Here is a 57671-nt window from a genome sequence, read left to right as displayed (position 1 = left end):
AACTCGCTCGGGTAGCGGTGCACGGCGTCGCCGGGCAGCCGCACCCGGTCGAGCATCTCGGCCACGGTCGCCTTGGCCTTCGCCTTCGGCGTTCCGGTGACCTGCAGCGGCTCGGCCAGGATCTCCTCGACGGTCATCGTCGGGTCCAGCGAGCCGTACGGGTCCTGGAACACGACCTGGATGTCGTTGGCCAGCTTGCGGCGGGCGGCGCCCTTGGCGTGCGTGATGTCCCGCCCGTCGAAGGTGATCCGCCCCTCGGAGGCCTCGGCCAGGCCGAGCAGGGCCCGGCCGAGGGTGGACTTGCCCGAGCCGCTCTCGCCGACCAGGCCGACGCACTCGCCCGCGCCGACCGTGATCGACACGCCCTTCAGCGCGCGGAACCGGACCTTGCGGGAGATCCGGTAGTCGACCACCAGGTTCTCCACCGTCAGCAGCGGTGCGCCGCCGTCGATCCCGGTCTCGCTCATCGTGCGCCGTCCTCTCCGCCCGCGTGCGCGGTGCTGTGCCCCGCCGGACCCGCCGAGCCCGTCGGGCCCGCCGACCAGGCCTCGTCCAGTTCGTGCCGTCCCTCGACGTCGTCCAGGGAGGCGCTGATCAGCTCGGCCGTGTACGGGTCCTCGGGGTTGCGGAAGATCCGCTCCACGGCACCCGTCTCGACGATCCGGCCGTCCTTCATGACCACGACCCGGTCGCAGATGTCGGCCACCACGCCGAAGTTGTGCGTGACGATCATCAGCGCCATGCCGTACTCCTGCTGCAGCTCGCGCAGCAGCTCCAGCACCTCGGCCTGCACGGTGACGTCCAGCGCCGTGGTCGGCTCGTCGGCGATGAGCAGCGAGGGCCGCCCGGACACCGCGCCCGCGATGAGCACGCGCTGGGCCATACCGCCGGAGATCTGGTGCGGGTAGGACCGCAGCACCCGGTCCGGGTCGGTGATGCCCACCCGGACGAGCATCTCGCGGGCCCGCTTGGCGGCGTCCGCCTTCGACATGCCGTGCACCCGGTGCAACGGCTCGACCAGTTGACGCTCGATCGTGTAGCACGGGTCGAGGTTGGTCATCGGCTCCTGCGGCACGTAGCCGATCTCGCGGCCCAGCAGGGCGGCGCGCTCGGCGGTGGGCAGGTGGCCGACCTCCTTGCCCGCGATCCAGATGCCGTCGGCGACCGCGGTACCGCCCGCGGGCAGCAGGTCGAGCACGGCGAAGCTGGTCTGCGTCTTGCCGGAGCCGGACTCGCCCACGATGCCGAGCACCTCGCCCGGCGCCGCGTCCAGGGACACGCCGCGCACGACCTCCTTGACGCCGCCGTCCTTGGTCGCGTAGCCGATGCGCAGGTTGTCCACCCGCAGGGCGCAGCCCTCGACCGAGTGCGCGTGCATGCCGCTGGTCTGCCGGGTGGGCAGGTCGGCGGCCGCGGGCGGGGTGAGCATGACCTGGCGCGCCTTGGCGCGCAGCTTGCGGGTCGGCTGCTCGGCGCGGACGCTGATCAGGTCGCCCAGGGTGGAGCCCATGAACGCCAGGGTCGCGATGGTGACGCCCAGGATGATCGACGGCCACAGCAGGATGATCGGGAACGCGGTGATGTTGATGAAGCCGTCGTTCATCATCTGGCCCCAGCTAGGCGTGGACGCCGAGCCGATGCCGAGGAACTGCAGACCCGCCTGCATGCCGATCGCGATACCCGCGGTCAGTGCCGACTGCACCACCAGCGGCGCGTACACCGCGCGCAGCATGTGCGTGCGGATGATGCGGCCGTTGGTCATGCCGGAGACGCGGGCGGCGTCGATGTAGGGCTCCCGGCGCACCGACATCGCCCGAGCCCGGGAGATGCGGTAGTAGCCGGGGGCCAGGAACACGCCGAGCGAGATCATCATGATCGGGAACGACTGGCCGGTGCCCGCCGCCACGACCAGCAGCACGATCAGGGCCGGGACCGACTGCAGTGCGTCGCTGATCCACGAGCACACCTTGTCGACGGTGCCGCCCGCGAAGTAGCCGGCGCTGACACCGGCGGGGACGCCGAGCACCAGACCGGCGACACAGGTGATCAGCGCGCCCCACAGCGTGGTCCTGGCGCCGTAGAGCAGCCGGGAGTACAGGTCCCGGCCCGCGGTGTCGCCGCCGAGGAGGTGGCCGTCGGTGCCCGGGACGGCGTGCACCAGGTTGAAGTCGACGTGGTTGGGGTCGAACTTGGCGAACAGCGGGGCGAAGACCGCCAGCGCCACCACGATCAGGAACAGCACGAGGGCGGTCACGCCCAACGGCTTGCGCATGAACCGGCGCAGCAGGGACACCCGCTTCACGGGGGCCAGCGTGGTCGGGAAGGGTGCTGTGGTCATCGCTCGCGCACCTTCGGATTGACCCACCCGAGCACGAGGTCGAGCAGGAAGTTGACGACGACGACGAATGCGACGGTGACCGCGGTGACGCCCAGCAGCGACGGGATGTCGCCGATCTGCGAGGACTGCTGGGTGTAGCGGCCGATCCCGTACATGTTGAAGACGAGCTCGACGATGACCGCGCCGCCGAGCAGGCCGACGAACATCAGCGCGAGCACGGTCAGCGCGGCGGGCGAGGCGTTGCGCAGCACGTGCGTGGTGACGCGCCGCCTGGGCAGGCCGCGGGCGCGCAGGGTGCGCACGAAGTCCTGGTTGGCGACCTCGATGAAGCCGTTGCGCAGCTGCTCGGCGATCATCACGATGGCGCCGAGGGCCAGCGAGATGGACGGCAGCGTGATCGTCTCGATCCAGCCGACGAACGAGACCGACGGCGAGACGTAGCCGACCGACGGGAACCACTTGAGGTTCACCGCGAAGAGCATCACCAGCTGGATGCTGATCCAGAAGCCGGGCAGCGCGAAGAGCACCACCGAGGCGACCTTGAGCACCCGGTCCAGCCAGCCGCCGGGCCGCAGGCCGCAGACGATGCCGATGACCGCGCCGAAGACGACGGAGATGATCAGGGAGAAGACGACGATCGACAGGGTGATGGGGATGCTGCGCCCGAGCTGGTCGTTGACCGGCTGGAAGGAGCGCCAGGACTTGCCGAAGTCGCCGGTGACGGCGTGCGAGAGCCAGTTCCAGAACTGCACCAGCAGCGGGTCGTCATAGCCGATCTTGGTGCGCAGCGCGGCCGACTGGGCCGGGGTGGCGCTGTTGCCGAGCAGGCCCTGGGTGGGGTCGCCGATGGCCACGTGGGCCAGGAAGAAGGTGCCGCTCGTGACCACCAGGAGCAGGAAGATCCCGGAGAGCAGCCGTTTGCCGATGAAGGACAGCATGTATCCGCTCCTCACCGGCGGGCCCGTCCGAAGTGGACGGACCCGCCGGAGCACCTGGGCGCGTCAGCCGCGCTGGATGAACTTCAACGTCGGGAACATCATGCCGGTGACCGGCGTGACCTTGATGCCCTTGACACTGAAGTAGGTGTTGTCCGCCTGGTACCAGACGTTCCACCACGCCAGGTCGACGAGCTTGGTGTTCAGCTCCTTGAGCGCGGCGGTCTGGGCGGCGCCCGGCTCCGCGTTCTCCGCCTTCTCGACCAGCGCCTTGACCTCCGGGAACGCGTCGACCGACGGGTTCGGGTTGTACCACTGCTTGGAGGTGACCTGGTCGGTCAGGGTGGCCATGTCGTCGCCGTCCATCGCGATCACGGCGAGGAACATCGGGTAGGTCGGGGCGTTCTTCTGGTAGTCGGGCATGGCCATGTCGACCCATTCGACCTTGATGCCCAGGTCGCCGAAGGTCTGGTTGGCGGCGGGCTGCCAGGCCTGGAAGATCGGGGACATCGGCATCTTGACCGAGAAGCCGTTCGCGTAACCCGCCTCGGCCAGCAGCGACTTGGCCTTCGCCATGTCGGTCTTGTACTTGTCGTTCATCGCCTTGTCGTAGACCTGGCTGAACGACGGCCACAGCTGGGTGGTCTGGGTGCCTGCGCCGTTGCCGACGGCCTTGAGGATGCCGGAGGCGTCGAACGCGTAGCTGATCGCCTGCCGGACCTTCTGCTCACCCAGGGCCTTGACCTGCGCGCCGGTGCGGTCGGCGAACTGCACGCCCACCCAGGACGAGGGCTTGGACGCGACGTTCCAGCCGTTCTCCTGCGCCTTCGGGTTGTTCGCCGAGTTGGCGAACTGCATGTTCAGCTGGCCGGACAGCATCGCGTTGAAGCTCGCGGTCTGGTCGGTGATCGGGAACAGCGTCACCTTGTTGAACGGGTAGGTCGCGGTGTCCCAGTGGCTCGCCTTCTTGGTGAAGACGTACTGCTGCTGGGGCGCGGAGTTCGCCTTGTCATAGGCGTACGGGCCGGAGCCGACCGGGCCGTCGTTGAGCTTGTTGCCGTCGATCGCGGCGGGCGAGACCATCCAGCTGCGGCCCAGGCCCATGAAGTACAGCAGTGCGTCGTCGCGCTTGGAGAGCTTGATCTCGACGGTCTTGTCGTCCTTGGCCTCGAAGCCGGAGACGTTCAGGTAGGCCTGGCTGGAGCGCACGCCTTCCTTGAGGTGCTTGAGGTTCGCGACCGCGGCCTTGGCGTCGAACACCTGGCCGTCGTCGAACTTCACGCCGTCGCGCAGGTGCGCGGTCAGCGTCAGCCGGTCGGTGGACCAGTCCCAGGAGGTGGCCAGACCCGGGGCGGGCTTGCCGTCCGCGTCCAGCGACACCAGCGGGTCGTAGACCGCCGACAGGTAGGGGCCGTCGAAACCGATGTCGGCATTGGCCGGGTCCCACGACGTCACGTCGAGGAAAACGCCTGCGTTGAGGTCGTTGATGTCACCGCCGCCAGAGCCGCCGTTGCCACCGGTACCGCCGGTGGTGCTAGCGCTGGTACATGCGGCGAGCGCGGTGGCCGCCGCGACGGCCATCGCAACCAGTGCCGTTGTCCGTGTCCGCGTCATCGAGTCCTTCTTCTCTCTGGTGATGGACTGCTGGTGGGGGTCACGCTCCGCTGCCGCGGGCTGGTCCTCGCCTGGATATGTCGATCATGAAGTGAGACCTGGCTCACCGTGGTGCGGGATAGTCTACGGTCGTCGGCAAAAAAAGCAACGGGTGACCGACCAGCAGTTTTCCGGCGAGTTACCGACCATCCACCCGGCCGGGAAGTCGGAAAATCGTATATGAAAAGCGGCGCTGGGCAGGCCGATGACTTACCGCGGGCCTCCGACCTGGGCGGGAAGGTTCGTAGCGGGGGGTGACGGAGGCCGCGAATTGGTCCCCCGTGCAGGTTCACCCGAACGGAGTCGTCTCGGATCGTGACCACAGTTTGACGGAACGTGCACGGCGAGACCTGGGGGGTACTCGTTTCGAGACCCGAGGGACACCCGTTCCGACACCGAATCGCAACCTGACGCCCGCGTGGTCCCCTTGTGGGGCATGGGTTTTATTTTCTACGCTTGTATACAGAAACCGAATCCGGTCCGTCGAGAGGAACCGACGATGACCCCTGCCCGCACCGTCCTGGTCACCGGAGGCGCCGGCGGCATCGGCCGCGCGATCGCCACGGCCTTCCACGCCCGCGGCGACGCCGTCGTGCTGACGGACATCCACGGCGTGGACGAGACCGCCGCCGAGCTCGGCGTACGCGGCCTGACCGTGGACATCACCGACGAGGACTCGGTCACCCGGGCGCTCGACGAGGTCGGCCCCGTGGACGTGTTGGTGAACAACGCGGGCCTGCTCACCGTGCACGGTAGCCTCCTGGAGCTGCCTGCCGGGGACATGGCCAGGATCCTGCACACGAACGTGTACGGGACCTTCCTGATGACGCAGCTCGTCGGCCGCCGCATGGTCGAGCGCGGCGCCGGTGGCGCCATCGTGAACCTGTCCTCCATCGGCGGCCGCCAGCCCACGCCGGGCATGGGCGGCTACGAGAGCAGCAAGGCCGCGGTGGACGCGCTCACCCGCTGGTCCGCGATCGAGCTGGCCGCCCAGGGCATCCGGGTCAACGCGGTGGCCCCCGGCCCCGTGCTCACCCCGATGCTGGCGATGGGCATGCCCGAGGGCTCCCCCGCCCGCGAGGCGTGGACCAGCCGGATCCCGCTGCGCAGGCTGGCGCCCGTGGAGCAGGTCGCGGCCGCCGTGGTGTTCCTGGCGGGCGACGAGGCCGCGCACATCACCGGCGTCAGCCTGCCGGTCGACGGCGGCCAGCTGCTCGTCTGAGCCGATTCGGGCCGCCCGTGAACACGTGTTCACGGGCGGCCCGATTCCATATGTATATGCGGAAGGCGTGCGGCGCACTTCTCCGCCATGATTGCGCTCGTGTTCGAGACCCGACGGAACCCGTCGAAAGAAACTTCATCTCGAAGGATTTCCCGATCGGCGCCACCCGCGATTTCCAAGTCCACAGTGGTCGGTGGAACCGCGGGTCCGGGCAGGTCGGGGCCGGGACGGTGTCGCCGCCGGCATGTGAGCATGACCGGGACTCGACATTTTAATCAACAGTCGTAGACTAACGATCCGGGCGAGTAGACCCCGCCCTTCGCCACCGGAAGGAATCCGATGACCGTCCCGAAGTCCACCCGCGCGGCGGTGCTGACCGAGCACGGCGAGCCGCTGACCCTCACCGAGCTCCCGCTCCCGGCCGAGGTCGAGCCGGGCGCCGCCCTGGTGCGCGTCTCGACCGCCACGCTCTGCGGCACGGACGTGGAGATCTGGTCCGGCAAGATGAGCTTCCCCGGCATGCTGCCGATGGTGCTGGGCCACGAGATGATCGGCGAGGTCGTCGCCGTCGGCGCGGGCACCAAGGACGCGCTCGGCCGCGACATCGAGGTGGGCGCCCGGATCGGCTGGTCGGAGTCGACCTGCGGCGAGTGCTTCGGCTGCGTCGTACTGCGCGAGCCGGTCGCCTGCGCCAAGCGCGGCTACGGCTTCCTGCAGCGCTCGGACGTCCCCCCGTACGCCACCGCGGGCCTGTGCGAGTACGCCTACGTCGTGCCGCGCGCGGCCAAGCTGCTGCTCCCGGCCGAGATCCCCGGCACCTGGGCCGCGATGGCGGGCTGCGCGGCCAAGACCGTGCTGCGCGCCTTCACCTATGTGGGTGGCCTGACCGGCAAGCGGGTCGTCGTGCAGGGCTCCGGCGCGCTGGGCATCTTCGCCACCGCCGTCGCGCACATCTCCGGCGCGGCCAAGGTCATCACCGTCGGCGCCCCCGAGTCCCGGCTCACCCTCGCCTGCGAGTTCGGCGCGGACGACACCGTGGACATCGCGGCCGGTTCCGAGGGCATCGTCGAGCGGGTCCAGGAGCTGACCGGCGGCCGCGGCGCCGACCTGGTGCTGGACTTCGCGGGCGCCCCGAGCGTCGGCCCGGAGGCGGTGGCCATGGCCGCCCAGCGCGGGCAGGTCGTCATCGTCGGCAGCACCGGCCCGGTCGGTGCGCCGCTGCCGCTCGGCATGGTCATGGGCAAGGAGCTGACCATCTCCGGCTCACTCAACGGCGACATCTCCGACTACCACCGCGCCATCGAGTTCTTCGGCGCGTTCGGCTCCCGGTTCCCGTGGGACAAGCTCTTCGGCTCCCCGGTCGGGTTGTCCGGCGCGTCCGAGCGGATCGCCGCGATGCACCGCCTCGACGAGGTCAAGGCCGTCATCGACCCCAGTCTCGCCTAGTCAGAGTCAGCAGGAGGCCCCTTCTCATGTCCCCCATCTCCCGCAAGCGGCTCGGATCGTCCGATCTGGACATCTCGCAGCTCTCCGTCGGCTCGTGGCACACCTACGACCGCATGGACTTCGCCGACACGGTGGCGTTGCTCCGCGCGGCCGTGGACGCGGGCATCAACCTCTTCGACGTCGGCGTGTACGGCTTCCCGGGCATGCCCGCGGTGTTCACCGACGTCATCTGGGGCGCGGCCATCCGCGCCGCGGGCGTCCCGCGCGAGGACTACCTGGTCTCGGCGAAGCTCTGGCTGGAGGGCTTCGGCCCGGACGGGTTCCGCCCGCAGCTGGAGAACGCGCTGCTGCGCGGCGGCTTCGGCATCGCCGACCTGGTCATCCTCGGCGACATCCGGCGCGACGACATCGTGCTGGAGGACCTCGTCGCAGACCTCGCCCGGCTCAAGAGCGCGGGCCTGATCCGCGCCTGGGGCGTGAACAACTGGTCGGCGACCAACATCCGCAAGCTGCAGCAGATCGCCGCCGAGACCGGCGTCGATGGTCCGGACATCGCCCAGCTCAAGTACAGCGTCGCGCGTCGCGCCATCCCGGACGGCGAGCCGTTCGGCGCGCTGTTCGCCGACGGCTTCGCCATGCAGGCCTCCGACGTGCTGGAGGGCGGCCTGCTGGTGGGCAGCGCGTCCGGCCGCGAGGTCGGCCGGGACCCGGGCGGCGTGCAGGCCAAGATCAAGGAGCGGGCGGCCGAGTTCGCCGCGCTGGCCGAGCAGGTCGGCACCAGCCCGGCGCGGCTGGCGGTGGCGTTCACGCTGACCCACCCGGCCAACATCACCACCCTGTTCGGCGCGACCAAGATGTCCCAGTTGGAGGACAACCTCGCCGCCGTCGAGCTGGTCGAGCGGATCGGCGCGGCCGAGCTGCGCGCGCTGGTCGAGCCGTTCTGGGCGGACCAGGGCATCGTCGACCCCGAGGGCCCGTGACCGCCACCGCCCCGTTCCCCCGACCCCCAGCGAGGAGGTTCCCGTGACCCACACCCCCGTACCGTTCGACCCGGACATCGAACCGGCGCTGGCGCACATCGTGCCGCCGGACTCGCCGCCGATGACGCCGGAGACCATCCCGATGATGCGCGCGGGCATGGCCGCGCAGTTCGCGCCTGCCGCCGAGGCGGTCGGCGACGCCCCGGTGGACGTGGTCGAGCGGCTGATCCCGGGCCCCGAGGGCGCGCCCGACCTGGAGATCACCATCATCTCCCCACGCGGCCTGACCGGCCCCGTGCCGGGCCTGTACAACATCCACGGCGGCGGCATGATGGTCGGCCACCGCAACATGGACGTCGGCAGGCTCCTGGCGCTGGTCCTGGAGCTGGGCGTGGTGGCGGTCAACGTCGAGTACCGCCTCTCCCCCGAGCATCCGCACCCGGCCCCGGTCGAGGACTGCTACGCCGGTCTGGTCTGGATGTCGAAGAACGCCGCCGAGCTCAACGTCGACCCGGACCGCATCGTGGTCATGGGCGGCAGCGCGGGCGGCGGCCTGTCCGCGGGCGTGTCGCTGCTGGCGCGCGACCGGGGCGGCCCCGCCCTGGCGGGCCAGCTGCTGCTGTGCCCGATGATCGACGACACCAACACCACGGTCGCCAGCCAGCAGTACGTCGGCATCGGCACCTGGACCCGGGAGTCGAACCTGGTCGGCTGGCAGTCGCTGCTGGCCGACAAGTACGGCACCGACGACGTCTCGCCTTACGCGGCGCCGACCCGGGCCACCGACCTGTCCGGCCTGCCGCCCGCGTTCATCGAGGTCGGCAGCGCGGAGCCGTTCCGCGACGAGGACACCCAGTACGCGCTGCGCATCTGGGCGACCGGCGGCCAGGCGGAGCTGCACGTGTGGAGCGGCGCGTTCCACGGGTTCGACATGTACGTGCCGGACTGGCCGGTCAGCAGGATCGCGCTGGAGACCCGCAACTCCTGGCTGCGCCGGGTGCTCGGGCTGGTGGGCGCGTGACGGCCGAACAGTACAAGCCGGTCCCCTACGACCCGGAGCTCGAACCGGGCCTGGCCGCCTTCCTCGACCTGGTCGAGCAGATCCCGCTGCGCGCGGACACGATCCTGGTCAACCGGGACCACTTCGCCACCATCATCCCGCCGGTCGAGGTGATCGTCGGCGACCAGCCGGTCGACGTCGAGGACCACGTGGTCCCCGGCCCGGCAGGCGCGCCCGACATCGTGCTGACCATCGTGCGGCCCCGTGACCTGGTCACCCCGGCGCCCGCGTTCTACAGCATCCACGGCGGCGGGATGGTCCTGGGCACCCGGTTCTTCGGCATCGACGGACTCATCGACGACGCGCTGCGCTTCGGCGCGGTCGGCGTGTCGGTCGAGTACCGGCTGGCGCCGGAGAACCCGGCCCCGGCCGCGGTCGAGGACTGCTACGCGGGCCTGGTGTGGCTGGCCGAGCACGCCGAGGAGCTGGGCGTGGACCGCGACCGGATCGTGGTCATGGGCGCCAGCGCGGGCGGCGGCCTGTCCGCGGGCGTGTCGCTGCTGGCCCGCGACCGCAACGGGCCCGCGATCGCCGGGCAGCTGCTGATGTGCCCGATGATCGACGACCGCAACGAGACGGTGTCGTCCCGGCAGTACGACGGGATCGGCGCGTGGGACCGCAACAACAACGACACCGCCTGGAACGCCATCCTCGGTCCGCTGCGCGGCACCGACCAGGTGGACCGCTACCAGGCGCCGACCCGGCACCCGGACCTGTCGAACCTGCCGCCCGCGTTCATCGACGTGGGCGCGGCGGAGACGTTCCGGGACGAGGCCACCGAGTACGCGCTGCGGATCTGGGCCACCGGCGGGCAGGCCGAGCTGCACGTGTGGGCGGGCGGGTACCACGGCTTCTCCGGGTTCTCCCCGGACGCCGAGGTGTCCCGCACGGCCGTGGAGACCAGGCTGTCGTTCCTGCGGCGGATCCTGAAAACCACGTCGTGAGCCTGCGCCGGGTCGCCATCGTCCTGGGCCTGCTGGAGATGTTCGGGCCCATCTCGATGGACCTGTACATGCCCGCGCTGCCCGAGCTGGCCGACCAGCTGCACACCAGCCAGAGCCTGGCCCAGGCCACCATGTCGGCCTGCATGCTCGGTCTGGCGCTCGGCCAGCTGGTGGTCGGCCCGCTCAGCGACCGGCTGGGCAGGCGCCGACCGCTGCTGGTCGGGGTGGGTCTGTTCGCGGTGCTCTCGGTGGTCTGCGCGATCACGCCGAACATCGAGCTGCTGCTGGCCGCGCGGTTCTTCCAGGGGCTGAGCGGGTCGGCCGGGATCGTGGTCTGCCTGGCCGTCGCCCGCGACCTGACCGAGGGCGCCGAGCTGGTGCGGCTGCTGGCGATGCTGACCACGGTCGGGGCCATCGCCCCGATCGTGGCCCCGGTCGTCGGCGGCCAGCTGGCCCCGCTGATCGGCTGGCGCGGCATCTTCGCCGTGCTGGCCGGGGTCGGGGTGCTGCTGTTCGTACTGGCCTGGCTGCTGTTGCCGGAGAGCCTGCCACCCGAGTCGAGGCGGGCCACCGGCAGCGGTGCGGGCGAGTTCGGCGTGGTGCTCAAGGACCGGCTGTTCCTGGGCTTCCTGGTGGCGGGCGCGTTCGGCGGCATCGCGTTCTTCACGTACCTGGCGTCGATCAGCTTCGTGCTGCAGGACAGCTACGGTCTGAGCCCGCAGGCGTTCAGCGTGTGCTTCGCCGCCAACGCGGTCATGTCCGTGGTCGGGGCACAGATCAACCGCGCGGTCGTGCGCCGCGCGGGACCGGCCCGGATGTACACGATCGGCACGGTCACCACGGCGCTGGCCGCGCTGGCGATGCTGGTGTCCGTGGTGTTCGACGCCGGGCTGGCGGCCCTGCTGGTGGCGCTGGCGCTGATGATGATGGTCGGCGGCGGCGCCCAGTCCAACGGCTCGGCCCTCGCCCTGGCCGACCACGGCGCCCGCGCGGGCACGGCGGCGGCCCTGCTGGGTACGACGTCGTTCGCGGTCGGCCCGATCGTGGCGCCCCTGGTCTCGCTGGGCGGCACCAGCCCGCTGACGATGAGTCTGACCATGGCCGTCGCCTACGGCGGTGCGGCGGCGCTGGTCGTCTTCGTGGTCCTGCCCCGGCTGCGCAAGCGGCCGGTGGAACCGGAGAAGGTGGCGGTCGGCGCGGCCGAGGTCGTCCCGCCCGGCGCGCTGTGAGACTCGCCCGGCCGGCCCGTTCCAGCGGGTCGGCCGGGTTGATCCCGTTCCCGGAAATCCAGTGGCGGGCGAGGCCCTGGTCGCGTCAGGCTGGTCGCGACACTGGGGGTCGATTGGGTTCTCCGCACGAGCTGGAAGCCGCGCTGGACGCGTTGCGCGGTAGCACGTTGACCGGGTTCGGTCGGACCGTGGACATCTGCGAGGTGGGTTTCGCGCGAGGGGACGCGGAGATGCGCCTGCATGTGCAGTGCCCGTTCCGGGTCGTCTACCGGGATCGGGTGTTGTCGGGCAGCTACGACATGCGTTATCCCCGGCGGGCGGACGCGTTCTCCCAGCGGGAGACCATGTTCGACCGTATCTTCCGGAGGCTGAACGCCCGGGTCGTGGGGTTGGTGGTGGAAAGCACCGCGTTCGGCCGGGGCGGTGCCTTCACGATGAGTGCGCAACCGTCCAACGGATGAGGGGGTCGTGGAACTCGCGGGTGGCGATGTCGGGTCGAAGCTGGCTGTCGGGGTGGTAGATGATGCCGTGAACCCCAACGACAGGATGCGCGGCGACGCGCACGAGGACGTAGCCGCGGCGCAGGGCGGGGCAGGCTTGGGCGGAGTGGGTGGCGCAGGCCCGGCAAATCGGTGGCTCGGTGACGCCCATGCCAGCGGGCCAGCTGTCCCAGTCATGGCGGTAGTCGCGCAACATCCACAGCACACCGGTGCTGATGTGGTCGGCTGGTTGTCCGCAGACTTGACACAACAGTCGGCGCATCGCCCGCCGCTGGCGTAGGGAGTGCACCGCGCCGAACACGGGTTTTCCGACGCCGGGTGTGAAGGGGACGCGGCTCCAGAGCACGCCCTGTTTATCGCGGTCGGTCATGGTTTCGTCGGCATAACCGATTCCGCAGCCGTCGGGGCGGACGATAATCCGGGGGCGGGGTGGGTTGGTTTCGCTGGTCCAGCTGGTGACATAGGGCACGTGACGGCCAATCACCAAAGCGGTGGTCATGACAGAAGTTCCTTGGTTAGGGGTGTTGTTGCAGCCACGGTTTCCCTGTAGTGGGCGAAGGGCCTGCGGGTTTACGATGCCAGTGTTTGTGTTGGCGCGTAAGAAAATTTGGTTGATATCGCGCTGTGTGGAGCCGCGAAATTGGGACCAACCGCATACAGCACCGAGCGGGAGGTGTCGGGCGGGTCCAGCGTCAGCGCCCACCGCAACACCCACGACACTGCGCCCCGGTAGTGAGCGCTGACCCACAGGGGGCGCAGCGGGTCGAACCGTCCCGCCTGGTCGATGCGGGGTGCCCGGTAGGCCAGGGCCTGCGAGCTCCAGACCATGACCACGTCCACTTCCGTGGGCCGCGCCAGGGCCGCGCCGAGCGCCAACGGCCGGTGTGGGTCGCCGAGCGGTCCGACATACCAGCCCCGTTGTCGCAGCTGCCCGAGGTACAGGTTCAACCAGAACGTGTCGAGGTCTGCGGCTTCGGCCATGGGGTGTCCCACCTTGTGTTGTGTGGCTGTGCCGGTCACAGCCTGTTACCGGGGTGGCGAATCGCGCACGACCCCGCGCTCATGTGGTTGGGCATGGAGCGCAGGCACGGCGAGCCCATGTGCTGGGGGTATGTGCTTGGCACATACCCCCAGTTCTGGGGCTGGCGCACTGCTCTAAACGGGTCACGGTGCGCAGCCGGTCAGCTACCGTGGGACCAGACGCGTCGGGGAGCATCCGGAGGCAGGAACGTGAACGTCGGCGATACTGAAGCCAGAGCCCCGATAGACCCCACCTTGTGGGACGCCCCGGCCATGCGGGCCGCGCTGGCAAATCACGACATAGCGACCGTGTTTCACCTGCTCAAACGGGCGGGTGTTTCACAAGGGCGGATCGCGGCACTAACCGGTCACACACAGCCGGACGTGTCGCGGATCATGAACCGCCGCCACATGGTTCAGGCGTACGCGGTGCTGGATCGGATCGCGACAGGACTGGGTATCCCTCGGGGCCTGATGGGCCTGGCGTACGCGCCGGGTGCTGACCCGTTGGCGGTGGACGAGCGCGGGGCACTGGTGCGTCACGGCGCCCGAGACACCAGGGAAGGAGAAGCGGTGCACCGAAGGATGTTCTTTGCGCTGATGGCTCAGGCCGCGATTGTGGGCGGGCTGTCAGAAGTCGACCTAGACCGCCTGGCCGCGTCGACCGGGTCGCCAGCTCCGGGAGTCGCACTCCCGGGCAAGGTTGGCAACTCTGACGCTGTCGCCCTAGAAAACGCCGTTCAGCTCCTGTGGACCCAAGATGATCTACTGGGCGGGGGCGCGGTGCGGGCCGCCGCGAACGGGTGCCTGAGCTGGGCGGAAAGCTTGGCGGCAGCGCCCGCCAGCGACGCGGTGAAGCGACGCATTCAGACAGCCCACGCCGACCTCCATAGCGTCGCAGGATGGGCCGCGTTCGACACCGGAGACCACGCGTCCGCTAAGAAACACTTGGCCACAGGTCTTTCCCTTGCTCGGGACTGCGATCAACTAGACCTCGCAGCCACCATTTTGTGGCAACTGGGCAGGATATTCCTGCACGCCAAAGACCCTGACGGGGCTTTGAAGATGTTCAATTTGGGGCAAACCGTCGCCCAAGATACCGACACCCCCCACGCCTCGGCGCTCATGTCCGTCAATAGCGCGTGGGCGTACGGCGAGATGGGTAAACCGCAGCAAGTGCAAGCACTTCTCACCCGCGCTTCAATCGAGTTGGACAGCAGCCGCGGTGACGCCCCGAAATACCTAGAGTTCATGAACCACGCCGAAATTCACGGCATCGCGGGAATGGCATACAACGCGCTATCGGCGCGCAATCGCTCCTATGGCGAACAGGCCCTCCAGCACGCTACCGCCTCCCGCGACGCACGCCCGGACACCAACGCGAGGGCCCGCGCTAGCGATGGACTCGCGATCGCAGCGGCCATGCTGCGTGTCGGCGGCTGTGATGCCGGGGTGCAGGCTGCCCATAGCGCGATCGAGGCGGCCTCCGCTATCCATTCCTCCCGGCTGGCGGATCGGCAGGCGTGGATCGTGCAGGCCGCCAAGCTCCACCCGCACCACTCCGGCGCGCGGGAGCTGGTCGCCGCGCTGTCCGGCCCGAAGGGCGTCTAGACCATCGACTACAGGTCTCAACGTGGTTGCGGTCGCGGCCACTGCGGTATCCCATACCGCTGGCGATACCGCCTGTCGCAATCCCAGCATCACCACCGAGGGTGGGCTGGACACCCAGGCGTTCCCGGCCTGTTCGGGCCGCAATGTGGAGGCGTGGCGGCTGTTCGAGCACCGATCACCCGCGCCTCACCACGTGTATCCCGCTGAGTGACTCATTTCTGGTGCCAGGGCAGCTTATGCCCCACCAGCCACAGGCTCATCGCGGTGACCAGCGCCAGCACGCCCACGTCCAGCCAGAGCCTGCCGGTCACCGGTCCGAGCACGACCTGGCGGATCGCCGAGGCGCCGTAGCTGGTCGGGCTGACGTGGCTGAGGGTGATCAGCCAGTCGGGGATGCCGTACCAAGGTCGTTTTCCCGGCACCGTTGTCGCCGAGCAGCCCGAATATCTCGCCCTCGCCGATCTCGAAACTCACATCATCGACGGCGGCCAGATCGGCACGCGGGTATCTCTTGGTCAGGCTCGCCACGCGGTAAGCACCCGACACGACATCAACTCCCTCCCCCTTGCGCCACGTTATACACCGCGCGGCGGATCCAGGACGGCGTGCGCATCGGGTGATTTGGTTGGCCGATGATGGGCCGACCGGGGGGTTTCTTCAACGACAACGGAACCGTGCCCTGGTAGCGCCCGGGCTGCGGGCGCGGTGGGGTCAGTCGCAGCAGTCCTGGCTGAACTCGACTCGGATCGTGGGGGTGTAGGCCAATCGCCGCACCGCTCGATCCGCCATCGGTGAGCTCGACCCTGTGATACATGGCCTGGGCGGGGGTGACCGCGACGGCCATGGCCGCAGCCGCCTGCGAGCGCGACATTAGCTGGACAGAATGGCTGTGTGCGCAACCTCCGCCATCCCGTGTGCGTAGTATCGCCGACCCGGCAGGGAGGCCGGTGGATAGCGGAGAGAGGGTGACGTGGTCGAGATCCGTACGAGGCCGGACGGGACGAGGTATCCGCTGACTCCGCCGAAAGGCGGGGGCGGGAAAGCCGTGGCGGCGATAGCGATCGCGGTGGTGCTCGGTGGTGGGGGATTGAGTCTCGGGGGTGCGGGTGCGGCCGGGGGCGAAGCCGTCGTGGATGTGTTGTCGGACAATCTGGTGGACGACGTGGTCGATTCACTGCCGGGGAGGAACCTGGAGGCCCGGAAAGCGGAGGGGAAGAAGTCCGCGAAACGCGGGAAGACCGACGAGGCGTTCAACCGGTTCAAGCTCAAGAAGTTGAAGCAGGCCGCGAAACAGGAGGTCGAGTGCCTGGCCGACTCGACCAGTCGGGTTCGCGACTACCTCGCCGAGCATCGATGCACGTCCCTGCACCGTGAGTTGTACGCGGTCGGCGACGGGCGCGGCAACGCCGCTGTCATCTCGGTCGTCCGCGTGGGATTTGCCTCGAAAGATGATGCCGAGGGTTGTGAGAAGGTCGAGAAAATCGGGGGCAGCGGGGATATCGTTCCGCTCGGTGCCGCCGTTCTCGGCTTGGCGCACGTGAAGTTCACCGGTTATCACTACGAGTCTCGTATCGAGGGAAAGACGATGGTGGTAGCCGAGACGGAAACCGTTGCGGGCAAGGTCGACAGCTCCACCCTGGACGCCCTGGCCGATGTGGCTGTGTGGTTGCCTCGGTTGTGAGATGTATTCACGAATACCGGTCCGTTCGTCCACTCCGGTGATGCACGTGCATTCGCGCCCGCGCGGTGTCTTGATCGTCTAGCGTTCTGGACGCCCGGTGACAGGGAGGGTGTGCGTGTTCGCGAATGATGAGCGCGGGGTCGAGGTGCCGTTGGCGCGGTTGGCGCACGAGATGGTTCGGGATCTGTGTCCGGAGCAGCTCGATCGGCTGGATGAGGTCACCGATCGGTACGAGCGTGGTTCTCGCTGGCGGGTGCCGTGGTCGCGTGGTGGTTCGGTGGGGTCCGGGGTCGAGCCGTCGCTGTTCGTCGACATTGTCTATCCCCTGCTGATCGGCCTGGTCACGCAGTTGAGCGGTGCGGTCGTGGTGGTGCGCTACCAGGAGCACCGGCAACGCAGACGGAAGGTTCGGCCGTCGACCGCGATCTGGGTGCAGCAGGCAGCCGTGCCGCAGGTGCGTGGTGAGTTGGTCCGGCAGTGCCTGGAACAGGGGATGTCTCCCGAGGATGCGGAACGCGCGGCCGTGGCCGTGTGCAGGCATCTGATCGCCGCGATCGTCGAGGCCGAGGCGGACGGGCGTGCGAACACCTGACGCGCGGACGCGGTGGGCGTATCCGCTCGTCGTGGTCATGGTGCTGGCCTTGGGTGCGGCGGCGGGCGAGGCATTGGCCGTCGTGCGCGGCCTGGGCGACTACCAGGGTGGCCGGGCCTGCCTCACGGGGCAGGGGATCATCACCGTTCCCGATGGGCGGTCCGCGTCGCCGGATACGATGGCGAAGTTCGCGCAGTGCACGACCGACGTCCTGCGTTCGTTCGGACTGACCACTCTCGCGGGCGCCGTTGCCTTGCCGCTCATCGTGCTGTCGTGCACGTTGGGCGGTGCGTGGATCAGACTCGGCAGGCTCCGGCGGGCCGGGGATCGGCATCCGGCCGCGCGGCAGTACTTCGAGGCCTGGTGCGACTCGTTCGGGCTCACCGGGCGACGCAGGCCGGTCCTGCTGTTGACCGCCGACGGGCGACCGGCGTGGACGATGGAGTTCCCGTTCCGCCGCCCGGTGGTGGCCATCGCGGCGGCCCAGGTGGACAGTGTCCGCCGGGACTTCCCGTTCATCGCCGTGCACGAACTGGCGCACGTCCTGGCGCGGGACTCCGCGTGGGCGGCGGCCGCCCGGTGGACCGGGTTCCTGGCCGTGCCGACGCTCCTCGCCGCCGTGATCTCGTTGGTGGCATATCCCGGTGACGCGTTGGGTCTCTACCGGACGGCGCTGGCGTCGGCAGCGGGCCTGTCGGCGGCAGTGTTGGTCGCGCGGGCGGCGTTGTTGCGCAGGCGGGAGTTCGTCGCGGACGCGGTCGCGACGTCGGTGCTCGGTCCGGACGCCCGGACGCGTACGTTCGCCGGGCGGCAGGACAAGAGGTCGAGCCTGCGGTGGAACCCGTTCGCCACGCATCCGACGATGGCCGCCCGACGTGCGGGGAAGGTGTTGCCGGGCGAGGGCGGGTTCGTGTTCAGCGCCGTCGCCGGTCTGGTGGTCATGGCGTTCTACCAGGTCGCGTACCCGATCAATGTCATGGTGCTCGGCACCGAGACCGACTACGCCATCTGGATCACCTACCTGCTGTGGGCGGCGGTAGTGCTACCCGCGTGGGTGCAGCGGCCGGGTAATCGGTGGCCGTCAGTGCTGGGCGGGACAGTGGGGTTGGTCCTCGGGTTCTTCGTCCGCCTACCGGGAGCGGCAACCTCCCCCGACATCGCCTACACCCACACCATCACCGACACAGCCATCACGGCCGCGACACTGGCGGTGGTCACCCTCGGTGGGACGATCATCACCGCGACCCTTGCGGCCGCGCTGGCCCGCCGGTCGAACGTTGTCGCCGTGGTGGCCGCGATCGTGGTCGTCGGGGCGGTTCTGGCGTCGCTGTGGCAGGGCGCGTACCTCGTCGTCTTGACGCACATCGACTTCCAAGACCTCCTTGTCGACCGCTATCTCGCGGTGAACATCGGCCGGTACGGTCTCCCCCGGCACGCGATCCTGGTGGCTGCCGTCGCGTTGATCGTGTTCACGCTCGCCCGCCGTCCTGACCGTCGTGTCCCTTGGCAGGCCCTGCTGATCACCGCAGCGGCCGCCATGGCCGCCGTGGTGGTCGTGGCGGTCTGGCCGGGTGCCACCGAACCGATGACCTCGGACGACCTGTTACCCCGCCAACAGTGGTGGGTGTGCGCGGTCGCCGGGTGCTGTGCGGCGGTCGTGCAGTGGGTGCGGAGCCGTCAAACCGGGGCACTGCCTGGGGCGTTGGCGGTGGCGTTGACGACCGCGCTGCTGGCAGGCGGGTCACTGCGCCTCATCACCCCCGGGCCTGATGTGTTCGAGAACCTGCGGGCTCCGGTGTGGCTCGTGCTGGTCATCGCGGTGTCGGCGCTGCCGGTTTCGGCGGTTCTGGTCGCGGCAGCGAGGGCGTCGAGAGCTACGGCCCCTCCCCCATGGTTCACGCCGTCGATCGTCGCGGTCGTGTTCGTGGTGTTCGTGTTCGCGCTGGTCGGCGGAAAGCTGACACCGGTGACCGCGGCGGCCGACGACATACCGCGCGTCCTGCAACGCGTGGCGCAGAAGCAACAGCGGCCCGAGCACGACCCCGGTCGGATCCTCTCCCAGGCGGAGGCCGACGCGGTGGTGGACGGGTATGTCGCCGCGTTCGACGCCACCCCGGACCCGCCGACCGAGGTCGACTGGCACGGGGTGACGCCGACGTCGTGCGCGGAGGTCCTCCTCGGCCACGCGACGGACGAACACGAACGGCCGCACGCCGCCAAGGCTGTGCGCGGCATGCGGCTCCGGCCCGGCAACCCGATCTCGATGCTGGTGACGGTCACCTCGTACCCGCAGGGACCGCCGGACTTCTCGGACCTGGCCGACGAGGTAGCCGCGTGTCCGACGCTGCGGATCCCCGACGACTCCACCGACATCGGGTTCCGCGACGCGTCCATGAGTGCCGGTGTCCCGCCGCTGCTGGGTGTGCCCGCGTATCGCGTGGACATGAGTTCGCGGTATCACTCCCGGCACGACGAGGCTCGGGCGCGGGACCGTTGGCTCGTGCGCGCGGTGGTCGGCCACACCGTCGTCGAGGTGGTCGTCGTCTACGACCGGGCGGACATCGCGTCGGACTCCACTGTGGCGGACCTGGTGAGCGGCCTGTCCGAGTTCGTGTTCCCGGCATTGCGATTGCTGTAGCCTGCCAGGGCCGCGCCGAGCCAGACCAGGGTGAGACCCGAGGTGATGTGCAGGCCGCTGATGACCAGGTTGTCCGGCAGCGGCGCGGCGAGCGCTAGGACGGGCAGGACGACGCCGTAGGTGATGGACGGGATCCGCGGGTGAACGCGCGCCCGTGTCATGGTGACGCTGAACGCGATCGTGCCCGCGGCAAAGATTGCCGCGCAGGCCAACAGGACCGGTTTCGTCGGGCCTTGCAGCAGTTCCTTCGCGACGGGCTCGGAAAGGTAGAACACGCCTTCGTTGAGCAGGAAGGCGGCGCCGCCGAAGAGTCCGAGGCCGATCAGGTTGAGGGTGAACGCGAAGGTGCCGGTCCGGTGCTGTTGCCGCAGGTGCAGGGCGACCACCAGCGGGGCGGCGAGGGCGGGCGAGATGCCGAGAAGGAGGCTGGTCGCCGCCGTCTCGCCGGTGGCGATCTCGATGGCCGACGGGATCGTGATGAGCAGTCCGGCGACGATGCCGCACCAGGCGGCCAGGCGGTAGGTAGGCATGGGATTCCTTGCTGGCTCGGGAATTCGTGACTTCCACACTAGGAGCGGGCGCGGGCGGCGCGGGAGTGACGAGCGGCCGGAGTAGGCGCGGCGGGTCATGTGCGCCTCGGCCGGAAGTCATGTGTCGGACGGCCACGGAATCGGCGCGTGCCGGAGCCACGGGCGTAACCTCGGCGCGTGAGCAGGCGGGTGGGGTTGTGGGTGACCGGCGCGGTGTACGGGGTCGTGCTGGTGGCGGAGCTGTACTGGGTGCTCGCCGGGCTCGGGCCGGTCGACCCGCTGCGGGCCGTGGGGTTCTGCGCGGGGATCGCGGCGTTGTTCGCGCTGGAGCCGGTCGCGGCGCGGTTCGGGCAGGTCGGGCGCGGGGCCGTGGTGTTCCTGGCGGCACGGCTGGTGTTGTTCGGTCTGGTGGCGGTGCTCGACGAGTCGGGGTTGTCGCGGGCGTTGTTCGTGCTGCTGCCATTCCTGGCCTACCTCAGCCTCGGCCGGGCGGCGGGTCTCGTGTCGGGTGGCCTGTGCCTGGGGCTTCTCGTCGCCGGGTACACGATCTGGATCCCTGGGTGGTACCGCGAGAGCACCTACGTCTCCGACCTGCTGATGTTCGGCCTCGGCCTGATCCTGGCAGTGGCCATGGCCGATCTGGTGGTGCGGGAACGGCGGGCGGCGGGGCGGATCGCCGAGCTGTCGGTCGCCACGGAACGCAACCGGATGGCGCGGGACATCCACGACAGCCTCGGGCACTATCTCACCGCGATCTCGGTGCAATTGGCGAAGGCGGAGGCGTTCCGCGCGCACGATGCCGTGGTGGCCGACCGGGCGGTGACCGATGCGCGCGAGTCGGCGCGGTCCGCGTTGGCGGATGTGCGGGCCTCGGTCGGGGCATTGCGCACGCCGGTCTCGCTCGTGGCCGCGCTCGGCGAGATGGTGGACGGTGCGAGCGACACGGTGCTGCGGGTCGAGGGGGTCGAGCGGCCGATCGACCAGGCCGCGATGGCCACGCTCTACCGGGCGGCGCAGGAGGCGTTGACCAACGCACGTCGCCACGGCGGGGCGTCCCGGGTGACGGTGACCGTGGCGTTCACCGCGAGTGAGGTGCGGCTGGCGGTGTGCGACGACGGTCGTGGATTCCGGCCGCAGGAGCAGACTTCCGGGTTCGGGCTGGTGGGGCTGCGGGAACGCGCGGCGTTGGTCGGTGGGGTGGTGGCGGTGGACAGTGCTCCGGGCGTGGGCACGACGGTGACGATGACGGTGGGCTCGTGATGACGCGCATACCGGTCGGAGCGGTGAGCACATGAGCGTGCGTGTTCTCGTGGTCGACGACCAGCGGTTGATCCGCGAGGGCATCGCGTCGTTGCTGGGGCTACAGGCGGGTGTCGAGGTGATCGGGACCGCGGCGGACGGGGCGGAGGCGGTGGAGCGGACGCTCGCGCTGGCCCCGGACCTGGTGCTGATGGACGTGCGCATGCCCGGGATGGACGGTGTGGCCGCGGTCGCCGCGCTGCGCACCCGGGCCCCGGGCTGCCGGGTCGTGATGCTGACGACCTTCGACGACGAGGAACTGGTGGTGCGCGCGTTGCGCGCGGGCGCCGCCGGTTACCTGCTCAAGGACCTGCCCGCCGCGGAACTGGCCGACGCCATCCGACTCGCGCACGCCGGTGTCACCCAGCTCGACGCGTCCGCCGCCCGACACGTCGCGGCCGCCCTCGCCGCGCCGGTGCCCACGGTCGACGCGCTGACCGAGCGGGAGACCGAGATCCTCCGCCTGATCGCGCGCGGCGCCACCAACCGGGAGATCGCGGGCCGCCTCTACCTGAGCGAGGGCACGGTCAAGAACCACGTCTCCCGTATCCTCGGCCGCCTCGGTCTGCGCGACCGCACACAGGCCGCGATCCACGCACGGGACCGCGGCCTGTTCTAGCGGCGTGTCAGTCGAACGGGTACTCGTAGCAGACGTCGCCGCCGAAGTAGTTCTTGCCGTGCTGGTGCATGCGACGCAGGTAGCGCGGGTCCTCGGCGAGCGACGTGTAGGACTCGAACTCCAGCTTGAGCAGGCCCGCGGTCTCGGCGAGGTAGACGTCGAAACCCGGGTACATCAGCCCGACGAACGGCATGTCGTCGATGTCCAGGGCCAGCACCGGGTACTCGCCGGTCGCGTCCGGCTCGCCGACCGTGAGCACGCGGCGGGAGTCGGAGCCGCCGGGCAGCAGGAAGCACTCCGGGAACCCGCCCGCCACCGGCGCGTACACCTCGGTCCACGGCTCGCCGTACTCGTCGGCGACCAGTTCCGCCAGGGTGCGCGGGGCGAGGTCGCCGTTCTCGTCGAACCAGCCGAACCGGTCGAACAGGCTGGTGTCGAACGCCAGCCAGGCACGCAGGCTGGGCGAGAGCGGGCGGCCGGACGGGAACCGGACCTCGGCCAGCTCGTCCGCGCCCATCGGACTGGGCTCGCCGTCCACCCAGGGCAGCGTGAAGTAGTCGAACATCGACCGGGTCGGCTCCTGCCGCACCTTCTCGATGACCAACTCCGCCAACGCAAGCCCGTCAACCAGATCAGTCATGCCCGCAAGCTACTGGGCCGCCTCCCCGGAATTTCAACGGGTGGTCACGTCGCGTGTGAACGGTTACGTCTACGGGGCACCGTGGGGCGGTTGCGTCACGGTGCCCCTGAGGTGCGGTTGCGTAGGGGGAAGGAGGGGTTTGACCGGAAGTTCGGTGTGGACTCTGGCTGCCGCGTCTAAGGCACCTTGATCTGGTACATGCCGCGACCGAAGGTGGCTGCTACCAGGCGGTGGGCGCTCGCGTCGTAGGAGAGGTCGGTGACCGGGACCAGGGGCAGGTGGCCCAGGCGGACCCAGTGGTCCAGGCCGCCGAGGGTGGCGAAGACGCCCTGGTCGGTGGCGATGTAGAGGATGTTGCCGGTGCCGATGACGACGTCGTTGACCGGTGCCCGCGGCAGGTTGCCGGACAGGTCGGTCCAGGCCCGGCCGCCGTCGCGGGACATCAGGATGTGGGGTTGGGGCGAGCCCGCGCGGTAGCCGGACAGGGTCACGTACACCGTGTCGGCGCGGCGCGGGTCGACCGTCACGCGGGTCACCCAGGGCTGGCCGGAGAGTACGAGGGTCCAGGTGCCGCCGAGGTCGCCGGTGCGCCAGACGCGGCCGTCGTCGGTGCCCACGTACAGGGTGCGCGGGTCGGACTTGGCGGCGGCGACCGTGGTGATGGTGCCGTACGGGTAGATGTCGCGGCCGGGTCCGCCGGTCAGGTCCGGGCTGATCGGCGTCCACGTCACCCCGTTGTCGGTGGAGCGGTTGAGGCGGTTGCCGCCGTAGTAGAGGACGTTCGGGTCGGTGGGGTCGAACTGCACCGGGGTGAACCAGTTCCGGCGGTCGGCGGTGGTCTTGTCGGTGAAGTCGACGGTCGTGGTGCCGCCGTCGGTGGAGCGGAAGCAGTTGCCGTACTGGTAGCAGCCGAACACGTTGTCCTTGGCGGACGGGTTGATCAGCGTCTGCTCGCCGTCGCCGTCCACATACGGGTCCCAGCCCTTCGGGCCCCACGAGCGCAGCGCGCCGTTGTCCTGGGCGCCGCCCGCGAACCGGGTGGTGTCCTGGGGGCTGGTGGACACGCCGTAGAACTGGGTGAACGGCTCGTAGGTGGCCTTCACCCAGCCGCTGTCCCCATCGTTCTCCGACCGGTACAGGCCGCCGTCGTTGCCGAGATACACGCGTGCGGGTTGCGCAGGGTCCCACATCATCGCGTGCTGGTCGCCGTGGACGGTCTCTCCGTCGCCGGTCCAGGTGCGGCCGCCGTCGTGGCTGGTCATCAGCGCCACGCCTGCGACGTGCAGGTGCGCGGCGTCGCGCGGGTCGACCCAGATCTTGCCGAACCACCAGGCGTAGCTGGACTGCGACTCCTCCAGGTCCGGGTTGTCGGGCAGTGCGGTCCAGGTGTCGCCGCCGTCGGCGGAGGTGGCGAAGCCGCCGAACTCGTTGGTGGCGTCGGTGCCGCGGCCGATGATCGCGTACATCCGGTGCGGGTCGGACGGGGCGATGCCGATGCCGATGCGCCCGAGGTCCGCTGCGGCGGGAACCAGTGCGTCCAGCCGCTTCCAGGTGTCGCCACCATCGGTGGACCGGTAGACACCGGATCCAGGACCGCTGTAGGAACGCTTGTCGGGTTGCCTGCGGTGGTCCCACAGCACGGCGAAGACCCGCTTGGGATCCTTGGGGTCGAACATGACCTCACTGGCGCCGGTGGTGTCGTCGACACCGTCGAGCACGCGGGTCCAGCTGCGGCCGCCGTCGAGCGTGCGGTAGACGCCACGGTCGCCACCCTGGTTGAACAGGGACCCGGTGGCGGCGACGAAGATCCGGCGCGGATCGGTGGGGTCGATGACGACCTTGCCGATGGCGCCGGAGTCGCGCAGGCCGATGTTCGTCCATTTGCGACCGCCGTCGGTGGACTTGTACAGCCCGGTGCCGGTGTAGGTGATGCTGCCGCCGCCGGGGTTGGCCTCGCCGGTGCCGACGTAGAGCGTGCCGTCCGGCGCCACGGCCACGGAGCCGAGCGCCTGGGTGAGGTTCTCCGGCCAAGCGGGGGCGAAGGTGGCGCCCGCGTCGGTCGACCGCCACAGGCCGCCGGACGCGGTGGCCACGTACAGCGCGTCCCGCTTGCGCGGATCCACGGCCAGGTCCACGATCCGGCCGCCGATGTTGCTCGGCCCGACCAGGTTCCAGGAGCCGCCGACCGCGGGCAGCTTGTCGGCCTGGGCCGCGGCGTCGTCGTAAGCGTGCCGGGGCAGCTCCTGGCCCGGGATCGTCTTCTGCACGTAGCCGGCCTCGAACGGCGCGGCGGGACCGCCGTCCTCCTCGTCCGGCGGCTCGGCCCACGCGAAGCGCACGGGCACCAGCAGCGCGGCCACCAGCAACGCCGCCATGGCGAACAGGATTCGACGCATCGCACACCCCCGTCTGGCCGGGAAACAGGGGCAAGGCTAGAGGTTCGCCGCGCGCGGGCCAGCCGCCGAACAGCCGATCCCGCGACGGCCCGAAAGGCCGGAACTTCCCACCACGGCAGCAAACCACCTAGGCGCTGTCCGGTAAGTCTGGTGCGCGGGATCCGTGATCCGCGTGGTCTCTGGGCGTGCGGGCGGGAAGCCGCACGTACCGGGTTGTACTTGGGCTTTCCGCCCGTGCGGCCGGAGACCACGCGGGCGCGGATAGCGCGTGCCGGACTTGCAGGACAGCGCCTAGCCTACGGTGCGACGGCCAGCCCCAGATACGGACCGAACTCGCGTTCCAGGCACAGCCGCCCGAGCTTCCGGTACTCCCGCGCCACCGCGCCCACCAGCCGCGCCATCGAGACCGGTTCGCCGGAGTCGGCGGCCAGGTAGGCGGCGGTGATCGCGGCGGACCGGATGTGGCCGCCCGCCAGCTCGAACGAGTCCGCCAGGAAGTCCAGGTCCAGGTCGTCCGAGCGGGGCAGGGCCGGGCCGAGGCAACGGTCCCACAGCTGTCTGCGCAGTGGCTCGTCCGGCAGCGGGAAGTCGACCACGACGTCCAACCTGCGGGTGAACGCGTCGTCCAGGTTGGCCCGCAGGTTGGTCGAGAGCAGGGCGATGCCCTCGAAGGTCTCCATGCGCTGCAACAGGTACGCGCTCTCGATGTTGGCGTAGCGGTCGTGCGCGTCGCGCACCTCGGAGCGTTTGCCGAAGATGGCGTCGGCCTCGTCGAACAGCAGCACGCCGTTCACCCCGGCCGCCTCGGAGAAGATCCGCTCCAGGTTCTTCTCCGTCTCCCCCACGTACTTGTCGACCACGGTGGCCAGGTTGACCGTGTACAGGTCCATGCCCAGCGAACCGGCAATCACCTCGGCGGACATCGTCTTGCCCGTCCCGGAGTCACCCGCCAGCAGCCCGGTCACCCCGCGCCCGCGCCCGCCGCCGGGGCGCATCCGCCACTCCTCCAGCACGATGTCGCGGTGCCGCGCGCGAGCCGCCAGCTCCCGCAGGCCGGAAAGAACCGGGTCGGGCAGCACGAGATCGTCCCACCCGACGGCGGGTTCCACGCGCCGTGCGAGTCGTTGCAGTCCGGCGGCGTTCTGTCCGCGCGCGCCCGCGCGGAGGTGTTCGACACGCACCGGTCCCCCGCTCGCCACCGCCGCCAGTTCGGCCGCGCGCGCCGCGTGCCGGATCTGACCGGGCCCGAGGACGAAGTGTGCGGTGACACGGGCCGGGTCCGTGTCCGGCGCCAGTTGCCCGGCCAGGCAGGTGCGCCAGATCCGGGTACGGGTGGCGGCGGTCAGCGGGCGCACGTCGTGGTGGACCGGCGGCGTGCGACTCCAAGCCGGGTCCCACACCGTCGTCCCGTGCACGACCACCGGTACCGATGCGTGGTGCAACGGTTCCAGCAGCGAGGTCTCCCCCTCGATCGGCCCGACCACGATCCCCGCGCCGCGCAGCAACGCCTCCCGCAACAGCCCCCGAGCGGTGTCCACACCATCCATTGTGGATGGTATCCGACGGGCGTCGACCACCAGCGCGGCGAACCCCGCGGCGGCCAGCGCGGCCGTCGCGGTCTCGCGCGCGCCGCAGCCCGGGTGCTCGCGCAGGTAGACCGCCCGCACGCCGCCGGTGAACGCGCGCGCCAGCATGTCGACCCCGGGCAGTTGCTCCGCCTCGGTCATCACATCCGCGTAGGCGGCGATCGCGGGATCCATCCGGGTGTCGCCGAGCAGGTGCGCCACGACCCGGTCGGGCACCCGCAGCGCGCGGGAGAGCAACGGCCGGTCGCGGTCCTCGACCACCACCAGACCGGCGGTGATCAACGGCGCGTCGGCGTCCAACCGGGCCCGCGCGGGCGCCGAGGCCTCCGACAGGCCGCACAGCCGCAGGGCGAGGCCGACGCTGGCGCGGCGGCGGGTGACGTCGTCGTTGAGGTAGCCGTAGAACTGCTCGAACCGGCTGTCGACGTCCGGCGCGACGGCGATGAGCAGCAGCTCGGTGTCCAGCGGGCTCAACGGCACCACCCTGGCCAGCCGGTCCGACAGCCCGGTGAGGTCCAGGTCGGGCGGCGGGAACGCCGAGCGGTGGTCGTCGAACAGCGCGTCGATCGTCTCGTCCGACAGGTAGAGGCCGCGGAAGGGGTCGTCCGGGTTCGGGTCGCCCGCGCGCCGCAGCGCCACCGCGTCCCGGATGCGCTGCTCCAGGCGCGCGAGCCGGTCGAACAGGTGCACGGTCACGTCCGCTCCTCCCGCCGCATCGCGCCCACCGGTGGAGCGGTGCGCCCGACCGTGCGCCAGCCCGCGCCCGGGTCCAGCCGCGACTCGGCCACGACCGGGTCGTGCGCCACCGGCTCGTCGCCCTCGACCGCCAGCCGCATGCCCTCGCGCGCGGGCGGCCCGGCCGGGAACACCCGCCCGGTCTCCATGGGCGCGGACACCACCAGGTCCAGCGACGGTTTCAGCTCGCCGCCCAGCGCGCTCCACACATCGGCGAACGCGCGGTCCTCCGGTGGCGGCAGCGCGATGGTCAGCGGCAGCGGCAGGCCCAGCTCGGCCAGCGAGCCCTCCAGCAGGTCCGGCGGGATGGCCTCGTAGCGCAGGAACCGGCTCAGCAGCGAGGCGAGCAGCCGGTGCTCGTCCTCCGGGCGCTGGGTCCAGGCGGTGACCAGGTAGGACAGCTTGAAATAACGGGGCGGCAGGTGCCGTGCGACGACCACGCCGTCGGTGTACTCGTTGTGCAGGCCGCGCTGTCTGCGCCGCATATCCTCGCGCACGTCGTAGAGGTAGACGTTCACCGTGGGCGCGTTGCGGCGCGAAGCCCACTCCTTGGTGGGCGCCTCGAACGCCACGTCCACCTCGCCGCCCAGCAGCGGGTCGTCCCGCACCAGGCGCCGCAGGCACAGGTCGACCTCGTGGATCACGGCGCCCTCCCGGCCGAAGGTTACGAAACCAACTCGACTATCGCCCGCGCACCGGGGACCCCGACAGCCGTCCGGCGCCAGTCGTGGGGGTACGCCGACCTGCCCCTACGGGCATCACCCGATAGGCGGGTCGGCCCGCTCCGTGCGCGCGGGGATGCGTCGACCGGGGAAGTCTGTGGGCGCGCGAGCGTCCACACCGGCCGGTCGAGGAGAGGCGGTCCCCTGCCATGGCAACCCTGCTGTACCGGCTCGGCCTGGCCGCCGCGCGGCACCGGATCGCGGTGGCCCTGGTGTGGCTGGTGGTGTTCGTCGCCGCCGGGGTGGGCGCGGCGACGCTGTCCGGCTCGACGGTGACCACGTTCCGGATCCCCGGCCAGGAGTCGACGACCGCGCTGGACCTGATGCGGGAGCGGTTCGGCGCGGCCTCGGCGGGCGGCTCGGCACAGGTCGTGGTGCGCGCGCCGGGCACGAGCACGCTGGTCGAGCCGGTGAACGCGGCCAAGGTGGACGCGTTGGTCGGCAGGCTGCGGACACTGCCCGGGGTGGCGGCGGCCTCGAACCCGGTGGCACCGACCAGCCCGACCATCTCGACGGACCGGCGCGTCGGCTACAGCTCGCTCGCCTACTCGGTGCCCGCCCCGGAGATCACCGCCGACCAGCGGACCGCGCTGCTGGACAGCGTCGCCCAGGCGCGGGCCGGGGGTCTGACGGTCGAGGTGCGCGGCGACGTGTTGCAGGCACCGGCGGACGTGGGCGGACCTGCCGAGATCATCGGCGTGGTGGTGGCCATGCTGGTCCTGGCGATCACCTACGGCTCGCTGGTCGCGGCCGGGATGAACCTGCTGACGGCGGTGGTGGGCGTCGGCATCGGCGCACTGGGGATCACCACGCTGACCGGGTTCGTCGACCTGCAATCGACCACGCCGGTGCTGGCGGTGATGCTGGGGCTGGCGGTCGGCATCGACTACGCGCTGTTCATCGTCACCCGCTACCGGCACGAGCTGCTGGACGGCCGCGCGGTGCCCGAGGCGATCGCGATGGCCGTGGGCACCGCCGGGTCCGCCGTGGTCACGGCCGGTCTGACGGTGGTCATCGCGCTGGCCGGGCTGTCCGTGGCGGGCATCCCGTTCCTCACCGAGATGGGCCTGGCTGCCGCCGCGACCATCGTGGTCGCGGTCCTGGTGGCGATCACCTTCCTGCCCGCGATGCTCGCCATCATCGGCCGCCGCGCCCTGTCCCGCGCGGACCGCCGGGCACCCGAGCCGACCGGCCACGACCGGGTGGGCCGCGGGTTCCACCTGGGCTGGGCTCGGCTGGTCACCCGGCAACGCTGGCTGAGCCTGTTCGCCGCCGTGGCCGCGCTGGCCGTGGTGGCGATCCCGGTGCTGTCGATGCGCACGTCCCTGGTCCAGCACCCGGCCGACGACAGCACCCAGGCCCGCGCCGAGAAGCTGATCTCCGACGACTTCGGCCCCGGGTACACCGCCCCGCTGCTGGTCCTGGTCGACGGCCCGGACGCGTTCACCCGCGCGGTGGCCGTCCGCACGCAGATCTCGAAGCTCCCCCCGGACGGCGCGGCTGCCGCGGCGGTGGCCGAGCCACGCCCGAACGGCGACCGCTCGGCCGCGCTGATCACGATCATCCCCGCGTCCGGCCCGGACGACCCGGCCACCACCGACCTGGTGCACCGGCTCCGGTCCGACATCGCCGACTCCGACCGCGCGCAGGTCTACGTGACCGGCACGACGGCGGTGAGCATCGACGTGTCGCACAAGCTCGACGACGCCCTGCCGGTGTACCTGGCGCTGGTCGTCGGGTTGGCGTTCGTGCTGCTGATCCTGGTGTTCCGCTCGATCCTGGTGCCGGTCGTGGGCGTCCTGGGCTTCCTGCTGACCATCGGCGCGGTGCTGGGCGCCACGACGGCGGTGTTCCAGTGGGGCCGGCTGACCGCCGTGGTCAACGCGCACGCGACCGGCCCGCTGATGAGCCTGTCGCCGATCATCATCGTGGGCATCCTGTTCGGCCTGGCCATGGACTACCAGGTGTTCCTGGTGTCCCGCATGCACGAGGCGCACGCCCACGGCGCGGACCCGCGCGCGGCGATCGTGACCGGCTTCCGCCAGGCCGCCCCGGTCGTGGTGGCCGCCGCGACGATCATGTTCGCGGTGTTCGCGGGCTTCGTCCCGGAGGGCGACGCGACGATCAAGCCCATCGGCTTCGCGCTGGCCATGGGCATCCTGTTCGACGCCATCGTGATCCGCATGATCGCCGTCCCGGCCGCGATCGCCCTGCTCGGCCGAGTCGCCTGGAGCCTGCCCGGGTGGCTGCGCTGGTTGCCGGTGCTCGACGTGGAGGGCGCCGCGCTGGAACGCGCGCTGCCCGAATCTGGGAAAACTCTGGCAAAATCGGGCTTGTCCACATTCCGTTGACCCCCACCGCACGCCGGGTTTGAATCGCGCGGTGCGAATGAAGCGGATCATCGCGACAGCCTGCCTGTGCACCGCGTTCCTGGTTCCCCACCCGGCCTCGGCCGCCCCAGCCCACCCCGACGCGGGACTGCACGACCTCGACCTCGACCGCGCCACCATCCCGGACCTGCAGCGGATGATGGATCGCGGCTCCCTGACCTCGGTCCGGCTCACCCAGACCTACCTGGAGCGCATCCGGACCGTCGACCCCAAGGTCCGCTCGGTCATCGCGCTCGACCCCAGCGCCCTGGACCAGGCCCGCGACAGCGACCGCAGGCACCGCGCCGGGCACGCCAGGGGCCCGCTCGACGGCATCCCGGTGCTGTTCAAGGACAACATCGACACCCGCGGCCTGGACACCACCGCGGGCTCCCGCGCCCTGGCAGGCGATCCTCCGACCGCCGACGCCACCCTGGTCGCCCGGCTGCGCGCGGCCGGGGCGATCGTGCTCGGCAAGACGAACCTGTCGGAGTGGGCGAACTTCCGCTCCACCCACTCGTCCTCGGGCTGGTCCGGGGTCGGCGGCCAGACCAACAACCCGTACGTCCTGGACCGCAACCCGTGCGGCTCCTCCTCCGGCTCCGGCGCCGCCATCGCGGCCACCCTGGCCCAGGTCGCGATCGGCACCGAAACCGACGGCTCGATCGTGTGCCCATCGGCCGCCAACGGCGTGGTGGGCCTGAAACCCAGCCTCGGCCTGGTCAGCCGCACCGGCGTGGTCCCGATCTCGCTGGAGCAGGACACCGCGGGCCCCATCGCCCGCTCCGTCGTGGACGTGGCGATCACCCTGTCGACGTTGCAGGCCCGCGACAGGTCGGACAGCGCCACCCAGGCATACCCGAAGAACCAGCCCACCGACTACGCCCGCGAACTACGCCCCGGCGCCCTCTGCGGCGCACGACTGGGCGTGTGGCGCAACGCAGGCGTCGACCCTGACGTGGATCGTGTCGTGAACCAGTCGATCGACCGCCTCCGCAAGGCAGGCGCCACCGTCATCGACGTCGACATGCCGTACCAGGACCAGATCGCCGCCGCCGAGTTCCCGGCCCTCACCACGGAAATCGCCCGCGACCTGCCCGCGTACCTCCGGCACCGACCGGACGCGCCCCAGACGATGGCCGCCCTGGTGGAGTTCAACCGGAAGGACCCGGTGGAGCTGAGCCTGTTCGGACAGGAGCTGTTCGAACAGGCCCGCACGGCGCCTGGCCCGGACGACCCGACCTACCGGCAACAACGAACGACCACCACCGACCTGGCCCGCCGCAGCATCGACGAGACGATCGCCAAGAACCATCTGGACGCGATCATCGCCCCCACCAACAGTCCCGCCTGGAAAACCGACTACAAGAACGGCGACGCCTACATCCTGGGCACGTCCACGCCTGCTGCGGCAGCGGGCTACCCCAACGCCAATGTGACGGCCGGGTACGCGGGTGAGCTGCCGCTGGGCCTGTCCTTCTTCGGCCCACGCTGGTCCGACGCCCGAATGCTGTCCCTGGCGGCGGCCTTCGAACGCATCACTCCCCCACGCCACACACCGAAGTACCTCCCAACCGTCGACAACGCGACCGCTGGCCGGTAGCCCAGCACCGACCCTCCACAGGGGCCGGTGTCACCACTGACACCGGCCCCTGGTCACACCCCCACAACCAACTACTGCAATACACGACCCCTTAACGCGCACGACGCCGAGACAGTACCGACTGCCCTACGACCAACCCGCCAAGCACGAGCACAATCATCCCAACGACCCACAATCCCTCGCCCGCCGCCGAAACAAACGCCCCGACAACCTCACCCCCACGCCCAGGCGCAACCGCAAGCGCCTCAGCGACAGTATGCGGGCCATAATCCACACGAATATCCACCGGCAACGCATCCACAAACCGCCCAGTGACCACAGTGCCGATCACCGCAACCCCAAGCGCACTACCAAACTCCCGAGTGGTCGACTGAAGCCCACTCCCCACCCCGGCCTGATCAGCAGGCAACGAACCGGAGATGACCCCCGACAACGCAGGCAACGCCAACGCCACCCCACCCCCGACCACCACAAGCCACCCCGCATAGACAACATACGAAGTGCCCACCTCACTACCGGACAACCCAAGCAACCCCACCCCCACAAACACAAACGCCAAAGCAATCGTCCAGTCCAACCCGATCCGCCCCACCAACCGCCCGACATACCGCCCGACAACAATGATCGGCACAGTCAACGGAACAATCCCGACCCCCGCCCACAACACGCCAAAACCCTTGCCATACTGCAGGAACGACGCATTGACATAGAATAACGCGAACATCCCGAAGAACACCGCAGTCATCCCTAGGCAAGCACTACGCAACCCAGGAATCCGAAACAACCGAGGATCCAACAACGGATTCCCGACCCGCAACTCCACAACCGTCCACGCCACAAACAACACCGCAGCGCAGACAAACCCGATCACCACCACCGGACTCCCCCACCCCGTCACCGGCCCCTCAACGATCCCGACCAGAAGCGCCACCGAGGCGCCGACGAGCAAAACCGTGCCCACCGGATCAAGCCCGCGATCGTGCCGCGACGACACCGGCGCGACCCGAGCCACCAACACACCCAGCATCAACGCCACAGGCACGGCAACAACGAACAACCACCGCCACGACCCCCCGGTCAGCACCGCGCCACCCCCGACATTGCCCACAACACCACCAATGCCGGTCATCGACGCCCAGATGGCGATAACCGCTCCCTTCCGCTCAGCGGGCACGGCGTGCAACAGCACAGCGAGCGTGTTGGGCAGCACGGCAGCAGCACCAACGCCCGTGATCGCCCGGCCGACAAGCAGAACCACCACATCCGGCGCCACCGCAGACAACCCCGCGCCCGCCGCGAACAACGCCAGACCGATCATCAGCACGCCCTTGCGGCCGAACCGATCACCGGCCGCGCCCGCCGGGATCACCAGGCAGGCAAAGAAGATCACATAGGTGTCGACGATCCAGACCAGCGCCGAAGCGGACGGATGCAGCCCGCTCGCGGCGAGCATCGGGATCGCCAGGTTGACCGAGGCGACCATGCCGACGACCAGCACCACACAGGCGCACATGAGCGCCAGCAGCCCGCCCCGCGAGACCGGCCCACACACCTCGCGAGTGCGAACGGAGACTTCGAGTGACATGCCGACAACGCTAATGACGTGCACTTTCTCCGTGCCACGCAACTTGAACAAGGTATACTTGCGTACGATGCAAATGTGCCCGAGATCGACCTGAACCTGCTGCGGGTGTTCGACGCCCTACTGCGGGACGGCAGCGTCACAGCCGCCGCCGAGCGTCTGCACCTGTCCATCCCGGCCACCAGTCGCGCGCTGGGCAGGCTGCGCCGGGCGATGGCCGACCCGATCCTGGTGCGCGCGGGCCGCGGCATGGCCCCGACACCGTTCGCGCTCCGAGTCGCGCCGCGCGTGCGGTCGTTGCTGGACGAGGCGGCGGCGTTGGTCAGCGCGAACCGCGAGGTCTCGGTGGCCGACCTGGCCCGCACGTTCACCATCCGGATCAACGACGGCGTGGCCGCGACCCTGGTGACGGCGGTGGTCGAGGCCACCGCCGCGGCCGCTCCCGGCGTGGTCCTGCGGTTCGTGGCCGAGGGCACCGAGAGCATCGAGGCCCTGCGCGACGGCTCGGTCGATCTGGACATCGGCGCGGGCGACCCGACCGCCCCGGACATCCGCTCGGCCGTGCTCTACCGGGAGCGGGTGGTCGGCGTCGTCCGCGCGGACCACCCGCTGGGTCGCCGCCCCAACCTCGCGCAGCTGTGCAGGCACCCGCACGTCTCGGCGTCCCGACGTGGGCGTCTGCGGGGTCCGCTCGACGACGCCCTGGCGGCCGCGGGGCTGCACCGGCAGGTCGCCGCCGTCGTGCCGACCTTCGCCGTGGCGACGCTGCTGGTGGCGTCGAGCAACTACGTCGGGCTGGTTCCCGGGCGCCTGGCCGAGCAGTACGGGCCGGTGCTCGGTCTCCGCTCGTTCCCCATCCCGGCGGAGCTGCCGGAACTCGACGTCCGGCTGTCGTGGCACGCCCGCCTCGACGCCGACCTCGCGCAGCGCTGGCTACGCGACACGATCCGCGGCGCGCTCGACGACACCGGGCCCGATCACGACCTCGCGGGTGCGCAGGACCCGGCAGGCGAGCACGCAGGCGATGATGGCGACCGCGCCGATCACCGCGGATAGGTGCATGCCCGCCACGAAGTCGGTGGCGACCAGGGCGCCGAAGGTGGCCACGCCGATCGCCCCGCCCAGCCGGCGACGAACACCAGGCCGAGCAGCCCGCTGCCAGGACCAGCGAGCCGAGCGTCAGCGGCAGGCGTGGGCCGTAGCGGTTGGTGAGCCTGCCGGACAGGAGGTTGACGAACATGGTCAGCGCGGTCATCGGCAGGAACATCAGGCGGTGGTCAGCGGCAAGGAGCCGCGTTGGTCCTGGTGGGCAGCGCGACGGTCACGGCGGTGGAATCCAGGACGGTCACGAAGAATCCGACACAAGCGACGAGAACGGTCAACCGGGCCGTAGGAGGGCCACCGGCGAGCCGGTCGGCCCGATCGTCACCCGCTTCAACGGCCATCTCGCCGAGCGGGCCGTGCCGGAATGGCGGTCGGCGTCGGACGCCCTCCAGGCCCTGCCGGAGATCGGCCCCGACGCCCCGGTGGGCTACCTCGGCCTGAGCATGGGCACCGCGATCGGCGTGCCCCTGGCCGCGGCCGACAGCCGGATCAAGGCCGCCATCTTCGGCACCTTCTGGCACGGCTCCCTGGCCGACACCGCCCGTCGCGTCACCATCCCGGTCGAGTTCCTGGTCCAGTGGGACGACGAACACGTCCCGCGCGACTCCGCCATCGCCCTGTTCGACGCCTTCGGCTCGGCGAAGAAGACGTTGCACGCCAACGTGGGCAGACACCTGGACGTACCCGGGTTCGAATTGGACAGCGCCATCCGCTTCCTCGCCCGCCACCTCGTCTGACCCGGTCCGGTGCCGCTGCCCGGCCGGGCCGTGACACCGGACCACGGTAGGGCGGGGGCGGCGCCAGACAGTCGAATACGACCATTGGTCACCCCGTGCGGGCTCACCCGCGCGGGGTGACCCCGTCACGTGATCGTCGATCGGTGTTCACTGTGGTGGTTCGGTAGCGACAGTCGAGTCCCGGAGAGCGCATGTCGGTAGGCCAAGACCCCACGGATCCCCCGGCAGCGGAGCGCGCGGAGCACGGGGAGCCGGACGAGTTGGTCGCCCCGCTGGTGCGCGGCGTGGCCGTGCTGCGGGCGCTGACCGACGCGGAGGGCTCCCTCGCGCCGAGCGAGCTGCGGCGCGCCACCGGGCTGGCGCGCGCGACCGTCGACCGGTTGGTGACGACGCTGGACCGCATGGGCTACGTGCGGGTGGACGACCGCGCCGTCGTGCTCGCCCCGCCGCTGATGGCGCTGGGCAACGCCTACCTGGCCGCGACAGGCCTGCCGGACCGGTTGGCCCGGTACGTGCGCGCGCTCGCGGACGAGGTGGACGAGTCGGTCTCGTTGGCGGTGGGCGACGGTGACGGCGTGCGGTTCGTGCACCAGGTGACAAGGCGGCGGGCGATGTCGCTGACGTTCCGGATCGGCGATCTCCTGCCCGCGGAAAGAACCGCCGCGGGCACGGTGACCGCGATCGAGTGGGACGAACAGGCGTGGCAGCGGTGGCGCGCGCGCCGGGCCGCGGATCCGCACGACCGCGGATTCCCCGCCGTGGCAGCACGTCCGGACGACAACCTGGATTTCCCCCAGCGCACCGCGCTCGTCCGTGAACACGGCTGGGCCATCGACGACCAATTGATCGAACCCGGGCTCATCGCGCTCGCGGTCCCCGTGCGCGCTCCCGATGGCCGCATCGCGTGCGCGGCCAGCGTGGTCAGCCACACCAGCAGGCACGACACCGACTCGCTGCGCGCCGACCTGTTGCCCGCGCTGCGCGCGACCGCGAGCGCGATGGAGGCCGAACTGGCCGCGCCGCACCACCCCGAGCCGGACGAGGCGTCCGGTCTGGCGACCTGGACCGGGGCGTCCAAACAGGAGCTGGGCCGCGACTTCGTGGAGTCGCTGGCCCGCGGGTTGACCGTGCTCACCGCGTTCGGGCAGGGCCGCGCGGCGCTGACGCTCACCGCGGTCGCCGAGGCCACCGGACTGGCTCGCGCGACCGCGCGCCGCGCCCTGATCACCTTGACGCACCTGGGTTATGTCGCCGCCGAGGGCCGAGTCTTCCGGCCGACGCCGAAGGTCCTGGGACTCGGGTTCCCCGCGTTGTCCCGCACCACCCTGGCCCGGATCGCGAACCCGCACCTGACAGCGCTGTCGGAGCAGGTGGGGGACTCGTCGGCGATAGCCGTACTCGACGAGGACCACGTGCACTACATCGCGCGCGCGGCCACGAGCCGGATCATGTCCGTGGAGATCGCGGTGGGCACCCGCTCCCCCGCCACCGCCACCGCGCTCGGGCGGGTCCTGCTCGCGGACCGCGTGCCGGAGGTCGCGGACGCCGGGTACGCGCTGGTCGACGGCGAGCTGGAGGCCGGGTTGCGGTCGGTCGCCGTGCCGATCCGCGACCGCGCGGGCAAGGTGGTGGCGGCGGTGAACGTGGCCACGCACAGCGGACGGCGCGAGGTCGCCGAGCTGCTCGCCGAGGTGCTGCCCCGGCTGCGCGCGGCGGCCGCGCGGATCGAACACGACCTGCACGTCACGGCCCGGTTCGCCCCGGTGCCCCCGGGCTGAGACGCGTTGACACGGGCGACCGCGCGGGGCGACACTCGGTACCACAGGTGAAAGAATGTTCACCTGGCGAACACGAGGAGGGTCGGCGTGGACAAGGTGTGCGTCTCCGCCGCGGCGGCGGTGGCGGACGTGCCCGCGGGCGCGACCCTGGCGGTCGGCGGGTTCGGGCTGGCAGGCGTGCCCACGGTGCTGATCGACGCGCTGCACGCGCACGGGGTCGACGGCCTGCACGTGGTGTCCAACAACTGCGGCGCGATGGAGTCCGGGCTGGCGGTCCTGCTGGCCGCGGGCCGGATCGCGCGGGTGACCGGCTCCTACATCGGCACCAACGCCGAGTTCGCCCGCCAGTACCTCGCCGGTGAGCTGGAGGTCGAGCTGATCCCGCAGGGCACGCTGGCCGAGCGGCTGCGCGCGGGCGGCAGCGGCATCCCCGCCTTCTACACCCCGGCCGGGGTGGGCACCCAGGTCGCCGAGGGCGGACTGCCCTGGCGCTACGACGGGTCCGGCGGCGTGGCCATCGCCTCACCCGCCAAGGAGACACGGGTCTTCGACGGCGTGGAGTACCTGCTGGAACGCGGTATCACCACGGACTTCGCGCTGGTGCGCGCCGCCCGCGGCGACCGGCACGGCAACCTGGTGTTCGCCAAGTCCGCGCGCAACTTCAACCCGTTGGCCGCGATGGCCGGGCGGGTCACCATCGCCGAGGTGGAGGAGCTGGTGGAGCCGGGATCGATCGACCCGGACCACGTGCACCTGCCCGGCGTGTTCGTGCAGCGGATCGTCGAGCTGACCCCGGCGCAGGTCGCCGACAAGAAGATCGAGCAGCGTACGACCCGGCGGGAGTCCTGATGCCCTGGACGCGCGACGAGATGGCCGCCCGCGCGGCCCGCGAGCTGAGCGACGGCGAGCACGTCAACCTGGGGATCGGGCTGCCCACGCTGATCCCGGACTTCCTGCCCGCGGACGTGCGGGTGGTGCTGCACTCGGAGAACGGCATCCTGGGCACCGGCCCGTTCCCGACCGACGCCGAGGTCGATCCGGACCTGATCAACGCGGGCAAGCAGACCGTGACGGTGCTGCCCGGGGCGTCCTACTTCGACTCCAGCCTGTCCTTCGGCATGATCCGCGGCGGGCACATCGACACCGCGGTGCTCGGCGCGATGCAGGTGTCCGCACGCGGCGACCTGGCCAACTGGGCGGTGCCGGGCAAGCTGGTCACCGGCATCGGCGGCGCGATGGACCTGGTGCACGGCGCGCGCCGGGTGCTGGTGCTCATGACACACACCGCCAAGGACGGCAGCCCCAAGATCGTGCCGGACTGCACGCTGCCGCTGACCGGCCGGTCCTGCGTGCACCGGGTGATCACCGATCTCGGCGTGTTCGACGTCGGCGCGGCTGGCGTGACGCTGGTGGAGCTCGCGCCCGGCAGCACCGAGGCGGACGTCGCGGCGAACACCGGCGTACCCGTGCGCGGTGTGGAGGACCGATGAGCAACGAACCGTCTCAACGCGACATCGACACGCAGATCGCCGAACAGGCGGGCCGGACCGGGCTGGACCACCCGAGCCGGGACTACCCCGCCTACCGAAGCAGCCTGCTGCGGTACCCCACACAGGCGCTGACGGTGATCCGCGATCCGGAGGCAGTGGAGCTGACCGGGCCGGTATTCGGTGTCACCGACGTGACGGAGCTGGACCACGATCTCACCCAGGGCGGCTTCGCGGAACCGGGCGGACAGCGGATCACGGTCACCGGCGTGGTCAAAGACCGGCAGAGCAAGCCGGTACGCGGGCAACTGGTGGAGATCTGGCAGGCCAACGCCGCAGGCCGCTACGCGCACCAGCGCGACCAACACCCGGCGCCGTTGGACCCGAACTTCACCGGGTTCGGCCGCTGCCTGACCGACGACGAGGGCCGCTACGAGTTCACCACCATCCGGCCCGGTGCCTACCCGTGGCGCAACCACCGCAACGCGTGGCGGCCCGCGCACATCCACTTCTCGTTGTTCGGCACGGCGTTCGCCCAGCGCATGGTGACGCAGATGTACTTCCCCGGCGACCCGTTGTTCCCCTACGACCCGATCCTGCAGTCGGTCACCGACCCCGCCGCGCGCGAACGGCTGGTGGCGACCTACGAGCACGACCTGTCGGTACCGGAATGGTCGCTGGGCTACCGGTGGGACATCGTGCTCGACGGTCCGGCCGCGACGCTGTTCGAGGAGGACGGACGATGACCGGGCTTCCCCCCACTCCCGCCCAGACCGTGGGCCCGTTCTTCGGCTACGCGCTCCCGTTCACCGGTGGCGGCGACATCGTCCCGATCTCGCACCCGGACGCGATCACGGTCCACGGGTACGTGTTCGATGGCGCGGGGCAACCGATCCCGGACGCGCTGGTGGAGATCTGGCAAGCCGACCGCGACGGCGGGCTGACCGGGGCGCCGGGGAGCCTGCGCCACGATCCCGTCGACGGTTCGGTCGTCGGTCGCGACCACGTCGAGTTCACGGGTTTCGCGCGTGTACCCACCGACGCGGACGGACATTGGGCGGTACGGACAGTCCCACCTGGCGCACACAGCGCTAACGCGACTCCATACCTCGCGGTGGCGGTGTTCGCGCGCGGGCTGCTGCACCACCTGTACACGCGCGTCTACCTGCCTGAGCACGCCACGGCACTGTCCGCGGACCCTGCGCTGTCCGGACTGCCCGCCGACCGGCTGTCCACTATGGTCGCGGCCGCCGAGCGGGATCGGCGCTACCGCTTCGACATCCGGTTGCAGGGCGAGGGCGAGACGGTCTTCCTGGCCTTCGAGTGAGCCCGCCGGAATTGTCGGTGTCCGTCCCTATGCTGACGCCATGGCATACGACTTCCAGGTGACCTTCGACTGCGCCCACCCGCACGACCTCGCCGACTGGTGGGCCGACGCGCTCGGTTGGTCGGTGGAGCCCAGCAACGAGGACTTCATCCGCGAGATGATCGCCAAGGGCTACGCGTCCGACGCGGACACCGCCACACACAACGGCGTCCTGGTCTGGCGCGAGGGCGCGGCCATCGTCACCGAGGGCAGGCGGATCCTGTTCCAGCTGGTGCCCGAGGCCAAGACGGTCAAGAACCGGGTGCACCTGGATGTGCGGGTGGGCGCGGACAACGTCGAGGCCGAGCTGGCCAGGCTCACCGCGAAGGGCGCCACGTTCCTGCACCGGGGACAGCAGGGCCCGCACCACTGGGTGACCATCGCCGACCCGGAGGGCAACGAGCTCTGCCTGAGCTGACCCGGTCGGTCACCGCAGCGGCAGCCCGGTGTAGTTCTCCGCCAGCCCGCGCGCGCCCGCCTCGCTGGAAGCCACCCAGCGCAGCTGCGCGAGCTGGAGCTGGGCGTCGAACGGGTCGTCGGTGACGTGCAGCATGGTGGTCATCCACCAGGAGAAGTGCTGGCAGCGCCAGACCCGGGCCAACGCGGTGTCCGAGTAGGCCGCGGCGAGCGCGCCGTCGCCGCGCAGCAGGGCGCCGAGCGCGGGCGCCAGCCGGGCGACGTCGGCGATGGCCAGGTTGAGGCCCTTGGCGCCGGTGGGCGGCACGATGTGCGCGGCGTCGCCCGCCAGGAAGAGCCTGCCGTGGCGCATGGGGGCGGCGACGAAGCCGCGCATGGGCAGCACGGACTTCTCGGTGATCGGGCCGGGGGTCAGCGTCCAGCCGTCCCGGCCGTGGCCGAGCCGGGCGGCCAGCGCCGTCCAGATCCGGTCATCGGACCACTCGGCGATGTCGGTGCCCGGCGGCACCTGCAGGTAGAGGCGGCTGACCGCGGCCGAGCGCATGGAGTGCATGGCGAAGCCGTCCGGGTGCCAGGCGTAGATCAGCTCGTCGGTGGACGGCGCGACGTCGGCGAGCACGCCCAGCCAGGCGTACGGGTAGGTCCGCTCCCAGGTCCGCGGGTCCGGGACGGCCTGCCTGCTGGGGCCGAACGAGCCGTCGCAGCCGACGACCACGTCCGCGTCGATCCGCCGGGCGGCCCCGTCGGCGTCCACGAACGTGACGTACGGGCGGGCGGTGTCGATGTCGTGCAGGGCGGTCCCGGTCACCTCGTAGACCAGCTGCTGGCCGCCGCGGACGCGCGCGTCGACCAGGTCGCGGGTGAGGTCGGTCTGGCCGTAGACGTGGATGCCGTGCCCGACCAGGTCGACGAAGTCCAGGTGCGTCCGCTGCTCCGGGGTGTGCAGGTAGATGCCCCGGTGCGGCATCGACTCGCGGGCCAGGCGCTCGCCGAGGCCGACGTCGGTCAGCAGCTCCACCGACGAGTGCTCCAGGATCCCGGCCCGGATCCGGGCCAGCACGTACTCCCGGGAGCGGGTCTCCAGCACGACCGACTCCACGCCGTCGGCGGCGAGCAGGTGGGACAGCAGAAGGCCTGCCGGACCGGCGCCGATGATCACGACCTGGGTGCGCATGTTCCCATCGAAGTCGAACCGGCCCGGCCAGGCCACCTCCACCTGCTGTGATCTCGCCTCGCGCGGACCGGATCGGGAAAAGGTTTAGACCTTTCCGGGGCGTAACCATTGACCGAAGTGGTCTAGGCCACTTACCGTCGCGGTGATCGGTTCGGAGCGTCATCCGGGCCGTGACGTGCGGCCCGGCACGCCTGTCCCCGCAGGCCGGACCGCCGCTCCCCCGAACCCTGCCCCGGGAGTGACCTGACGATGTTGACCAAGCGCACGGGCGCGGCCCTGCTCGCGGTGGGCGTCACCGCGTTGTCGGCCGTCGCGCTGGCGGTCGCCGCACCCGCCCAGGCCGCGACCGAGCCGACCGCGGTGTTCGGCCAGGACTCCTCCTGGGGATCCGGCTACCAGGGCCGGTACACGATCACCGCGGGCGCGAGCGCGCTCACCACCTGGAAGATCGAGTTCGACCTGCCCGCCGACAGCAAGCCCGGCGCCTACTGGGACGCCACCATGGCCACCAGCGGCAGCCACTACACCTTCACCGCCCGCGACTACAACGCGTCGGTGAAGGCGGGCGCGTCGGCGTCGTTCGGGTTCCTGGTCAACGGCACGGGCGTGCCGGGCAACTGCAAGCTCAACGGGCAGCCCTGCGCGGGTGGCACCAACCCCACGACAACCACCTCCCGTACGACCACCACTACGACGACAACGCGCACCACCACCACGACGTCGCCGACAACCACCAGCCCGACGACGACCACAACCACGACAACCACGCCGGTGCCGCCGGGCAGCATCAAGTCCGCCCCGTACGTGGACATCACGATGCCAACCCCGTCGCTGGAGTCGGTGGCGCGCGCGACCGGGCAGAAGGTGTTCACCCTCGCCTTCGCGCTGGCCGACAGCTCCGGCTGCAGCCCGTCCTGGGGCGGCACGATCCCGATCGACGACGCCCGCATCGTCAACGACGTGCGCGCGCTCAAGGCACTCGGCGGCGACGTCATCGTGGCCACCGGTGGCGCCGCGGGGCCGTACCTGGAGTACTCCTGCACCACCGCCGACGCGCTGTTCGCCGCCTACAAGAAGGTGCTCGACGCGGTCGGCAGCAACCACCTGGACGTCGATGTCGAGGCCAACATCCCACAGGAGCTGGTCAACACCGCGCTGAAGAAGCTGCAGACCGAGCGCGGCACCGCGATCAGCTACACCATGCGCGTGCAGGGCGACGACTACGGCATGGACCCGTACTCGGTCCAGATCCTGCAGAACGCGGCGAGCAAGGGCCTGACCGTGCTGGTCAACCCGATGACCATGGAGTTCGGCAGCTCGCGGGCGGACTGGGGCGACGCGGTGATCGCCGCCGCGGAGAGCACCCTCGGGCAGATGAAGCAGATCTGGCCGGGCAAGTCCGACGCGGAGCTGCGCAAGCTGCTGGGCGTGACCCCGATGATCGGCCGCAACTACAACGGCAAGATCTTCACCCAGGCCCACGCGAACAAGCTGGTCGGCTGGGCCAACGCCAACCACATCGGCCTGCTCGGGTTCTGGTCGGCGGGCCGGGACAACGGCGGCTGTCCCGGCGGCGGCATCTCCGCGACGTGCAGCAGCATCGCCCAGTCGACCTACGAGTTCACCACCATCTTCAAGGGCTTCACCGGCTGATTCTTCCGGGGACATGGGCGGGGGCTTCGCCCATGTCCCCGGGTCCACCGTGCCGCCCCGGGGTTGCGTCATCCGCCCCCGGGGCGGTCGCGCGTCCGGCGGTGCACGAATTCCGGCGTGCCCCTCGACACCCCGGCGGGTTTCGCGCAGACTGTCCCGGAACCGCCGACCGCGTCGACGCCACGCGGTGACCGAGCGACCCCGGCCCGTCAGAAAACGGGGCCGATTCACCCGGACGCGGACCCCCTCTTCCACCGGTCGGCGGCATAACATTGCACCGGACGCCGATGTGTCGTACGCCGAATGAGTGGTTCAGCGCATTCCGCTCGCCTTGATCGTGAACTGCCCTAGGGTTTCCCCTGGAAGTTCGCGCAAGCGGGGGAAACGCGGGACGGAGATCGCGCGAAGTCGAACACCCGGGAAACCCAACCGCGGCTCGTGGTGTCGGGGGGACACGCGCCGACGAGTCGCGGCCCAAGCCCGTCGCACCGAACCGGCGCGCCGGGCACGGACCCCGGTGGCGTGATCGCCGGACCACCCCACCCCGCCACCCGGACACGTCCCTGGGCGTGCCCGGCCGGCCTTCCGCACGGGAGCGTTGCTCAGGGGAGGGCAAGCGGTATGGGGGAAACCGACGGTCCGTGGGGACGGATGACCGGGGCAGACCCACCGGGACCGGGGAAATGGACCGGCCTGCGCCCGGCACGGTGGGGACTGTGGCAGTTCGGCGTGCCGACCGGCGTGGTGCTGGCGGCGGCCAACGTGGCGGGCGTGTCCGGGATCGCCTGGGCGATCATGGCGGCGCCGCTGGTCACCGGCAACGACTGGCTGATGTTCGGCCTGCTGCTCGGCTGCGCCCTGGTGTACACCGAGGTGACGGCCGGCAGCGAGAAGCGCAGGCGCGGGGTGCGCACGCAACGCGGGACAGTGGAGTTCATCGACCAGGCCTCGATCTGGTTCTTCAGCTCCGCGCTGCTGCTCCCGCCGCTGACCGCGGGTCTGCTCGTGGTGGTGGTGCGGTTCCGCCGCTACCGGATCGCGATGCGACCGCTGACGCTGTGGGTCAGCAACACCTCCGCGGTACTGCTGTCGGTCGCGGGGGTGAGCCTGCTGCGCGGCTGGATGCTCGGGCCCAGGAAGGACTTCGACCTGCCGATCATCGGGCAGGGCGCGAACCTGAACACGACGCTGCTGCTGGTGTTGGCGGCGGTGGCATACTTCCTCATCGAGGCGGTCGTGGTCGGCCTCTACCGGGCGGTGCGGTTCCGCACCTGGCGGTTGGCCGACACCCTCGGCAGCCGCGAGGACAACCTGCTGCTCCTGCACACCCTGCTGGTCGGCCTCGGCGCGGTCGGCGCGGCGGCGATCACGCCGGTGGCACTGTTCGGCGTGCTCGCGGTGGCCATCATGGAGACGCGGATGCTGGGCAGGCTGGCCGCCCGTACCGCCGACCGCGACCGGCTGGAGGTGGACGCGGCGACCGACTCGCTCACCGGGCTGCGCAACCGGCGCGGCTTCCTGCCGCTGGCCAACGCGACACTGCGCCTGGATCGGCTCAACGGGCGCCCGACCGGAGTGCTCATGCTCGACCTGGACCACTTCAAGCGGTGGAACGACCGGCTGGGGCACTTCGGCGGGGACCAGGTGTTGCAGGCGGTGGCGAATGCCCTGTGCCACAACATACGTTCCGGTGACCTGATCGCCCGATGGGGTGGCGAGGAGCTGGCCGCGGTGCTGCCGGACACCCCGCTCGCCGAGACCCTCACCGTCGCCGAGCGCATCCGGGCGGGTGTCGAGGCGCTGACGACGGACATCACCACCCCGGCGGGCGCGGAGGAGGTGCGGCTGGGCCACACCGTGCCGCCGGTGACCATCTCCATCGGCGTGGCCTGCTCGCCGCAGCACGGCACGACCCTGGCCGACCTGCAGGACCTGGCCGACCAGGCGCTGGACATCGCGAAACGCAACGGGCGCAACCAGATCGCCATCGCCGGACAGCGACCACCGCACGTGCCCACCCAGCCGAAGGCACCGGAACACGAGCAGTCCCGCCCCTGATCGGACGACGGTAGTAGTACCCGGGACGTAGTCGAGGCGACCCAGGATCCGACCGTGCTCCGACGCGGACCGAGGTCATCCACTCCTACAGTTGGCCCATGTTCGGGGAACGTCTCTACACCTGGTCTCGCGGCCACGAGGCGACGGTCGACACCGCGGTGGCGATCGCGCTCGCCGCCGTATGCGTCCTCTTCGGACTCCTGGTACGCGCCGGAGCCGACTACCACGCGCTGACACTGGCATTGTGCGCGCCACTGATGTGGCGAAGGCGCGCGCCGGTGCCGTGCGCCGCGGTCGTGGTGGCGATCGGGGTGGCGCAATGGCTCATCGTGCGCGACACCATCGGCGCACTCCCGGCCGACCTGGCGATTCCACTGACCGTGCACGCGGTCGCCGCCTACGGCCCCGCGTGGGCGGGTGGTCCGGTGCTCGCGGCCGGGCTGCTCGGAGCCGTACTGGGCGGGGTGAGCTGGCCGCAGCTGAGCGACTCGGTGATCGCCCACGTCATCACCGGCGCTTTCCTTGGCAGCACGGTGCTGGTGGGGTGGGCGTTCGGCATGCTGCACCGGGTGCGCGGCAAGCAGGTGCGCGCCCTGGCGGAACGAACCCGACTGCTGGAGGTCGAACAGGATCAACGGGCCCGGTTGGCGATGCTGTCGGAACGCGCCCGCATCGCCCGCGAGATGCACGACATCCTGGGACACTCCCTCGCCGTGGTCATCGCCCAGGCCGACGGCGGTCGCTACGCCGCAGCCGTCTCACCCGCAGCAGGCCAGACCGCCCTGGCCACCATCGGCGACTCGGCCCGACGCGCACTCGCCGACACCCGGCGGGTCCTGGGTGTGCTGCGCGACCCCGGGTTGTCGACGGGAGGTCCACCGCCGCCACAGCCCGGGTTGCGCGACATCCCGGAACTGGTGGACCGGGTTCGGGCGGGTGGGCTGCCGGTGGAGTTGGTGCTGGAGGTGCCCGCGGGGTCGGTGGACGCGGGGTTGGCGTTGGTGGTGCATCGGGTTGTCCAGGAGGGACTGACGAATGTGATCAAGCATGCGGGGGTGGGGGTTCGGGCGGAGGTGTTGGTGTGCTGGAAGGCGGATGTGGTGCGGGTCGAGGTTCGGGACGATGGCTGCGGGGTGGCGGGTGTTCACGGGAGCGGCAGGGGTGACGGGTATGGGTTGATGGGGTTGTCGGAGCGTGCGCAGGCCTATGGGGGCACGGTGCGGTTGGTGCCGCTGGCGGATGGTGGGCATGTCCTGGAGGCGCGGATCCCGGTGCCCACATGAGGATCCGAGGTCGACGGGGCCGGCGATCGGACCGCGCAACAAGGCTGGGGCGGAGTGGCGGGTAGGGCGATGAGGTCATCGGAGCATGCGCAGGTCATGGCTGCACCGTGCAACTGGCGCCGTGGTATTGGTGATGGAGTGGGTCACGGGTTGAGTGTCCACTGTGTACGTATCGAGGGGTGGGTGTGACGGTTCGGGTGGTGTTGGTCGAGGATCAGGTGTTGGTCCGGGCCGGGTTTCGAATGGTCATCGACGCCCAGTCGGACCTGGCCGTGGTGGGTGAGGCGGGTGATGGGCTGGACGGCGTTCGACAGGTTCGGGAGCTACAGCCGGATGTGGTGGTGATGGACGTGCGGATGCCGGTGTTGGACGGGATCGAGGCCACCCGGCGGATGTTGTCGTTGCCCGAGCCGCCGCGCGTGTTGGTGTTGACTACTTTCGATCTTGATGAGTATGCGTTGGCGGCGGTTCGGGCCGGGGCCAGTGGGTTTCTGCTCAAGGACGCGGTGCCGGAGGACATGATCGCGGCGGTTCGGGCCGTGCATCGTGGTGACGCCGTGCTCGCGGCGTCGACGACTCGGCGGTTGCTTGATCGGTTGGCGCCGCCGGTGGATGTGGGGGCGGTGCGGTTGGTGGAGACGTTGACCGAGCGGGAGCGGGAGGTGTTGGGGGAGATCGCCGGTGGCTATTCCAATGCGGAGATCGCGGGACGGTTGGTGGTTTCCGAGGGCACCGTGAAGACGCATGTCAGCAATATTCTCGCCAAGTTGGGGGTGCGCGATCGGGTGCAGGCCGTGGTCACGGCGTATGAATCGGGGCTGGTCCGGCCTGGGGAGCGTCGGGTGGAGTGACCCGGGTGCAGGTGCGGTCGGTGGCGGGGAGGGTGCCGTCGAGCAGGTACCGGTTGACGGTCTGGTCGACGCAGGGTGCGCCGTCGAGCAGGTAGACGCCGTGGCGGTAGGCGGGGAGGGTGAGCATGCGGGAACCGGTCAGGGCGCGGTGCAGGGCCTGCTGGCCGGGGTAGGGAGTGGCGGGGTCGCCGGAGGCGCTCACGATCAGGGCCGGGTGGTTGTTGCGGACCTTGGTCGGGGGTTCGGCGGGGCGGGTCGGCCAGAAGGCGCAGGCGGTGATGTCGCGGGTGAGTGGGCCGTAGAGGGGCTCGGTCGTCCGGTGGGACTGGATGTCGCGGTAGTAGTTCTCCGGGTTTCGGTCGGCGGCGCGGTCGGCGCACTGGAGGGTGGTGTTGGCGGCGAATCCGAACTCGGGGTACGCCGTCGGGTCCTCGTACAGCGACAGCTTGGCCTCCTGGTCCGCCGTCGGCGTGACGGTCAGGCCGTGGGCGGCGTCGCGCAGGACGCGGACCTGGGCGCTGAACTCCGTGTACGAGGCGTCGGTGTCGTCCACGGTCAGCAGTAGGCCGGGGACCATGGCCGCGTCGATCCGGTGTGTCCCGACGCGCAGGGGGCGGCGGGTGGCCGCTCGGTCGATCTCGGTCACCACGGCGAGGACCTGATCGGTCGTGCCGCCCAGGCCCTGGTCGTGGCGCGCGGCCCAACCCGCCCAGTCCCGCAGTGCGGCGGCGTCGGCCGGGGCGCCGTCGCGGATCACCTGCGGGCCGTACCGGTCGGGGTCGAGGGCGCTGTCCAGGACGACGCGGTTCGCCCGGTCGGGGAACAGCTGGAGGTAGACGGCGCCGAGGTAGGTGCCGTACGACCAACCGAGGTAGGACACTCGTTCCTCGCCGAGCGCGGTCCGGACGAGATCCATGTCCCGCGCGATGTTCCGGGTGGAGGCATGCGGCAGCAGGTCCCGATAGCCGGTGCACAGCCGCGCCAGTTCGCGGGCAGCGGCCACGCCGCGTTCGAAGGAGGCTCGATCGGGACTGGCGAGTTGGACGCTCCGCAGGTACAGGTCGGTGGGATACGCGCAGGGCAACGGGGTGCTGAGACCGAAGAAACGCGGATCGAAGCTCACCACGTCGTAGCGGGCCGCGACCGTGGGCGCGGCGGTCGCGAGCAGGCTCACCCCATCGCGGGAAGGGCCGGGGCCGCCGGTGTTCACCACCAGGGTGCCGAGCCGGTGAGCGCTATCCGTGGCGGCGCGGCGGGCGACGGCCAGCGTGATGGTTCGGCCGTGCGGTCGGGAATAGTCGAGCGGGACGGTGAGCTCGCCGCAACGCGCGCCCACCTCGTCCAATTGTCGGCCCAGCTCGTCATCGGGTGTGGTGCGGCAGTCGTGCCATGTGATCGCCTGGCCGGTGCCGCCGTCCGGGACCGCCGCCGCGGCGGGGAGGCCGCCGCCGAGCACGAGCAGTGCCGCGATCGGGAGCGCCACCGGGATTCGCCTGGTCATCCTCGACCTTTCGATAGCCGCTAGTGGTGCGACTCAGAACGTCGGCCGTGTATCGGCGGGTCCACGGCGTGGCTGGCGGTGCCGCCGGGACGGCCTCGTACTGGATGTACTTGGTCGTTTCCGGCGGTGCCGTCAGGCACGTCGTGGGCGGGTCGAGACATGGTCGACGTTCTGGGTCGCACCACTAGGTATTCCGCAGGCCGTGGACGCTATGGCCGCGGGCCGCCCGCCTGCATCGGCCGCGAGACCGAAACCGCGCCGACGCGCCTCCGTCCCGAGGCACACTTTCCGTATGCCCGAGCAGGTGCCGGGGAAGTCCTGGCGCGCAAAAGATCCGGACAAGGAACGGAAATCCGGGCGGATGCCCTCACCACCCGACCGTTCGACAACTCACGGTCCTGGCGCGAGATCGACGGCTCCCGCCCGCCCCGAACGCCCGCCGAGGCCGCCCCCAGGCGCCGCGGATGACATCGAGCATGGCTCACGTCTCGGTCGCGACCACGGGAAAGGCACATCGCGGACACGTTTTTCGGGGGTGGGTGTGCATGAACGCCGACTTCGTACTACGCTAGAGATGGTTCCGCGCTCCCGGTAACCCCCAGGCCGGTTGAGCGCGGAACTCTTCTTTTCCCGCCTCACCTGCGGAACCTTTGACTGGCAGGCCCCGTGTGACGGGGTCGCGGAGCACCCCGCCACACGGCACACCCCCGGGGGAACCCGGTCTCTGCCCGCACGGGAACCGGATAACTCGCAGTTAACCCGTGCGGGTCATCGTAATCACCGATGCGGGCGCGTTGTCAACCGACAGTCACCCTGCGACACTGATCGAGTAGTCGCCACCCGACCAGTAGAGGGAACATTGGGGGACAACAGCGTTGGGGCACCGATGTCGGACGAGGTGACGTCGCCACTGACCGCGCGGCTGGACCGACTGTTCCGGGTCAGCCGCCCGCGCGGCAGACAGTGGTCGAACGCGGAGGTCGCCGCGGAGATCAAGCGCGCCAACCCGGACCTGCGGGTCAGCGGGCCGTACCTGTCCATGCTGCGCACGGGCAGGCGCACCAGCCCCTCGATGGACCTGCTGGCCGCGCTGGCCCGGTTCTTCGGGGTGAGCCCGAGCTACTTCTTCGATGACGAGGACGGCGAGCGCGTACGCGCCCAGCTCGAACAGCTGGCGATGCTGCGCGACCGCGGCGTGGTGGGCATCGCCCAGCGCGCGGTGGGGCTGCCCCGGTCGAACCTGGACCTGATCACCGCGCTGCTCGACCAGGCGCGCAGACAGCGCGGGCTGCCGCCGGTCACCGACGAGCCGGAGGAGTGAGGCCGGTGCCACGCCGGAGTCCGGACCTGCGCCGGGTGCGCCGCGAGTGCGCGTCCCTGCTGGCGGGCCTGGACCTGCCCACGCGGTCCGATCTGGCGGGGCTGTGCGAGCACCTGGCGGCGGTGCGCGGACGGCCGCTGCACGTGGTGCCGGTGGCGATGCTCGCCTCGCAGCCGTGCGGGATGTGGATCGCCACCCGGGACGCCGACTGGATCTTCTACGACCAGGACACCACCCGAGCGCACCAGGAGCACATCATCCTGCACGAGATCGGACACATGATCTGCTGCCACCGCGGCGGCGGCCACCTGGACGAGGACACGGCTGCGGTGTTCTTCCCGGACATCGACCCGCAGCTGGTCCGGGACATGCTCGCCCGCACCACCTACAGCGACGCGCAGGAGCAGCAGGCGGAGGTCATGGCCTACCTGCTCGCCGAGGTACTGCGCTCCACTCCCCCGCGCGGTGACGACGTGGCCGCGCGGATCGCCAGCTCGCTGAACCACTCCACGCACCCCGAGGCGGGATGAACGGGATCCTCTACCCGCTGTGCGCCGGGGTGGCGTGGGTCAGCCTGCTGCTCAAGCTGCCCTCGCTGCTGCGCCGCGACCGGGGCCCCGCCGCTATCGCGATCGGGTTGTTCTACCTGTTCATGGGACTGACGTTCACCATCAGCGACCCACGCGTGTGGGCGGTGCTGGACCGGGCGACCGGTGTGCCCAACCTGGCGCTGCTGCTGTCGCAGAGCAGTGTGATCTGTGTGTCCGCGAGCCAGTTGGCGGCGTTGACGTTCTGGGCGCACCCGGACGAGAAGGCCCGGCCGATGGTGCGGCGGCAGATGTGGGGTTTCGCCGGTGTGCTGGCCGCGATGGCGGTGCTGTTCGCGATGGCCGACCTGACCGAGGAGGACACCACCACCGCCGCCGTGCGGTTCGCGGGACAGGGGCTGTACTCGGTCTACCTGATGCTGTACGTGACCTCGTTCGCGGTGTCCCAGTTCATGCTGATCGCCCGGTGCCGCAAGCACGTCCGCACGATCGCGGGACCGTGGCTGCGGCGCGGACTGCGGCTGGCGGCCACCGGCGCGGTGGGCGGGCTGGTCTACGTGACCGCCCGGTATGCGGACGTGCTCGCGCGCCCGTTCGGATTGGATCCCCTGCGCTGGGAGCTCGCCGCCCGGTTGGGCGCCGGGCTGGGCGGCATCCTCACGCTGATCGGGTGGAGCGTTCCCGGGTGGGGACCCCAGCTCACCGCCGCTCGCGCCCAGGCACGGGCCTACCGGACACACCTGGCACTGTTCCCGCTCTGGTCGGCGCTGTGCACCGCCAACCCGGACCTCGCGCTCGACCCGGGCGCGGGCAGGCGGGCCATCCGCGACCTCGACTTCCAGCTGCACCGGCGGGTCGTGGAGATCCGCGACGGCATCCGCTGGCTGCGTGCCTACCAGGACCCGACCTCCACCGGCTCGGCCACCCAGGCCGCCGAGCGAGCGGGCCTCACCGGGGATGATCTGCGCGCGTACACCGAGGCCGCGGGCATTCGCGCGGCGCTGACCGCCAGTGCCCGCGCGGGCGTGCCTGCCGCTCCGGAACGACCGGCGAGTGCGGGCACCGAGTCCGACACCGGCCCCGACTGGCTGGTGCGTGTCTCCCGCGCGTTCACGACCATCGACTGACAGACGACTGACGGAGTCACCCATGGACCTGTTCGGCGAGTCCTTCCACGCCGACCCCTACCCGGCGTACGCCCGCCTCCGTGCGGACGGCGGTGTCCACCACGTGTCCACACCGGACGGTGCGAAGGCGTGGCTGGTGACCCGGTACGCCGACGTCCGTGAAGGCCTCGCCGACCCGCGTCTGTCACTGGACCGCACCAACGCGAGTGCGGGCTACCGGGGCTTCTCGTTGCCACCGGCACTGGACGCCAACCTGCTCAACCTCGATCCACCGGACCACACTCGCCTGCGCCGTCTCATCGCCGGTGCGTTCACCCCGAACCGGGTAGAGGCGTTGGCGCCCTCGATAGAGGTAGCAGCGCGCGAACTGCTGACCTCACTGCCTTCCGGCGAACCGGTAGACCTGATCAGTTCCTTCGCCGCCCCATTGCCGGTACGTGTCATCGGCGACCTGCTCGGTGTTCCCGCACAGGACCACGACCGCTTCCGCACGTGGACCACCGTGCTGCTCTCCCCCCGCGCCGACCAGCCGCCCACCGCCGCGCGCGACGCGGTGATGGCCATGCAGGCGTTCCTGCTCGACCTGGTCGCACGCAAGCGAGCCGAGCCTGCCGACGACCTGCTGTCCGCGTTGATCGCGGTGCGGGACGACGAAGACCGGCTCACCGAGGACGAACTGGTCTCGCTGGCGTTCCTGGCGCTGTGGGCGGGTTACGAGAACCTGGTCAACCTGATCGGCAACGGCGTCGCCGCCCTGCTCACGCGCCCGGACCGGCTGTCCACGCTGCGGGACTCCCCCGACCTGCTGCCGTCGGCGATCGAGGAACTGACCCGGTTCGACCAGCCCCTCCAGTTCGCGATCCGCCGCTTCCCGGTGACGGATGTGGACATCGCGGGCACAGTCGTCCCGGCCGGGGACACCGTCCTGCTGGGCATCGCGTCGGCCAACCACGACCCGGAGGTATTCGAGTCCCCGGAGGACCTGCGACTGGACCGGGCCCCGAACCCACACCTGAGCTACGGGCACGGCATCCACCGCAGCTTCGGCTCCCGGCTCAGCCAGGTGGAGGCCGCCGTGGCGTTCGCCGCGCTGCTCGAACGCGACATCACCCTCGCCGTGCCCGCAGGCGATCTGCGGTGGCAACCGTCCTTCCGCAACCGGGGCCTGATCGAACTGCCCGTCCGGCTCGGCTGAGGCCCGGCCGCTCCTGGCGTTTTGTGGGCTGCTGTCACCGGTATCGGTACCCGCACGGGATACTCGGCTACCCACTTGGCTCGGCGAACGGACCACATCTGTCGTGCCGACCGTGTGCATCGACCACCGATTATCTCGATAGTTGATGGCGGATAGTAATAGCACTTCGCCAGAGGGCGGAGAGAATGGGCCCGACCTCAGGGGAATCGCCGGGCGGCCGTCAAGGGCCGCCCGGTCAGCGAAGCAGCGCTACCCCCGCAGCGTGACGATGTCGGCGATCGTCCCGACCGGCTCGGTCAACGCCCGGTCGAGCAGGCCGACCAGCTCGGTCCCGTGCTGGGCGACCACCAGCGGCAACGAGGTACGACCGGACGACCCCAGCTCGGCCCGCCACGACTCCGACAGCGGGGCAAGACGGTCGACGTCGAACCGGGAGACACCGAGGAACTGGGGGAAGGCGCAGGTCTCGCCGATGCGGGGGTAGAAGTCGGCGAGGACCTCGTTCATCTCGGCCAGGTAGACCGACATCTTCTCCGCGCCCATGGTCGCCGAGATGCCCAGCCGGTACGCTTGGCCGACGTTGATGTAGTTCGGGCAGATCAACGCCCCGCGCGCCCCCGCGACCTCGGCGGCGGGCAGTTCGCGGAGCTTGTTGTCCTGGCCCACCTCGCGCAGCACCAGGCCCAGTTCGTGCAGGGCGTCCGCCCAGCGCGCACGGTCCGGGCCTGCCAGGACGTGTGCGTTCATCAGGTCGATCGGGATCTCGACCGTCGCACCGGGACGGTGCAGTCCGGCGTGACGTTCCAGCGCCATGCGGTAGATCATCGCGAAGTAGGCGAAGTTCGTGGCGTGCCGGGCGAGGTCCACGGCCTCGGCGTCGGTCGGGCACAGGTCGCCCGGCAGGTCGGGCACGGGTTGGCCGAGCAGCACCTGGTGCTCGAACTTCGGTCCGCGGCTGAACAACTGAGTGCGCGCCACCCGTCCGGCCGCGTCGGCGCGCCACCAGACGTGCGGTTTCCACCGGCTGTCGCTGAGGTTGTTGTGGGTGACCTGGGTGCGCAGGTGGACGGCACCGTCCACATGACACGCGCGCAGGCAGAACCACGGGAACACCATCATCGGCGCGAAGGCGTTCATGCTGACGTGCGTCGAGCTGTGCACGATCATCGGCGCGTGGACGAACGCGTGCAGCGACTCGTCGTCCCAGCCCAACACCTGCCGCAGACGGCCCCACAGCGACTCCGGAGCCTGCCAGACCCGGGGCTCCACCGAACGCACGAACTCCGCCAGCCGTTGCCGACGGGCGCGCACGTCCGGTGGCGGCGCGCCTGCCGCCGCGAACCCGGCGAGCGCGTCGCCCAGCAGGGTCTCGGTCACGCCTCCCCCTCGCTCCCGGTGCCCGCGAGCACGTCCACCCGCAGTGCGGCCCCGCCGCCGAACCCGGCCTTGAAGTGGCTGATGTTCTGCAGCTTGTCGTCCACGAACCGATGCTGCCCGGGATAGACCCGGTCGCCAACCTCGAAACCGGCGCAGCCGCGTTCCCTGGCGTGCTCGATCGCCCGCCACAGCACCACGTGGCTCAGTCCCACGCCCTTGCGCTCGGGGTCGTGGGCCGCCGTGGAGTAGAAGGCGGCGCGGTCGGACATGGCGAAGTGCGCGCCTGCGACCTCGGCGCCGTCCTCCTCGGCGACCACCAGGAATCCCTCGTCGGCGCGCACGCCCTCGACCACGGCACGCCAGTAGTCGGCCGACCGCACCGTGCTGCCGCGCATGATCCGGTGCAGCCGGGACATCAGGTCCCCGTGTTCGGGGCGGACGGTGTCCGCCCCGACGACCGTCAGCCGCACCTGCCCGGTCCGCTTGCGCAGGATGCGCCGGTGGTTGTCGCGCAGCCCGGACCAGATCTCGGACAGCTCCGGGCGCAGGTCGACTACCTGGACGAAGTAGGGGTTCGCGCGGCCGCCCGCGCGCAGGACACGCTCGCTCAGCGGAGAGAGGCGGCCGCCGACGAGGAAGTCCCGCACGTGGTAGCCGGCCACCCCGTGCTCCCCCGCCAGCTCGGTGAGCCTGGTCCACAGTGGCCCGGCCGCGGCGGCGACCCGGGACTCGGCCGCGGACCCGTCGACCACCAGGTAGAGGGGCTTGCCGAAGCAGGACAGCCGGGTGCCGTCGACGTGCCGCTCGACGGTGAGCGCGAGGCCGAGCACGGGCCCGTCGTCGTCCACCGCCACCACGTGCTCGGGCTCGAAGCCCAGCAGGGTGTCCCGGTTCTGCTCGTAACGCAGGTCGTCGGGCAGGTAGTACACCGGTTGCAGGTGCCGCGCGGCGGCCAGCAGCTCCGCGGGTTGGTAGTACGGCGGCTGCGTGACATCGGCCGCCCACAGCCGCGCCCACAGCTTGTCGTTCCCGATGTCCCGGACCTCACACAGTGTGGCCGACACGCCTCTGCCCCCTTCGTTCTGCACTGTCCAACTGCGATGCCATCAGCACTCCCCCCGCCAGCAGGGCCGCGGCCACCAGGAACCATCCCGGTACCCCCAGCCCCAGGCACAGCGCGAGCAACGCGACCGGCGCGAGCGACTCGGCGATCCCCTGGCCGAGCGCGAACACCCCCTGGTAGGCGCCGTGCCGGTCGGGCTCGGCCAGCGCGACGCTCGCCTCGAACGCGGCGGCCGCGTGCCACAGTTCCGCGACGGTGTGCACGACCACCCCGGCCAGCAGCAGCGCGGCGGCGAGCCACGGACCGGCGAGCGCCGCCAGGCCCAGCGCCGACACGCCGACCAGGAAGAGCACGGCCGCGCGCCGCAGGTGGGCCGCGGCCGCGGTCACCGAGGTGATCCGCACGCTGGCCCGCACCTGGAACAGCACCACCATCATCGTGTTCACGGCCAGCAGGACCGAGAGCAGCCACCGGGGCGCGCTGGTCCGGTCGGCCAGCCACAGCGGCAGCGCGACGGTGAGGACCGAGTACTGGAGGCTGACCACGGCGTTCACCGCGGTCAGCCGCAGGTACCGCAGGTCCCGCAATACCGCCCGGAGACTCGGTACGACCCCGGTGGCGCTGCTCGCCGCCGCCCACCGGACCTGCCACAGCAGCGCCGCGGCGCCGAGGAACGTCATCGCGTCGACGACGAACAACACCGTGTACGCCTGCGGCGTGTCCACCGCCACCGCCACGCCCGCCGCCAGGGACCCGACCGACATGCCCAGGTTGTTCACCGACCGCAGCCGCGCCCGGACCACCACCCGGTCGTCGGCGCCCACGATCGCGATCAGGGCGTTGTTCACGCCCCGGGCCGCCTTCTGCCCCACCGAGTAGAGGATCGCCACCGCGGTGAACCAGGCGAGCGAGCGCGGCAGCAGCAACAACAGCGTCGCGGCGCCCTGCACCAGCAGCAGCGCGCACAGCACCCGCCTGGCGCCGAACCGGTCGGCCAGGCCGCTGATCGGCGCGCTGACGGCCAGCCCGACGATCTCCGCGACGGTCAGGCCGACGCCGACGGCCGCGGCCGCGAGCCCCAGCACCCGGGTGAAGAACAGCAGCGAGCCGACCATGAACAGGCCGTTGCCGAAGGCGTTGACCAGCGTGCCCCCGGCGAACAGCCGCATCATCGGCGGCCAGGCGGGTCCGGGTGCCCGGCTCACGACCGCACGGGCAGGTCGACCAGGTCGGCGAGGTCGAGCGCACGCGCGCACTCGCGCACGGATGTCCGGTAGATCTCCTCGATGTCCGCGCGCCGGGCAAGCTCCTCGTCCGCCGGGGTGAGCGCCACCTGGTCGGTGCGCCGGTAGCTGTAGCCGTCGCCGGACGAGTGCAGGCCGGGGACGAAGTACGGCTCGGGCTCGTCCGGGTAGACGATCGTGGCCGTGTCCGAGTTGAGGTCGCCCCGGGCGCCCCAGTCGGAGATCACCGTGTCGTCGTAGCGGTGCGCGATGCCCAGCCGGTCGAACAGCCGCGACACGGACAACGCGGGCGACCGGCTGGCCTCGTAGGCGAAGTGCGTCACCGCGACCCCGACCTCCCGCGCCCGCGCGCGCATCCGCGGGTAGTTCAGCGACGACAGCTCGAAGTTGTCGAGCACGCGCTGCCGACCGATCTTGCCCGTCCACTTCACCAGCCAGGAGTTCAACGACGCCACCG

At 70.6% G+C, this 57671-nt stretch carries 50 protein-coding genes (2 of these 50 cut by a window edge); 31 read left to right on the top strand and 19 right to left on the bottom strand.

The features are described 5' to 3' along the window. The 4 genes from C503_RS0104335 to C503_RS0104320 all read right to left on the bottom strand — a co-directional run. Positions 1-467 carry the 5' portion of an ATP-binding cassette domain-containing protein gene (locus C503_RS0104335; RefSeq protein WP_018680981.1) on the bottom strand. 379 nt of this gene lie to the left of the window's left edge, so only the first 467 of its 846 coding nucleotides appear in the window; the start codon lies at positions 465-467; its stop codon lies beyond the left edge, outside the window. Continuing rightward, a complete protein-coding gene (locus C503_RS37845; protein WP_018680980.1) occupies positions 464-2338 on the bottom strand; it encodes a dipeptide/oligopeptide/nickel ABC transporter permease/ATP-binding protein in 1875 nt (624 codons plus the stop codon). Before C503_RS37845 ends, C503_RS0104335 begins: the two co-directional genes overlap by 4 nt. Next, the gene (locus C503_RS0104325) at positions 2335-3276 is read right to left on the bottom strand and encodes an ABC transporter permease (RefSeq protein ID WP_018680979.1); all 942 of its coding nucleotides are present in this window, start codon (positions 3274-3276) and stop codon (positions 2335-2337) included. Before C503_RS0104325 ends, C503_RS37845 begins: the two co-directional genes overlap by 4 nt. A 63-nt stretch (positions 3277-3339) precedes the next feature. Continuing rightward, on the bottom strand, positions 3340-4887 hold the full coding sequence (locus C503_RS0104320) for an ABC transporter substrate-binding protein (RefSeq protein WP_026315966.1): 1548 nt from the start codon (positions 4885-4887) through the stop codon (positions 3340-3342). Positions 4888-5425: 538 nt separating this feature from the next. Between C503_RS0104320 and C503_RS0104315 the strand changes: the two genes are divergently transcribed. From C503_RS0104315 to C503_RS0104285, 7 genes are all read left to right on the top strand, one after another. Continuing rightward, positions 5426-6148 (top strand): SDR family NAD(P)-dependent oxidoreductase, encoded by a 723-nt coding sequence (locus tag C503_RS0104315; protein ID WP_018680977.1) that lies wholly within the window; start codon positions 5426-5428, stop codon positions 6146-6148. A gap of 339 nt (positions 6149-6487) precedes the next feature. Continuing rightward, positions 6488-7594 carry a zinc-binding dehydrogenase gene (locus C503_RS0104310; RefSeq protein WP_018680976.1) on the top strand — a complete coding sequence of 369 codons (1107 nt, stop codon included), beginning with the start codon at positions 6488-6490 and terminating at the stop codon, positions 7592-7594. Positions 7595-7620: 26 nt separating this feature from the next. Further along, positions 7621-8574 (top strand): aldo/keto reductase, encoded by a 954-nt coding sequence (locus C503_RS0104305; protein WP_018680975.1) that lies wholly within the window; start codon positions 7621-7623, stop codon positions 8572-8574. Positions 8575-8617: 43 nt separating this feature from the next. Continuing rightward, positions 8618-9595: an alpha/beta hydrolase gene (locus C503_RS0104300; RefSeq protein ID WP_018680974.1), complete on the top strand. Its 978-nt coding sequence runs from the start codon at positions 8618-8620 to the stop codon at positions 9593-9595. Continuing rightward, positions 9592-10578, top strand: a complete 987-nt coding sequence (locus C503_RS0104295; protein ID WP_018680973.1) for an alpha/beta hydrolase — start codon at positions 9592-9594, stop codon at positions 10576-10578. Before C503_RS0104300 ends, C503_RS0104295 begins: the two co-directional genes overlap by 4 nt. After that, entirely contained in the window at positions 10575-11807 is a 1233-nt protein-coding gene (locus C503_RS0104290; RefSeq protein ID WP_018680972.1) for a multidrug effflux MFS transporter, read from the top strand. Before C503_RS0104295 ends, C503_RS0104290 begins: the two co-directional genes overlap by 4 nt. Before the next feature lie 113 nt (positions 11808-11920). Then, positions 11921-12268 carry a hypothetical protein gene (locus C503_RS0104285; RefSeq protein WP_018680971.1) on the top strand — a complete coding sequence of 116 codons (348 nt, stop codon included), beginning with the start codon at positions 11921-11923 and terminating at the stop codon, positions 12266-12268. Here C503_RS0104285 and C503_RS37840 read toward each other — a convergent pair. After that, complete coding sequence (locus tag C503_RS37840; RefSeq protein WP_018680970.1) at positions 12237-12806, bottom strand: hypothetical protein; 570 nt, start codon at positions 12804-12806, stop codon at positions 12237-12239. The two genes, C503_RS0104285 and C503_RS37840, sit on opposite strands and share 32 nt — an antisense overlap. Before the next feature lie 71 nt (positions 12807-12877). Next, positions 12878-13288, bottom strand: a complete 411-nt coding sequence (locus tag C503_RS0104275; RefSeq protein ID WP_018680969.1) for a hypothetical protein — start codon at positions 13286-13288, stop codon at positions 12878-12880. Positions 13289-13537: 249 nt separating this feature from the next. On the opposite strand from C503_RS0104275, the gene C503_RS0104270 reads away from it, so the two are divergent. Beyond that, a complete protein-coding gene (locus C503_RS0104270; protein ID WP_245572394.1) occupies positions 13538-14938 on the top strand; it encodes a helix-turn-helix domain-containing protein in 1401 nt (466 codons plus the stop codon). Positions 14939-15150: 212 nt separating this feature from the next. On the opposite strand, the gene C503_RS47660 is transcribed toward C503_RS0104270, so the two are convergent. Beyond that, positions 15151-15360, bottom strand: a complete 210-nt coding sequence (locus tag C503_RS47660; RefSeq protein WP_018680967.1) for an ABC transporter permease — start codon at positions 15358-15360, stop codon at positions 15151-15153. 548 nt (positions 15361-15908) lie between these two features. On the opposite strand from C503_RS47660, the gene C503_RS0104260 reads away from it, so the two are divergent. From C503_RS0104260 to C503_RS0104250, 3 genes are all read left to right on the top strand, one after another. After that, positions 15909-16619: a hypothetical protein gene (locus C503_RS0104260; protein ID WP_156892948.1), complete on the top strand. Its 711-nt coding sequence runs from the start codon at positions 15909-15911 to the stop codon at positions 16617-16619. Positions 16620-16734: 115 nt separating this feature from the next. Then, positions 16735-17211: a hypothetical protein gene (locus tag C503_RS0104255; RefSeq protein ID WP_018680965.1), complete on the top strand. Its 477-nt coding sequence runs from the start codon at positions 16735-16737 to the stop codon at positions 17209-17211. Then, entirely contained in the window at positions 17198-19849 is a 2652-nt protein-coding gene (locus tag C503_RS0104250; RefSeq protein WP_156892947.1) for a M48 family metalloprotease, read from the top strand. Before C503_RS0104255 ends, C503_RS0104250 begins: the two co-directional genes overlap by 14 nt. Here C503_RS0104250 and C503_RS0104245 read toward each other — a convergent pair. Then, positions 19756-20379, bottom strand: a complete 624-nt coding sequence (locus C503_RS0104245) for a hypothetical protein (RefSeq protein ID WP_018680963.1) — start codon at positions 20377-20379, stop codon at positions 19756-19758. The genes C503_RS0104250 and C503_RS0104245 overlap by 94 nt on opposite strands. A 177-nt stretch (positions 20380-20556) precedes the next feature. Between C503_RS0104245 and C503_RS0104240 the strand changes: the two genes are divergently transcribed. Beyond that, positions 20557-21639 (top strand): sensor histidine kinase, encoded by a 1083-nt coding sequence (locus tag C503_RS0104240; RefSeq protein WP_026315965.1) that lies wholly within the window; start codon positions 20557-20559, stop codon positions 21637-21639. Between the two features lie 31 nt (positions 21640-21670). Beyond that, entirely contained in the window at positions 21671-22297 is a 627-nt protein-coding gene (locus tag C503_RS0104235) for a response regulator (RefSeq protein ID WP_018680961.1), read from the top strand. Positions 22298-22304: 7 nt separating this feature from the next. Here C503_RS0104235 and C503_RS0104230 read toward each other — a convergent pair whose 3' ends face one another. The 4 genes from C503_RS0104230 to C503_RS0104215 all read right to left on the bottom strand — a co-directional run bounded on the left by C503_RS0104230 (position 22305) and on the right by C503_RS0104215 (position 28298). Then, complete coding sequence (locus tag C503_RS0104230) at positions 22305-22937, bottom strand: hypothetical protein (RefSeq protein ID WP_018680960.1); 633 nt, start codon at positions 22935-22937, stop codon at positions 22305-22307. A 176-nt stretch (positions 22938-23113) separates the two neighbouring features. Then, a complete protein-coding gene (locus C503_RS0104225) occupies positions 23114-25333 on the bottom strand; it encodes a sialidase family protein (protein ID WP_018680959.1) in 2220 nt (739 codons plus the stop codon). A gap of 296 nt (positions 25334-25629) precedes the next feature. Beyond that, the gene (locus tag C503_RS0104220; protein ID WP_018680958.1) at positions 25630-27615 is read right to left on the bottom strand and encodes an ATP-binding protein; all 1986 of its coding nucleotides are present in this window, start codon (positions 27613-27615) and stop codon (positions 25630-25632) included. Next, the gene (locus C503_RS0104215) at positions 27612-28298 is read right to left on the bottom strand and encodes a Pvc16 family protein (RefSeq protein ID WP_018680957.1); all 687 of its coding nucleotides are present in this window, start codon (positions 28296-28298) and stop codon (positions 27612-27614) included. The genes C503_RS0104220 and C503_RS0104215 overlap by 4 nt, the downstream gene beginning before the upstream one ends. A gap of 227 nt (positions 28299-28525) precedes the next feature. Here C503_RS0104215 and C503_RS0104210 point away from each other — a divergent pair, with 227 nt between their 5' ends. Both C503_RS0104210 and C503_RS0104205 read left to right on the top strand, forming a co-directional pair. After that, entirely contained in the window at positions 28526-30727 is a 2202-nt protein-coding gene (locus C503_RS0104210) for an MMPL family transporter (RefSeq protein ID WP_018680956.1), read from the top strand. Positions 30728-30764: 37 nt separating this feature from the next. Next, positions 30765-32348 carry an amidase gene (locus C503_RS0104205; protein WP_018680955.1) on the top strand — a complete coding sequence of 528 codons (1584 nt, stop codon included), beginning with the start codon at positions 30765-30767 and terminating at the stop codon, positions 32346-32348. 91 nt (positions 32349-32439) lie between these two features. Here the strand turns inward: C503_RS0104205 and C503_RS0104200 are convergent, their stop codons facing one another. Next, positions 32440-33861: an MFS transporter gene (locus C503_RS0104200; RefSeq protein WP_033400229.1), complete on the bottom strand. Its 1422-nt coding sequence runs from the start codon at positions 33859-33861 to the stop codon at positions 32440-32442. 147 nt (positions 33862-34008) lie between these two features. Here C503_RS0104200 and C503_RS0104195 point away from each other — a divergent pair, with 147 nt between their 5' ends. From C503_RS0104195 to C503_RS0104160, 8 genes are all read left to right on the top strand, one after another. Further along, on the top strand, positions 34009-34986 hold the full coding sequence (locus tag C503_RS0104195; protein WP_018680953.1) for a LysR family transcriptional regulator: 978 nt from the start codon (positions 34009-34011) through the stop codon (positions 34984-34986). 182 nt (positions 34987-35168) lie between these two features. Next, positions 35169-35771 carry a dienelactone hydrolase family protein gene (locus C503_RS37835; RefSeq protein ID WP_051114741.1) on the top strand — a complete coding sequence of 201 codons (603 nt, stop codon included), beginning with the start codon at positions 35169-35171 and terminating at the stop codon, positions 35769-35771. Between the two features lie 191 nt (positions 35772-35962). Next, positions 35963-37549 (top strand): IclR family transcriptional regulator domain-containing protein, encoded by a 1587-nt coding sequence (locus C503_RS48750; RefSeq protein WP_018680952.1) that lies wholly within the window; start codon positions 35963-35965, stop codon positions 37547-37549. Between the two features lie 87 nt (positions 37550-37636). Further along, positions 37637-38398, top strand: a complete 762-nt coding sequence (locus C503_RS0104180) for a CoA transferase subunit A (RefSeq protein WP_018680951.1) — start codon at positions 37637-37639, stop codon at positions 38396-38398. After that, positions 38398-39039 carry a 3-oxoacid CoA-transferase subunit B gene (locus C503_RS0104175; RefSeq protein ID WP_018680950.1) on the top strand — a complete coding sequence of 214 codons (642 nt, stop codon included), beginning with the start codon at positions 38398-38400 and terminating at the stop codon, positions 39037-39039. The genes C503_RS0104180 and C503_RS0104175 overlap by 1 nt, the downstream gene beginning before the upstream one ends. Beyond that, entirely contained in the window at positions 39036-39782 is a 747-nt protein-coding gene (pcaH, locus tag C503_RS0104170; RefSeq protein WP_018680949.1) for a protocatechuate 3,4-dioxygenase subunit beta, read from the top strand. The genes C503_RS0104175 and pcaH overlap by 4 nt, the downstream gene beginning before the upstream one ends. Continuing rightward, on the top strand, positions 39779-40363 hold the full coding sequence (gene pcaG / locus C503_RS0104165) for a protocatechuate 3,4-dioxygenase subunit alpha (RefSeq protein ID WP_018680948.1): 585 nt from the start codon (positions 39779-39781) through the stop codon (positions 40361-40363). Before pcaH ends, pcaG begins: the two co-directional genes overlap by 4 nt. Before the next feature lie 40 nt (positions 40364-40403). After that, the gene (locus tag C503_RS0104160) at positions 40404-40820 is read left to right on the top strand and encodes a VOC family protein (protein ID WP_018680947.1); all 417 of its coding nucleotides are present in this window, start codon (positions 40404-40406) and stop codon (positions 40818-40820) included. A 9-nt stretch (positions 40821-40829) separates the two neighbouring features. Here C503_RS0104160 and C503_RS0104155 read toward each other — a convergent pair whose 3' ends face one another. Then, positions 40830-41993 carry a 4-hydroxybenzoate 3-monooxygenase gene (locus C503_RS0104155; protein ID WP_026315963.1) on the bottom strand — a complete coding sequence of 388 codons (1164 nt, stop codon included), beginning with the start codon at positions 41991-41993 and terminating at the stop codon, positions 40830-40832. A 249-nt stretch (positions 41994-42242) separates the two neighbouring features. Here C503_RS0104155 and C503_RS0104150 point away from each other — a divergent pair, with 249 nt between their 5' ends. The 4 genes from C503_RS0104150 (at position 42243) to C503_RS0104135 (ending at position 47838) form a co-directional block, all read left to right on the top strand. Continuing rightward, positions 42243-43646 (top strand): cellulose binding domain-containing protein, encoded by a 1404-nt coding sequence (locus tag C503_RS0104150; protein ID WP_018680945.1) that lies wholly within the window; start codon positions 42243-42245, stop codon positions 43644-43646. Positions 43647-44297: 651 nt separating this feature from the next. Beyond that, complete coding sequence (locus C503_RS37830) at positions 44298-45704, top strand: GGDEF domain-containing protein (RefSeq protein ID WP_051114740.1); 1407 nt, start codon at positions 44298-44300, stop codon at positions 45702-45704. A 98-nt stretch (positions 45705-45802) separates the two neighbouring features. Next, a complete protein-coding gene (locus C503_RS0104140) occupies positions 45803-46987 on the top strand; it encodes a sensor histidine kinase (protein ID WP_018680943.1) in 1185 nt (394 codons plus the stop codon). Positions 46988-47172: 185 nt separating this feature from the next. After that, positions 47173-47838, top strand: coding sequence for a response regulator (locus C503_RS0104135; RefSeq protein ID WP_018680942.1), 666 nt, complete (start codon positions 47173-47175; stop codon positions 47836-47838). Here C503_RS0104135 and C503_RS37825 read toward each other — a convergent pair. Next, positions 47786-49339 (bottom strand): alpha/beta hydrolase, encoded by a 1554-nt coding sequence (locus C503_RS37825; RefSeq protein ID WP_051114739.1) that lies wholly within the window; start codon positions 49337-49339, stop codon positions 47786-47788. The two genes, C503_RS0104135 and C503_RS37825, sit on opposite strands and share 53 nt — an antisense overlap. Positions 49340-50225: 886 nt before the next feature. Between C503_RS37825 and C503_RS0104125 the strand changes: the two genes are divergently transcribed. The 4 genes from C503_RS0104125 to C503_RS0104110 are packed head-to-tail and all read left to right on the top strand — an operon-like array spanning position 50226 to position 53530. Then, entirely contained in the window at positions 50226-50660 is a 435-nt protein-coding gene (locus C503_RS0104125; RefSeq protein WP_018680940.1) for a helix-turn-helix domain-containing protein, read from the top strand. Between the two features lie 5 nt (positions 50661-50665). Beyond that, the gene (locus tag C503_RS0104120) at positions 50666-51190 is read left to right on the top strand and encodes a hypothetical protein (protein ID WP_018680939.1); all 525 of its coding nucleotides are present in this window, start codon (positions 50666-50668) and stop codon (positions 51188-51190) included. Then, positions 51187-52335, top strand: coding sequence for an MAB_1171c family putative transporter (locus tag C503_RS42995; RefSeq protein ID WP_018680938.1), 1149 nt, complete (start codon positions 51187-51189; stop codon positions 52333-52335). The genes C503_RS0104120 and C503_RS42995 overlap by 4 nt, the downstream gene beginning before the upstream one ends. A 22-nt stretch (positions 52336-52357) precedes the next feature. Then, positions 52358-53530 (top strand): cytochrome P450 family protein, encoded by a 1173-nt coding sequence (locus C503_RS0104110; RefSeq protein WP_018680937.1) that lies wholly within the window; start codon positions 52358-52360, stop codon positions 53528-53530. 249 nt (positions 53531-53779) lie between these two features. Here C503_RS0104110 and C503_RS0104105 read toward each other — a convergent pair whose 3' ends face one another. The 4 genes in view from C503_RS0104105 to C503_RS0104090 are tightly spaced (each overlapping or abutting the next) and all read right to left on the bottom strand, a layout consistent with a single transcriptional unit that may run on beyond the window. After that, positions 53780-54907, bottom strand: a complete 1128-nt coding sequence (locus C503_RS0104105) for a hypothetical protein (protein ID WP_018680936.1) — start codon at positions 54905-54907, stop codon at positions 53780-53782. Beyond that, entirely contained in the window at positions 54904-55971 is a 1068-nt protein-coding gene (locus tag C503_RS0104100; protein WP_018680935.1) for a GNAT family N-acetyltransferase, read from the bottom strand. The genes C503_RS0104105 and C503_RS0104100 overlap by 4 nt, the downstream gene beginning before the upstream one ends. Further along, complete coding sequence (locus C503_RS37815) at positions 55952-57175, bottom strand: MFS transporter (RefSeq protein WP_156892946.1); 1224 nt, start codon at positions 57173-57175, stop codon at positions 55952-55954. Before C503_RS37815 ends, C503_RS0104100 begins: the two co-directional genes overlap by 20 nt. Continuing rightward, positions 57172-57671, bottom strand: partial view of a sulfotransferase gene (locus C503_RS0104090; protein WP_018680933.1) — the 3' portion only. It continues 478 nt past the right edge of the window; only the last 500 of its 978 coding nucleotides appear in the window; its start codon lies beyond the right edge, outside the window; the stop codon is at positions 57172-57174. Before C503_RS0104090 ends, C503_RS37815 begins: the two co-directional genes overlap by 4 nt.

Origin of the sequence: Actinokineospora enzanensis DSM 44649, assembly GCF_000374445.1 — a bacterium.
Classification (GTDB): Bacteria; Actinomycetota; Actinomycetes; order Mycobacteriales; family Pseudonocardiaceae; genus Actinokineospora; species Actinokineospora enzanensis.
Note: the sequence above shows the minus strand (reverse complement) of the source record. Positions and strands in the feature narration are given on the sequence as shown.

Bases quoted from the DNA above. Each gene is read 5' to 3' on its own strand.
- C503_RS0104235 (WP_018680961.1), top strand. From the start codon at position 21,671: ATGAGCGTGCGTGTTCTCGTGGTCGACGACCAGCGGTTGATCCGCGAG.
- C503_RS0104205 (WP_018680955.1), top strand. From the start codon at position 30,765: ATGAAGCGGATCATCGCGACAGCCTGCCTGTGCACCGCGTTCCTGGTT.
- C503_RS42995 (WP_018680938.1), top strand. From the start codon at position 51,187: ATGAACGGGATCCTCTACCCGCTGTGCGCCGGGGTGGCGTGGGTCAGC.
- C503_RS0104310 (WP_018680976.1), top strand. From the start codon at position 6,488: ATGACCGTCCCGAAGTCCACCCGCGCGGCGGTGCTGACCGAGCACGGC.
- C503_RS0104275 (WP_018680969.1), bottom strand. From the start codon at position 13,288: ATGGCCGAAGCCGCAGACCTCGACACGTTCTGGTTGAACCTGTACCTC.
- C503_RS48750 (WP_018680952.1), top strand. From the start codon at position 35,963: ATGTCGGTAGGCCAAGACCCCACGGATCCCCCGGCAGCGGAGCGCGCG.
- C503_RS0104155 (WP_026315963.1), bottom strand. From the start codon at position 41,993: ATGCGCACCCAGGTCGTGATCATCGGCGCCGGTCCGGCAGGCCTTCTG.
- C503_RS37835 (WP_051114741.1), top strand. From the start codon at position 35,169: ATGGTCAGCGCGGTCATCGGCAGGAACATCAGGCGGTGGTCAGCGGCA.
- pcaG (WP_018680948.1), top strand. From the start codon at position 39,779: ATGACCGGGCTTCCCCCCACTCCCGCCCAGACCGTGGGCCCGTTCTTC.
- C503_RS0104230 (WP_018680960.1), bottom strand. From the start codon at position 22,937: ATGACTGATCTGGTTGACGGGCTTGCGTTGGCGGAGTTGGTCATCGAG.
- C503_RS0104150 (WP_018680945.1), top strand. From the start codon at position 42,243: ATGTTGACCAAGCGCACGGGCGCGGCCCTGCTCGCGGTGGGCGTCACC.
- C503_RS0104160 (WP_018680947.1), top strand. From the start codon at position 40,404: ATGGCATACGACTTCCAGGTGACCTTCGACTGCGCCCACCCGCACGAC.
- C503_RS0104245 (WP_018680963.1), bottom strand. From the start codon at position 20,379: ATGCCTACCTACCGCCTGGCCGCCTGGTGCGGCATCGTCGCCGGACTG.
- C503_RS0104305 (WP_018680975.1), top strand. From the start codon at position 7,621: ATGTCCCCCATCTCCCGCAAGCGGCTCGGATCGTCCGATCTGGACATC.
- C503_RS0104225 (WP_018680959.1), bottom strand. From the start codon at position 25,333: ATGCGTCGAATCCTGTTCGCCATGGCGGCGTTGCTGGTGGCCGCGCTG.
- C503_RS0104200 (WP_033400229.1), bottom strand. From the start codon at position 33,861: ATGTGCGCCTGTGTGGTGCTGGTCGTCGGCATGGTCGCCTCGGTCAAC.
- C503_RS0104210 (WP_018680956.1), top strand. From the start codon at position 28,526: ATGGCAACCCTGCTGTACCGGCTCGGCCTGGCCGCCGCGCGGCACCGG.
- C503_RS0104320 (WP_026315966.1), bottom strand. From the start codon at position 4,887: ATGACGCGGACACGGACAACGGCACTGGTTGCGATGGCCGTCGCGGCG.
- pcaH (WP_018680949.1), top strand. From the start codon at position 39,036: ATGAGCAACGAACCGTCTCAACGCGACATCGACACGCAGATCGCCGAA.
- C503_RS0104315 (WP_018680977.1), top strand. From the start codon at position 5,426: ATGACCCCTGCCCGCACCGTCCTGGTCACCGGAGGCGCCGGCGGCATC.
- C503_RS0104175 (WP_018680950.1), top strand. From the start codon at position 38,398: ATGCCCTGGACGCGCGACGAGATGGCCGCCCGCGCGGCCCGCGAGCTG.
- C503_RS37840 (WP_018680970.1), bottom strand. From the start codon at position 12,806: ATGACCACCGCTTTGGTGATTGGCCGTCACGTGCCCTATGTCACCAGC.
- C503_RS37845 (WP_018680980.1), bottom strand. From the start codon at position 2,338: ATGACCACAGCACCCTTCCCGACCACGCTGGCCCCCGTGAAGCGGGTG.
- C503_RS0104110 (WP_018680937.1), top strand. From the start codon at position 52,358: ATGGACCTGTTCGGCGAGTCCTTCCACGCCGACCCCTACCCGGCGTAC.
- C503_RS0104125 (WP_018680940.1), top strand. From the start codon at position 50,226: ATGTCGGACGAGGTGACGTCGCCACTGACCGCGCGGCTGGACCGACTG.
- C503_RS37825 (WP_051114739.1), bottom strand. From the start codon at position 49,339: ATGACCAGGCGAATCCCGGTGGCGCTCCCGATCGCGGCACTGCTCGTG.
- C503_RS0104140 (WP_018680943.1), top strand. From the start codon at position 45,803: ATGTTCGGGGAACGTCTCTACACCTGGTCTCGCGGCCACGAGGCGACG.
- C503_RS37830 (WP_051114740.1), top strand. From the start codon at position 44,298: ATGACCGGGGCAGACCCACCGGGACCGGGGAAATGGACCGGCCTGCGC.
- C503_RS0104325 (WP_018680979.1), bottom strand. From the start codon at position 3,276: ATGCTGTCCTTCATCGGCAAACGGCTGCTCTCCGGGATCTTCCTGCTC.